The organism is Pandoraea sp. ISTKB, from assembly GCF_001721285.1.
In the GTDB taxonomy this organism is placed as follows: Bacteria; Pseudomonadota; Gammaproteobacteria; order Burkholderiales; family Burkholderiaceae; genus Pandoraea; species Pandoraea capi.
The window spans coordinates 57,672-115,342 of the sequence record NZ_MAOS01000027.1; the positions used below are offsets into that span (position 1 = coordinate 57,672).

43 protein-coding genes and 1 riboswitch (2 of these 44 cut by a window edge) are annotated in these 57,671 nt (G+C 63.9%); of the genes, 15 read left to right on the forward strand and 28 right to left on the reverse strand.

Going from position 1 to position 57,671, the window contains the following annotated elements; translation table 11 throughout:
- Positions 1–966, reverse strand: the 5' end (the start) of a protein-coding gene (locus A9762_RS08460; protein WP_069341596.1) for an FUSC family protein. Its footprint begins 1,257 nt before the window's first position; the window shows 966 of its 2,223 coding nt (coding positions 1–966); its start codon is at positions 964–966; the stop codon falls past the left edge of the window.
- Between the two features lie 254 nt (positions 967–1,220).
- On the opposite strand from A9762_RS08460, the gene recC reads away from it, so the two are divergent.
- The 3 genes from recC to A9762_RS08475 are packed head-to-tail and all read left to right on the forward strand — an operon-like array spanning position 1,221 to position 10,776.
- Positions 1,221–4,637: an exodeoxyribonuclease V subunit gamma gene (gene recC, locus A9762_RS08465; protein WP_069341597.1), complete on the forward strand. Its 3,417-nt coding sequence runs from the start codon at positions 1,221–1,223 to the stop codon at positions 4,635–4,637.
- Positions 4,634–8,548 (forward strand): exodeoxyribonuclease V subunit beta, encoded by a 3,915-nt coding sequence (gene recB, locus A9762_RS08470; protein ID WP_069341598.1) that lies wholly within the window; start codon positions 4,634–4,636, stop codon positions 8,546–8,548. The genes recC and recB overlap by 4 nt, the downstream gene beginning before the upstream one ends.
- A complete protein-coding gene (locus tag A9762_RS08475; protein ID WP_069341599.1) occupies positions 8,545–10,776 on the forward strand; it encodes an AAA family ATPase in 2,232 nt (743 codons plus the stop codon). Before recB ends, A9762_RS08475 begins: the two co-directional genes overlap by 4 nt.
- On the opposite strand, the gene A9762_RS08480 is transcribed toward A9762_RS08475, so the two are convergent.
- Positions 10,748–12,163 carry a hemolysin family protein gene (locus A9762_RS08480; RefSeq protein ID WP_240493486.1) on the reverse strand — a complete coding sequence of 472 codons (1,416 nt, stop codon included), beginning with the start codon at positions 12,161–12,163 and terminating at the stop codon, positions 10,748–10,750. The genes A9762_RS08475 and A9762_RS08480 overlap by 29 nt on opposite strands.
- A 475-nt stretch (positions 12,164–12,638) precedes the next feature.
- Here A9762_RS08480 and A9762_RS08485 point away from each other — a divergent pair, with 475 nt between their 5' ends.
- The gene (locus tag A9762_RS08485) at positions 12,639–13,811 is read left to right on the forward strand and encodes a hypothetical protein (RefSeq protein ID WP_069341600.1); all 1,173 of its coding nucleotides are present in this window, start codon (positions 12,639–12,641) and stop codon (positions 13,809–13,811) included.
- 135 nt (positions 13,812–13,946) lie between these two features.
- Here A9762_RS08485 and thiC read toward each other — a convergent pair whose 3' ends face one another.
- On the reverse strand, positions 13,947–15,863 hold the full coding sequence (gene thiC, locus A9762_RS08490; protein WP_069341601.1) for a phosphomethylpyrimidine synthase ThiC: 1,917 nt from the start codon (positions 15,861–15,863) through the stop codon (positions 13,947–13,949).
- A 73-nt stretch (positions 15,864–15,936) separates the two neighbouring features.
- Positions 15,937–16,035: riboswitch (TPP riboswitch) on the reverse strand.
- Between the two features lie 194 nt (positions 16,036–16,229).
- Positions 16,230–17,909 carry a hypothetical protein gene (locus A9762_RS08495; RefSeq protein ID WP_083253758.1) on the reverse strand — a complete coding sequence of 560 codons (1,680 nt, stop codon included), beginning with the start codon at positions 17,907–17,909 and terminating at the stop codon, positions 16,230–16,232.
- A gap of 220 nt (positions 17,910–18,129) precedes the next feature.
- Between A9762_RS08495 and blaOXA the strand changes: the two genes are divergently transcribed.
- Positions 18,130–18,981 carry an OXA-62 family carbapenem-hydrolyzing class D beta-lactamase gene (gene blaOXA, locus A9762_RS08500; protein WP_069341602.1) on the forward strand — a complete coding sequence of 284 codons (852 nt, stop codon included), beginning with the start codon at positions 18,130–18,132 and terminating at the stop codon, positions 18,979–18,981.
- A 135-nt stretch (positions 18,982–19,116) separates the two neighbouring features.
- Here blaOXA and wrbA read toward each other — a convergent pair whose 3' ends face one another.
- From wrbA to A9762_RS08515, 3 genes are all read right to left on the reverse strand, one after another.
- Complete coding sequence (gene wrbA, locus A9762_RS08505) at positions 19,117–19,749, reverse strand: NAD(P)H:quinone oxidoreductase (RefSeq protein WP_069341603.1); 633 nt, start codon at positions 19,747–19,749, stop codon at positions 19,117–19,119.
- A 152-nt stretch (positions 19,750–19,901) separates the two neighbouring features.
- On the reverse strand, positions 19,902–20,195 hold the full coding sequence (locus tag A9762_RS08510) for a hypothetical protein (protein ID WP_069341604.1): 294 nt from the start codon (positions 20,193–20,195) through the stop codon (positions 19,902–19,904).
- A 138-nt stretch (positions 20,196–20,333) separates the two neighbouring features.
- Complete coding sequence (locus A9762_RS08515; RefSeq protein WP_069341605.1) at positions 20,334–21,269, reverse strand: LysR family transcriptional regulator; 936 nt, start codon at positions 21,267–21,269, stop codon at positions 20,334–20,336.
- 234 nt (positions 21,270–21,503) lie between these two features.
- Here A9762_RS08515 and A9762_RS08520 point away from each other — a divergent pair, with 234 nt between their 5' ends.
- The gene (locus A9762_RS08520; protein WP_069341606.1) at positions 21,504–22,580 is read left to right on the forward strand and encodes a bile acid:sodium symporter family protein; all 1,077 of its coding nucleotides are present in this window, start codon (positions 21,504–21,506) and stop codon (positions 22,578–22,580) included.
- 273 nt (positions 22,581–22,853) lie between these two features.
- The gene (locus A9762_RS08525; RefSeq protein ID WP_069341607.1) at positions 22,854–24,356 is read left to right on the forward strand and encodes a DEAD/DEAH box helicase; all 1,503 of its coding nucleotides are present in this window, start codon (positions 22,854–22,856) and stop codon (positions 24,354–24,356) included.
- Between the two features lie 200 nt (positions 24,357–24,556).
- Here the strand turns inward: A9762_RS08525 and gluQRS are convergent, their stop codons facing one another.
- The 3 genes from gluQRS to A9762_RS08540 form a co-directional block, all read right to left on the reverse strand.
- The gene (gluQRS, locus tag A9762_RS08530; protein WP_083253759.1) at positions 24,557–25,615 is read right to left on the reverse strand and encodes a tRNA glutamyl-Q(34) synthetase GluQRS; all 1,059 of its coding nucleotides are present in this window, start codon (positions 25,613–25,615) and stop codon (positions 24,557–24,559) included.
- Positions 25,543–26,430: a sulfurtransferase gene (locus A9762_RS08535; RefSeq protein ID WP_069341644.1), complete on the reverse strand. Its 888-nt coding sequence runs from the start codon at positions 26,428–26,430 to the stop codon at positions 25,543–25,545. The genes gluQRS and A9762_RS08535 overlap by 73 nt, the downstream gene beginning before the upstream one ends.
- 152 nt (positions 26,431–26,582) lie before the next feature.
- Positions 26,583–27,992: an anthrax toxin-like adenylyl cyclase domain-containing protein gene (locus A9762_RS08540; RefSeq protein ID WP_069341608.1), complete on the reverse strand. Its 1,410-nt coding sequence runs from the start codon at positions 27,990–27,992 to the stop codon at positions 26,583–26,585.
- Between the two features lie 278 nt (positions 27,993–28,270).
- On the opposite strand from A9762_RS08540, the gene dnaE reads away from it, so the two are divergent.
- Entirely contained in the window at positions 28,271–31,861 is a 3,591-nt protein-coding gene (dnaE, locus tag A9762_RS08545) for a DNA polymerase III subunit alpha (RefSeq protein ID WP_069341645.1), read from the forward strand.
- Between the two features lie 74 nt (positions 31,862–31,935).
- Entirely contained in the window at positions 31,936–32,787 is an 852-nt protein-coding gene (locus A9762_RS08550; RefSeq protein WP_069341609.1) for a glycosyltransferase family 2 protein, read from the forward strand.
- 110 nt (positions 32,788–32,897) lie between these two features.
- Here A9762_RS08550 and A9762_RS08555 read toward each other — a convergent pair whose 3' ends face one another.
- Both A9762_RS08555 and recQ read right to left on the reverse strand, forming a co-directional pair.
- On the reverse strand, positions 32,898–33,659 hold the full coding sequence (locus A9762_RS08555) for a glycosyltransferase family 2 protein (RefSeq protein WP_371442628.1): 762 nt from the start codon (positions 33,657–33,659) through the stop codon (positions 32,898–32,900).
- Between the two features lie 112 nt (positions 33,660–33,771).
- Positions 33,772–35,583, reverse strand: coding sequence for a DNA helicase RecQ (gene recQ / locus A9762_RS08560; RefSeq protein WP_069341610.1), 1,812 nt, complete (start codon positions 35,581–35,583; stop codon positions 33,772–33,774).
- Positions 35,584–35,746: 163 nt separating this feature from the next.
- On the opposite strand from recQ, the gene msbA reads away from it, so the two are divergent.
- The 5 genes from msbA to rfbC all read left to right on the forward strand — a co-directional run bounded on the left by msbA (position 35,747) and on the right by rfbC (position 40,740).
- A complete protein-coding gene (msbA, locus tag A9762_RS08565) occupies positions 35,747–37,498 on the forward strand; it encodes a lipid A export permease/ATP-binding protein MsbA (RefSeq protein ID WP_069341611.1) in 1,752 nt (583 codons plus the stop codon).
- 108 nt (positions 37,499–37,606) lie between these two features.
- Positions 37,607–38,188 carry a peroxidase-related enzyme gene (locus tag A9762_RS08570; RefSeq protein ID WP_170836211.1) on the forward strand — a complete coding sequence of 194 codons (582 nt, stop codon included), beginning with the start codon at positions 37,607–37,609 and terminating at the stop codon, positions 38,186–38,188.
- 28 nt (positions 38,189–38,216) lie between these two features.
- On the forward strand, positions 38,217–39,308 hold the full coding sequence (gene rfbB / locus A9762_RS08575; protein WP_069341613.1) for a dTDP-glucose 4,6-dehydratase: 1,092 nt from the start codon (positions 38,217–38,219) through the stop codon (positions 39,306–39,308).
- Positions 39,305–40,192: a glucose-1-phosphate thymidylyltransferase RfbA gene (gene rfbA / locus A9762_RS08580; protein WP_069341614.1), complete on the forward strand. Its 888-nt coding sequence runs from the start codon at positions 39,305–39,307 to the stop codon at positions 40,190–40,192. Before rfbB ends, rfbA begins: the two co-directional genes overlap by 4 nt.
- Positions 40,192–40,740, forward strand: a complete 549-nt coding sequence (rfbC, locus tag A9762_RS08585; RefSeq protein ID WP_069341615.1) for a dTDP-4-dehydrorhamnose 3,5-epimerase — start codon at positions 40,192–40,194, stop codon at positions 40,738–40,740. Before rfbA ends, rfbC begins: the two co-directional genes overlap by 1 nt.
- A gap of 62 nt (positions 40,741–40,802) precedes the next feature.
- On the opposite strand, the gene A9762_RS08590 is transcribed toward rfbC, so the two are convergent.
- From A9762_RS08590 to gcvA, 3 genes are all read right to left on the reverse strand, one after another.
- Positions 40,803–42,119: a cation diffusion facilitator family transporter gene (locus A9762_RS08590; protein WP_069341616.1), complete on the reverse strand. Its 1,317-nt coding sequence runs from the start codon at positions 42,117–42,119 to the stop codon at positions 40,803–40,805.
- Positions 42,120–42,307: 188 nt separating this feature from the next.
- Positions 42,308–43,420, reverse strand: coding sequence for a methyl-accepting chemotaxis protein (locus tag A9762_RS08595; protein ID WP_083253761.1), 1,113 nt, complete (start codon positions 43,418–43,420; stop codon positions 42,308–42,310).
- Between the two features lie 206 nt (positions 43,421–43,626).
- Positions 43,627–44,541: a transcriptional regulator GcvA gene (gene gcvA, locus A9762_RS08600; RefSeq protein WP_069341617.1), complete on the reverse strand. Its 915-nt coding sequence runs from the start codon at positions 44,539–44,541 to the stop codon at positions 43,627–43,629.
- Between the two features lie 118 nt (positions 44,542–44,659).
- Here gcvA and A9762_RS08605 point away from each other — a divergent pair, with 118 nt between their 5' ends.
- Positions 44,660–45,124, forward strand: a complete 465-nt coding sequence (locus tag A9762_RS08605) for a RidA family protein (protein ID WP_069341618.1) — start codon at positions 44,660–44,662, stop codon at positions 45,122–45,124.
- A gap of 90 nt (positions 45,125–45,214) precedes the next feature.
- Here A9762_RS08605 and rng read toward each other — a convergent pair whose 3' ends face one another.
- The 13 genes from rng to purD all read right to left on the reverse strand — a co-directional run.
- Positions 45,215–46,684 carry a ribonuclease G gene (rng, locus tag A9762_RS08610; RefSeq protein ID WP_069341619.1) on the reverse strand — a complete coding sequence of 490 codons (1,470 nt, stop codon included), beginning with the start codon at positions 46,682–46,684 and terminating at the stop codon, positions 45,215–45,217.
- Between the two features lie 43 nt (positions 46,685–46,727).
- Positions 46,728–47,327, reverse strand: a complete 600-nt coding sequence (locus A9762_RS08615; RefSeq protein WP_069341620.1) for a nucleoside triphosphate pyrophosphatase — start codon at positions 47,325–47,327, stop codon at positions 46,728–46,730.
- Between the two features lie 166 nt (positions 47,328–47,493).
- Positions 47,494–48,279 carry a glycerophosphodiester phosphodiesterase gene (gene ugpQ, locus A9762_RS08620; protein ID WP_069341621.1) on the reverse strand — a complete coding sequence of 262 codons (786 nt, stop codon included), beginning with the start codon at positions 48,277–48,279 and terminating at the stop codon, positions 47,494–47,496.
- Positions 48,276–49,370: a sn-glycerol-3-phosphate import ATP-binding protein UgpC gene (locus A9762_RS08625; RefSeq protein ID WP_069341622.1), complete on the reverse strand. Its 1,095-nt coding sequence runs from the start codon at positions 49,368–49,370 to the stop codon at positions 48,276–48,278. The genes ugpQ and A9762_RS08625 overlap by 4 nt, the downstream gene beginning before the upstream one ends.
- A gap of 2 nt (positions 49,371–49,372) precedes the next feature.
- Entirely contained in the window at positions 49,373–50,218 is an 846-nt protein-coding gene (ugpE, locus tag A9762_RS08630; RefSeq protein ID WP_069341623.1) for a sn-glycerol-3-phosphate ABC transporter permease UgpE, read from the reverse strand.
- Entirely contained in the window at positions 50,215–51,111 is an 897-nt protein-coding gene (gene ugpA / locus A9762_RS08635; RefSeq protein ID WP_069341624.1) for a sn-glycerol-3-phosphate ABC transporter permease UgpA, read from the reverse strand. The genes ugpE and ugpA overlap by 4 nt, the downstream gene beginning before the upstream one ends.
- Before the next feature lie 136 nt (positions 51,112–51,247).
- Positions 51,248–52,579, reverse strand: a complete 1,332-nt coding sequence (gene ugpB, locus A9762_RS08640) for a sn-glycerol-3-phosphate ABC transporter substrate-binding protein UgpB (protein ID WP_069341625.1) — start codon at positions 52,577–52,579, stop codon at positions 51,248–51,250.
- 348 nt (positions 52,580–52,927) lie between these two features.
- Positions 52,928–53,398 (reverse strand): 23S rRNA (pseudouridine(1915)-N(3))-methyltransferase RlmH, encoded by a 471-nt coding sequence (rlmH, locus tag A9762_RS08645; RefSeq protein WP_069341626.1) that lies wholly within the window; start codon positions 53,396–53,398, stop codon positions 52,928–52,930.
- Positions 53,399–53,433: 35 nt separating this feature from the next.
- Positions 53,434–53,880 (reverse strand): ribosome silencing factor, encoded by a 447-nt coding sequence (gene rsfS, locus A9762_RS08650; protein WP_069341627.1) that lies wholly within the window; start codon positions 53,878–53,880, stop codon positions 53,434–53,436.
- A gap of 63 nt (positions 53,881–53,943) precedes the next feature.
- Positions 53,944–54,711 (reverse strand): nicotinate-nucleotide adenylyltransferase, encoded by a 768-nt coding sequence (locus tag A9762_RS08655; protein WP_083253762.1) that lies wholly within the window; start codon positions 54,709–54,711, stop codon positions 53,944–53,946.
- Positions 54,712–54,724: 13 nt separating this feature from the next.
- A complete protein-coding gene (gene hemF / locus A9762_RS08660) occupies positions 54,725–55,660 on the reverse strand; it encodes an oxygen-dependent coproporphyrinogen oxidase (RefSeq protein WP_069341628.1) in 936 nt (311 codons plus the stop codon).
- 246 nt (positions 55,661–55,906) lie between these two features.
- A complete protein-coding gene (locus tag A9762_RS08665) occupies positions 55,907–56,806 on the reverse strand; it encodes a mechanosensitive ion channel family protein (protein WP_069341629.1) in 900 nt (299 codons plus the stop codon).
- Between the two features lie 313 nt (positions 56,807–57,119).
- A protein-coding gene (purD, locus tag A9762_RS08670; RefSeq protein ID WP_069341630.1) for a phosphoribosylamine--glycine ligase crosses the window boundary here: on the reverse strand, positions 57,120–57,671 show its 3' portion. Its footprint extends 726 nt past the window's final position; only the last 552 of its 1,278 coding nucleotides appear in the window; its start codon lies off the right edge, out of view; the stop codon is at positions 57,120–57,122.

A 57,671-nucleotide genomic window follows, 5' to 3' on the forward strand; every position in this document is an offset into this window, starting at 1 on the left:
CATGAGCTCGATCTCGTACTCGATGGCCCGGAACTCCGCGCGCCAGCTACGTTGTGCCCGCGACGGCTCGTTCGTGGCAATGGCATATCCGATGGCATCGACCTCAATGGCGATCTTGCGGATCATGTCGCGGAAGAACAGAAGCACGTCGTTATTTGCAAACTCCCGGCGCAGCATCGGGTAATCGGTATGCACTGACACCACCGTCTCATGCAGGTCGACGATGTTGATGAACAGATTGAACAGCATCGTGCGGCGCGGTTCCAGCGCCCCGATGCGCAGTCGCGGCAGATTGCGCAGGATGATTTCGCGCGCCGCCTGCTGCTTTTCCACGACGTTGACCTGTGCGGCAATCAGACGCCGATAGCAGTCGTCGATATCCGTCGACGTATCGTAGAAGGCCGCCTTTGCCTCCAGATATTCCGACGTGACGAAGAAGCACTCGGCGAGTGTCTGCTGTTCGATGCGAAACCACCAGATCCGGCAGACGAAAAGACTGAAATAGGTGTACCAAAGCCCGCCCGCGAGCACGGCGCCTGCGTCGAGCACTGCCTGATGGCGCGTGAGGTCGGCCTCGACATTGAGCACCATCATCATCAGACAGGCGAAGCTGACCAGCGATGCACGAAAGCCGTAGACCACGAGCATCGACAGCCCGAAGGTCAGAATCAGCGACGTGATCCATAGCTGCCACGGCTGCGCGGCCGTGGCCATGCCCGTGATCAGCACGGTCAGGGCGCCGAGCAGCGTGCAACTGAGCAGTTCGGTGTGCTTGTGACGCAGCGGCCCGTTGATGTCGACCACGCTCGCGCACAGCGCCCCAGAGGCGACCTCGATGCCGAGCAGGTGCTGATCCATCCCCCAGAAGAGGACGAGCGCGGGCAGAATGACGCCGACTGCCTGCCGGGTGCCGCTGAAAAAGTAATGGCTATATAGGAACTTCTTGATATCGGTCTGGTAGTCCATGCGTCGGGTGCGAGGGTTCCGCAGCAAAGCCGGCCGCGCGACGGGTAGGGCGCGGCGCAGTGAGAGTCTAGCCGAAGCCCTGCGTGCCGCGAAGTGGGGATACCGCCGGTTACACGCGGTGCACGGACATGGCCTGCCGCACCTGCCGGGTGGCCGTCACCCATGGCGGGGCAAGCTTTCGGATCTGTCCGATGGGCTTTGCCATGGGGCATTTGCTATGCTTGCGAACAGACTCGCTAAGCCGCCACGCCCGCATGCTCCATCTATTCTTCTCCAACCGGTTCACTACGCTCGAAGCCGCGCTGCTGCGCGATCTCGCACAAGCGCCCGGCGCTTCGGCGGGACCGGTCGATCCCTTCGAGACGGAAACCATCGTCGTGCCAAGCGTGGCGGTGCGTCGTCGGCTCGAACTGGACTATGCAGATGTCTTCGGCGTGTGTGCGAACGTTCGCCTGACCTATCTCGCCCAGTGGTTGTGGGATATGGCGGGCAAGCTGTTGACGGTGCCCGAGAGTTCTCCGTTCGCGCCTGACCGGCTGGTCTGGCCGCTGTACCAGTGTCTGGCGCAGCCGTGGGTGCAGACATCGCCACGGTTGGCGGGGTATCTGTCTGGCGCAGACGATGTCATGCGCTTCGAACTGGCGGACCGGCTCGCCCATATCTACGATCAGTATCTGACCTACCGGCCTAGCTGGCTGGAGCGCTGGCAATCCGGTGAAGCGATCCTGCCGGGGGCGGCAGAGACCTGGGGCGATGTGCAACGGGCGGATGAGGTTTGGCAAAGCGCTTTGTGGCGGCAGGTGCTCGCGCACCTCGATATCCGTGAGCGTCATCCTACGCTGCGTGCCATCGACCGGATCGAGCAACTGACGCCGGAGACCCTCCCTGCCGGGTGGCCTTCGCGTGTCTCGGTATTCGCGCTGTCGTCGATGCCGCCGTTGTCGATGGCGTTGCTCAAGGCCATGTCCCGTCTGATCGACGTGCATCTTTATGTGCTCAATCCCTGCGAGAGCTACTGGTTCGATATCGTGCCGCCGTCGCGGCTTTCGTATCTGCCCCGGCGTGATGGTGCGGCGCATCGCGAGGTGGGACATCCCTTGCTGGCCGAATGGGGCCGTCAGACGCAATCGCATATCGACGCGTTGTACGCCGACCTAGCACCCCAGGCGGTGGAGGATCGGGCGCTGTTTCAGCCGAATCCCGCGCCGACACTCTTGGCAGCGTTGCAAAACGGCATTCTCTCGCTGGACGACGGTCGTCACGGCGCGCCGGACGGTGTCGACGCCGACGGCTCGGTGCAGGTGCATGTCTGCCACAGTCTGGCCCGGCAGATCGAAGTGCTGCACGACCGCTTGCTGGCGTGCTTCGATGAAATTCCCGACCTGCGTCCGGACGATGTGCTGATTACCGTGCCGGATCTGGGGCGCGCAGCGCCGCTTATCGATGCCGTTTTCGGTACGGCGACGCCTCGCATCCCCTATCTGGTGACGGGGTTGCCGCCGACGCGAACCAATCCGGTCGCTCGTGCCTTTGCCTCGATTCTGGCGTTGCCGCAGCAACGCGTGGCGGCGTCCAGTCTGGTGGAGCTCGCTCGCACGGAGGCCGTGGCGCAACGCTACGACCTTGGCGGTAATGTGCTCGATGCGATTCAGAACTGGCTGCATGCAGCGGGAGCGCGTCGCGGCTGGCGCGGGGACGCCTTGCTGCGCCTTGACGGGACCGGCGTGGACCGCACGCCGGGGGCAGAGGCTGCGCCAGCGTTGGAGCGTCACACGCTGGGCGACGCCATGATGCGGCTGTTCCTCGGCTATGCGCTACCCGACGACGCGATGCCGGTCGACGATTGGCTCCCGGTCGGCGGTATCGAAGGGGGACGCGCCGAGTTGCTTGGACAACTGGCGCGCCTGATCGACGATCTCGACATGACGGCTGTTGCGCTGCAAACCGAACGTACCGGGTTGGCATGGCGCGATCAGCTACTGGGGATGCTGGAGCAGTTTTTCTCCGATGAGCCACGGTTCGCCGACGATGTCGCGGAAGTCCGCATGGCGATAGAACAAATCGGCTCGGCGATTGCCGACGGCGCCCCCGAGGTGCGTGTGCCGGTGGAAGTGGTGGCGCGCGTGCTGGCCGACGCGCTCGACGACCCGACACGTGGTGGCGTGCCGTCGGGCCGGGTCACGTTTGCGGCGATTCCGAGCTTGCGTCTGCTGCCTTATCGCGTCGTCTGCATGATCGGCATGGACGACGGCGTGCTGCCGGGCCGGGTGCGTGCCGACGAGTTCGATCTGATGCGGGCGTTGCCGCAGCGCGGCGACCGCCAGCGACGCGACGACGAGCGCAATCTGTTCCTCGACCTGATGCTTAGTGCGCAAGATCGTTTCCTGATCACTTACACGGGACGAAGCGTGCGGGATAACGCCCCGTTGCCGCCGTCGACGGCCGTGGATGAGTTGCTCGACTTCACGGGCCAATTGCTGGCGCCGGTGTCGCAAGGCTTCGGTCTGGACGAACAACGCGAGGCGCGCGAGCGCCTGATCGTGCTGCATCCGTTGCAACCGTTCTCACCCGCCTATTTCGATGGTCATGCTGCGTCGCTATACAGCTACGACGTATCGAATGGTGAGGCGGCGCAGCAATTGGCCGATCAACTGGCGTCGCCGGAACCGGAGGCGCTGGCTGCACCGTTCGTGAGTGAGTCATTGCCTGCCGTCGCGCAGACACATCTGACGCTGGACGATCTGCTGCGCTTCTGGCGTCATCCCGGGCGCGCCTGGGCACGTGACCGCCTGGGTCTGTCGCTCAACGAAATGCTGACGGAGGTCGAGGACGAGGAGCCGTTCGTGCTCGATTGGGCCGGGCGTGACGCGCTTGCCGCGCGACTGTTGCCGCGTCTGCTACGCGATGGTAGCGGGGATGCACGCATGCAGGCAGAAGCGATTGACCGTATCGCGAGTGTGAGCCATGAATTGCCGGGCGGGGCGACGGGCGCAGTTTGGCGTCGGCGGGAGCTTGGCGGCCTACGCTCGCTGGCGACGCAGGTGAGGGAGGCGCAAGCCGAGGGCACGCAGGAATTGCTCGTGACGCTGCCCCTGACGCCAGCGTTGCCGCCTGCCTGGACGGCATCGACGGATGCTATCTGGCATGGTGACGCGACGTTGTCTGCCGAATGTCTGCTACAGGGCCGCCTCGCGCCCGTGTCGCGTCATGGGCTGGTGATGTATCGCTACGGCAGCATGCGTCCGAGTGACCTGCTGGCGGCGTGGCTCGCGCACCTTGCGCTATGCGCCCATCTGCAACAACCCGAGCATGCCGGGCAAGATATCGCGGCCAGAACGCTCTGGTACGGCGAAGACGAGACTTTCGCGTTGCGGCCGGTGGACGATGCGGCGACCTTGCTCGCGCAGTGGGTCGGGTTGTACCGCCTCGGACAGACGCGTCCGTTGCCGTTTTTCGTCCGTAGTGCCTGGAAGCTCGCGAGCACCGGCAAACCGGCGGATGCGCAAAGCGCATGGCAAGGGTCCGCATTCGCGCGCGGGGATGCCGACGATCCCTATACCAAGCTGATCTGGCGCGGCGTGGAGGATCCTCTCGCGTCTCCTTTCGATTTGCTTGCGAACACGATGTTCGGCCCGCTGGTCCAGCACCTTGAACTTGTGGAGGGCGCATGACCCAGCTCATCGATCTCGACGTGTTCGGCTGCGATCTCGACGGCATCTGCCTGATCGAAGCGTCCGCCGGCACCGGCAAGACCTGGAACATCTGTGCGCTTTACGTTCGTCTGCTGCTGGAAAAGCAGCTCAGCGTCGAGCAGATTCTCGTGGTGACCTTTACGAATGCGGCGACGGCAGAGTTGCGCGAGCGCATTCGAGGACGTCTGGCGGGACTCGTCGCGGCGATTGCACCCGTGCTCGGCGACGACGGTGATGAAGGCGACGTGAGCGATGCGGACGACGCCGATGACTTCCCCGACTTCGACCCCGATGCGAGCGACGATCCGTTATTCAACGTCATGATCGCCGGCCTGATCGAGCGCGGCGACATGTCGGTGAAAGCGATTCGCGAATGCCTGCAACGGGCGTTGCGTGGTTTCGATCAGGCATCGATTCACACGATTCACGGCTTCTGCCAACGCGCGCTCGCGGAAGTGCCGTTCGCAGCAGGCCTGCCGTTTGCCTATGAACTCGTGCCGGACGACAACGGTGTGCGGCACGATCTGGCAGTGGAGTTCTGGCGGCGCGTCGTGGAGCCGTTGGCCGCGCAGGACGACAGCTTTGCCGCGTGGCTCGTCGACCGGAAGCGCTCGCCTGGCACGCTCACCGATCAGTTGGCGCGTCGCCTGAAGAAGCCGATGTCGGAGTTGCGTTGGCCCGAAGCTGTTCAGCGCGATTCGAGTCATCTGAGCCCTCTGAGTGATACGCCGGAGACGCAGACGTCCGCACCTTCAGCGTTACTGACGACCTATTCGGCGGCGCGCGATTGCTGGGAAGCCGAGGCCTCGTTGATTGCCGACCTCATGCGTCGGGCGTTGCCGTCATACAAGAAGAACATCTACAACGAGACATCGCTGCCGCAGGCCGTCTCGGCGTGGCAGCGCTACCTTGGCGCACGCGACGCCGGAGCGCTACTGGGGGCCAAGGCGGAGTTGCTGACCACGACACGTCTTGCCAAAGACATCAAGAAAGGTGAGACGCCACCGAATCACCGTTTCTTCGACATGGCGGACGCACTGGTGCAGGCGCGAGTCGATGCCGACGAACGTTACGAGATGCAATGGCTGCGAATCCTTCGTGATTGGTTAGCGGAGGCACCCGAGCAACTTGCGCTGCGCAAGCGTGAGTTGCGAGTCGTCTCGTTCGACGACTTGCTGGGCAATATCGCGCGTGCCTTGCAGCAGCATCCCGATCTCGCACAAGCCCTGCGCGAGCGGTACCCCTGTGCCCTGATCGACGAATTCCAGGATACCGATCCCCTGCAATTTGCGATCTTCAGTACGGTGTATGGCCAGCCATCGCCGGCCGATGCCGAGGTGGCTTCGGGCGAGGCGCGCCGTGGCCCAATGTTCATGGTCGGCGATCCGAAGCAGGCCATTTACAGTTTCCGGGCGGCGGATCTGCATACCTATCTGGCGGCGCGGGAGAATGCGGACGCGGCATATACGCTTGCCGTCAACCAGCGCTCCACACCCGCCATCATCGATGCCGGCAACCGTCTATTCGGTGCCAACGATCGTGCATTCGTGCTCGACGGCCTTGAATATCCACCGGTACGGCCCGGGGCGCGCCGTCGCCCGCCATTGTCGGACGTGCGCGACGTGGCCGATTTCACCGTCTGGTGGTTGCCGGACGACGACGAGCCGCTGTCGAAAGATGAAGCGCAACAAGCCTGTGCGCGGGCGACGGCGGCGGAGGTGGCTCGACTGCTGGCGGGTGCATCGCGCGGTGACGTGCTTGTCGGTGACAAGCCACTCGCGCCCGGTGATATTGCGGTAATCGTTCAGACACACCGTCAGGGCGCGCTCATGAAAGCCATGCTGGCCGAGCATGCGGTGGGCAGTGTAGAACTGACGCAGGATTCGGTATTCGCAAGCGAGGAAGCGGAGACGCTATTACGCGTGCTGCGGGCAGTGGAAGCGCCGGGCGATGTGCGAGCACTGCGCGCTGCACTGGCAACGGAACTCTTCGGTCTGGACGCCACCGCGCTTTACCGAATGCAGACGAGCGAGGCGTCCGATGCGGAGGCGATTGCCTGGATCGAGCGTCTCCAGCGTTACCGTCAATTGTGGATCGATCGCGGTTTTTCCGCGATGTGGCGCACGCTCATGCGGGAATTGGGATTAGCGGCACGACTGGTGGCGCAAGCGGGCGGCGAGCGGCGATTGACGAACTTCATGCATCTGGCCGAACTCGCACAAGCTCGCTGGGCCGAGCAGCCGGGCATGCCGGCGTTGCTGCGCTGGCTGGCGTCGCAACGCAGCGCCAGCGGTGGCGAAGAGGCGCAGTTGCGTCTCGAGTCGGACCAGAATCTGGTGCAGATCGTGACCGTTCATAAGTCGAAGGGACTGGAGTATGGCGTCGTATTCTGTCCGTTCCTCTGGGACGGCGCCGTGCGCGATGGTGGCGGTCTCGACGGTCTGGAGTATCACGACGGCGCCACGGCCGTTATCGATTTCACCGATGCCGCAGCGAAAGGATCGCCAGCGACGGCGGCGCTGCGTCAGGAGCAGTCGGCTGAGCAGGCTCGCCTTCTTTACGTGGCACTGACGCGCGCGGTGTACCGCTGCTATCTCGCGGCGGGGATCTATTCGTCCCGACGCAGCGTGAAGGAAGCGTGCGGCGGCATGCTCAACTGGCTCGCGGCGGGACAGGGCATTGCGTTCGATGCGTGGATTTCCTCGTCGGTCGATGCCGATGAGCGCGTCGAGACAATCCGGAGCGCATGGAAGGCGCTCGTTGGCGGACCGCTCGATGTCGTGCCGCTGCCGGTCGGCGACGCGCTGGCGAACGATACACGCATCGTGCACGACACCCCGCCCGAACTGACGACGCGCACGAGCACGCGTGCGCTGCGCGAAGTCTGGCGTATCGGCAGCTTTTCCGGCCTCCTTGCCGGCATCCACACGGGGCCGCAGTTGGGCGGCGGACAACTGAGTGCGCCAGAGCGCACCCGTCCCGACTACGATGCGCAGGCCAATGCCGGGCCGAGTTTCGCGCTGCCGCCCGAGGGTGACGACGCGTGGCCGCCGGCCGACGACATTCTGCGTTTCCCGCGCGGGCCAGCCGCCGGGGAGAGTTTGCACCGCGTGTTCGAACTGGCCGACTTCCAGTCGCGTGTGCAATGGCCGCACGCGGTGTCGAGGGCGCTGCGTGAGCGTCCGCCGGGCCGCGGGGCTGAACAGAACGACGCCTGGCGCGCCATGATGATGAACATGCTGTCCGACACGCTCGCGACGCCGTTGCGGCCCGGCATGCAACTGGCTGACGTCGCGTTGACGGAACGTCTGACGGAAATGGAGTTCACGTACCCGGCGGATGCGGTGTCGCTCGACGCATTGCGAGGGCTGCTGCGTCAATTCGGCTATCCCGATCTGCCACTCGACGCCACCGTCCTGCGCGGTTATCTCAAAGGCTTCATCGATCTGGTGTTCCGCCACGGCGGACAGTGGTGGATTCTCGACTGGAAGTCAAACTATCTCGGCACCGCACCGGAAAACTACGGCACTGAAGGATTGCGCGAAGCCATGGCCGAGCACGGTTATCACCTTCAGTATTTGCTCTATACGCTGGCGCTGCACCGCTTCTTGCAGCGTCGTTTGCCGGACTACGATTACGAACGCGACATGGGCGGCAGTCTTTATCTCTTCGTGCGGGGTGTGCGTCCCGACTGGGCCAGCGCACATCTCGCGGGCGATGACGTGCCTGGCGTGTTCTTCGACAAACCGTCGCGCGAAATGGTCGACGCCCTTGACGGGCTCTTCGCGGCGGGCGAGAACACCGCACTTGCCGAAGCACTCTCGCTCAATGCCCGCAGCGATGGCCCGGCAGGCGAAGATGTTGCCGCCATCGATGGGGAGGGCGAATGACGGATAGACGTCATACCGGCGACGCGTCCGGTGCACCGCTGGCCGACAGTGGCGTCGTGCGACTGGCGCAGGGTTTCGCTCGCCGCATGGGATTGCTCGCACGCGGCAATGGTGCGGACGAAGTGACGTGCCGTTACGTCCGTCGTGCAGCGCTGGAGGTCAGCCTCGCCACGTCGGAGGGGCATGTGTGCGTGCCCCTCGGTAACCTGCTCGATGGACAGGCGAGTGGTGAACTGTTCCCCGGCGATGCGCCCTCGCTGTCCGTCTGGCGCGACGCACTCTTCGCGAGTGGCCTGTGCGCGCCGGCCAGCCTCGCGCGCGCTTTGACGACGGACGCGCAGGCGGACGCCTTTCCGCTGCTGCTCGACGATCACGATCGTCTGTATCTGGCGCGCTACTATGGCTACGAAGCGCGACTGGCAGCGGCGCTCGGGCGCAAGCTGTCGATGACGTCGACGACCGATGCGTCGACGACAGCGATTACCGACGAAGACCGAAAGCGCTTACGGCGCTATTTCCGTGATGGCGTTCTGCGCTCACCGGAAGGCGAGCGAGAGCCGAACTGGCAGATGGCGGCGGCAGCATTGGCTTTGCAGCGCTCGCTGGTCGTACTCAGTGGTGGTCCGGGAACCGGGAAGACGACCACGGTTGTGGGCCTGCTGGCGTGCTTGCTCGAACGTGATGCCAACTTGCGCGTGGCGCTTGCCGCCCCGACCGGAAAGGCGGCGCAGCGCATGCAGGAAGCGCTGACAGCGCGTCAGGACTTGCCCGACACCGTACGTCTGGCACTGCCCGAAGCGGCGCTCACGTTGCATCGGCTCCTGGGCGTGCTTCCTGAGTCCGCCGAGCAAGTCGGACGGCGCTTCCGTCACCATGCCGGCAATCCACTGCCCTACGACCTGATCGTGGTGGACGAGGCATCGATGATCGATTTGTCGATGGCGACGGCATTGCTCGAAGCCGTGCCGGACGGCGCGCGTCTGATTCTGCTGGGGGATAAGGATCAGTTGGCAGCCGTTGAAGCGGGGGCGGTGTTCGGGGAACTGAGCGCACAGCGAGCGTTCTCGCCCGGCATGCGGGCGCATCTGCTGTCGGCACTCGACTGGCCTGCCGAGGATTTGCCCCGCGCTGGCCCGCTGGCGCTCGGTGCGGGTGGCGCGGCCCCAGCCGCAGCCACAGCGCCAACCCTTGCTGCCGGTACAGGCCCCAAACGCGCCATCGCTAAGGCAGCCACCCAAGCCGCTGCTGCTGCCACCGTGGGCACGGCAGCCACCGCCCGCGTGGGTGCAGCCAGCGGACTCGAAGACGCCGTCGTCTGGCTGGAGCGTACCTATCGCTTTGGGGCGCATTCTGCGATTGGTCGGTTGGCGACGGCGATCAAGACGGGGAAGGTCATCGACGCGCGCAAGGCGCTTTCCGTTGGCGACAGCGAACGAGAGCCTTTGAACGAAGGCGGATCGCCCGACGCCACTGCGGTTGACCGGGTGCGACTGAGCGAAGACGGTGGTATCCAGTTGTCCGCGCCGCATCTGAACGCTTTGGCCGATGGTTACGCCGAATACCTCGACGCGCTTGCCCGGGCCATCGATACCATCGAACAACTCGGCGATCCGGCGGCGGCGACATCGGCTGACATCGCGATGGTGGCGCAACCGGTCTTCGCCGCTTTCGGTCGATTCCGTGTGCTGTGCGCGACGCGTGGCGGGCGTCGGGGCGTCGAATTTCTCGGTGCGCAATTGACCGCGCTGTTGGCACGACGCGCGGGCGTCGCACTCGGCGCGGGAGGTGGCGCATGGTTTGCGGGGCGTCCGGTGCTGGTGACACAGAACGAGTACGCGCTGAATCTGTTCAATGGCGACATCGGCATCGCGTTGCCGCTCGGACCGTCAGGCACGTTGCGCGTCGCGTTTGCCACGCCTGACGGCGGGTATCGTCTGTACTCACCCGCGAGTCTGCCGGCGCACGAGACGGCATTTGCCATGACCATTCACAAGTCGCAGGGCTCCGAGTTCGAGCGGGTCGCGATCGTGCTGCCGGAGCAGGCGAGCCGGGTATTGTCGCGAGAGCTGGTCTACACCGGTGTGACGCGTGCGCGCCGGGAGGCGTGGCTTTACGCGCCGTGGCAAGTGATCGCGTCGGCCATCGCACGGCCGACGCAGCGCGATGGCGGTCTGACCGACCGTTTGACGGAGGTGATGGCTACGATGCGCGATCCGTCGACGAATTAGCTGGGTTCGCCGGTTCCGACGGGTTCGGCGGCGATGCCGGGTTCCCCTGACTTGCCGCCAGCTTCGCGGCCGCGATGGCCGCTTCGGCCACCGCACCGATTCGGGTCACGAGCAACTGGTCGATCTTGTAATTGTCGATGTCGACCACTTCGAACTTGTAGCCCGCCGCTTCGGTGGCTTCCGACTTCTTCGGAATGCGCTTGAGCTGATAGATCATGAATCCCGCGATGGTCTCGAACTCGCCTTCGCCGGGAAGCTCGTCGATATCGAGGGCCTTTTTCACGTCCTCGACCGATGTGACGCCGTCGACGAGCCACGAGTGTTCGTCGCGCTGCACGATCTGATCTTCGTCGGCCGGGTGGACGACATCGCCCATGAGCGCCCCCACGATGTCGTTGAGCGTGACCACGCCAACGACCAGACCGTACTCGTTGATGATGACGGCAAAGCCTTCCCGGGTCTCCTTGAAGCGGGCAAGCGCTTCAGAGAGGTTGAGCGTGTCGGGAATCACCAGCAGCTTTTTCGCGTAGAGGCGATCGAGATTCCGGATCACGCTCGACAGATCTTCACTGGCAATGCGCTGGAGCAGATCCTTCGAGTCGACATACCCGAGCACGTTGTCGATCTCATCGCGGCAAACGAGATACTTGGAGTGCGGGCTTTCCGTGATTTTCTGACGGATGCTGCGCTCGTCCTCGGCGATGGTGAAGTACACCACGTCGTCGCGGAAGGTCATGACGGAGCCGACGGTGCGCGATTCGAGTTCGAAAACGTTCTCGATTAAATGCAGTTCCTGCTTGCGCAACACGCCTGCCTGAGCGCCCGCGCCGACCATGGCGGCGATGTCCTCCGACGTGATGTTGTCGATGGCATGGGTCGGCAGCTTGAACATGCGCAGAAACAGGTTGGCGACGCCGTTGAAGAGATAGACGAGCGGGCGCAGCACCTTCAGGCAGAACAGCATCGGGTCGATGATGGCCATTGCCACGCGCTCGGGGTTCACCATGGCGAGCCGCTTGGGAATCAGATCGGCAAACTGAATGAAGGCGATCGTGATGAAGAGGAAGGAGCCGATGCCGGCCAGTCGCAGCGCCAATGCCTGATCGGTGAACGGGCTGAGCCATTCGAACAGATAGCCGGTGAGGAAACTCTCACCAAGCACCCCGCCGAGCACGGCGACGGCGTTCACGCCGATCTGCACGACCGTGAAGAAGTTACCGGGCTGCTCCTTGAGCGCCAGCACCTTGACGGCCTGCTCATCGCCCTTTTCCATGAGCACCTGGAGTTTGGTGCGCTTGGCGGCCGTCAGTGAAATTTCGGAAGCAGAAAAGAAGGCGCTTGCCAGCACCAGCAAGAGAATACTGAAAAGAAATCCGTAACCACTCATATTGTTATCCCTGTAAGTGCGAATGCGGGTACATCGCCGCGACGCAGGCCGGACCGTTTCGCACGGGAGTGAGTCCGGAGAGCAGGGAGACATTTCAAAACAAGGCCTGCCGGCCATCATTTTGAGATGCCTTCGGGAGCTGGAGACGCCGTATCGACGTGCCGCGTCAGCCGCGTCGGCTGCACCGCTGTCCAATAGCATGCCATAACTTCGGGGCACTTCGACAGCGCGTGCCTGGCGTGCCGGACGCGCGCAGGCCGCAAACGCTGTCTACTCCTGGACGGTCGCGCGCACGAGCTGCGAGACCCAGTGTGCAGAACCGACAATTCCCGAACGATCGTTCGGGCATCGTGGACGCCGCTTCGATACCACTTCGATACGACTTTGATCTCGCTCCAATGACGTGTCGAACGGGGGGCGGAGCCGCGGCGACAAGCCGCGACGCTTCCTTTTCCTTCTTTCAAAGGATTTCTCGATGACTTTCGGTATGCAGCCATTGAATCAACCGCCCGGTGTCGGCGGCCTTGCCTTTCTCGCACCCGTTGCCTTGAATCCCGATGCCGGGATGGTCGATGCAGGCGGAATGCCGCTGATCCGGATCGTCAATGTCGCCAAAGAGATGAATACGGCCAATGCCCGCGCTGAGGCACCTGCGCACCCGTGGCGTGTAATTCGGCCCTCGCAGAGCGGCGAGGTGTCCGGTCGCGCTAACGATGCAGGCAGCGAGGCCAGGATGGATTTCCAGGCGATTTTTGCCTCGGCCTCATCGGCGTCGTCGGCATCGTCGGAGAGCGATGCGTCGGGTGAAGCGCTGTTCGGTGCGTTTCTGACGTCACCGGTCGATGTCGACAGTGTCGATGTGGAAGATGTGTCGTACGTCAGATCCTTGTTCGAGTCGCCGCGCGTCGCACAGCCGGTCCTGTCCGCTGCATCGCTGGCAACGCTGCACGTCTGTGCGAGTTCACAGAACGCCAATACCCGCGTCGCGTCGCTCGAAGGCCGAAATCACCCGGTCGTCATGCCGGACGGACGCGGCGAGCGCGCCCAGATTTGTCGTGACATCGTGAACGGTTCGCTGCTCGGCACGGATGGTCGAAACGGCACGGTGCCTTTTGACCCGAGCCGGGCAGATGTGACGAAGACGGTGGCAGACACTGCGCGTCGCTGGACGGGAAAGCCGTCGCTGGCGGGCAAGAAGGAGTGGACGACCGCATGCCTGATGAATACCCCGCCTGAGAGGTTCATCGCGGGTCTGAATGAGCGATTGCAGACCGGTGGACGCCTGTTGCCGCCGTCCGAGAGCACCGAATGGATGCTTCGCGTAGGGTTCTCCGACGGTTTGCCGATGCATCAGGCATTCGTGCGTGGCGATTTGCCTGCAACCGTGGGACTAGGGACGGACGAGTGGGTGAAACTGGCATTGGGCATCGAGCAACTGGGCGAGCGCCACTGGGACATGCGCCACGTGGAAGTCGTCGACGCGGCGGCGCTGCCGGCCACCAACACCAAGGCGTTCACGGCATTGGCAACGTCGCTGTCGTCGACCGCGCCTCACATCGCCACGCAGCGCTTGCGTAACCAACTGACGATGCGCGGTATTCCGACGCTGCCAGCCGAAGCAACCAGCCGCGGGCCCGTCAACGGCTGAGAGCATAGGATCTGACGCGAACGTCGACCGGTGTCATGCGCCACCGCCGTCACCATCGCAAAGTGCCACGTCAATAAAAAACGCGCCCGGAATCTCCGGGCGCGTTTTGCGTTCAACAAGCAGCGAGTGCCGGCATCAGGTGCGGCGATAGATCTCCGCACCGCTCTTCACGAACTCGACCGCCTTCACTTCCATCCCTTGCTTGAGGGCGGCTTCGTCGGTGATGCCCTGCTTGGCGGCGTAGTCGCGCACGTCCTGCGTGATCTTCATCGAGCAGAAGTGCGGTCCGCACATCGAGCAGAAGTGCGCCACCTTGGCGGAGTCCTTCGGCAGCGTCTCGTCGTGGAATTCACGCGCCTTGTCCGGATCGAGACCGAGGTTGAACTGGTCTTCCCAACGGAATTCGAAACGTGCCTTCGAGAGCGCGTTGTCGCGAATCTGCGAGCCGGGGTGACCCTTGGCCAGGTCGGCGGCGTGAGCAGCGAGCTTGTACGTGATGATGCCTTCCTTCACGTCGTCCTTGTTCGGCAAGCCGAGGTGTTCCTTCGGCGTGACGTAGCACAGCATCGCCGTGCCGTACCAGCCGATGGTGGCGGCGCCGATACCCGACGTGATGTGGTCGTAACCCGGAGCGATGTCCGTGGTCAGCGGTCCGAGCGTGTAGAACGGGGCTTCGTCGCAGTACTCGAGCTGGAGATCCATGTTCTCCTTGATGAGCTGCATCGGCACGTGACCCGGGCCTTCGATCATCACCTGGACGTCATGCTTCCACGCGATTTGCGTGAGTTCACCCAGCGTCTTGAGCTCGGAGAGTTGCGCTTCGTCGTTGGCGTCGTAGATCGAGCCGGGACGCAGACCGTCGCCCAGCGAGAACGCGACGTCGTACGCCTTCATGATTTCGCAGATCTCTTCGAAGTGCGTGTACAGGAAGCTTTCCTTGTGGTGCGCGAGGCACCACTTGGCCATGATCGAGCCGCCGCGGCTGACGATACCCGTCATGCGGTTGGCGGTCATCGGCACGTACGCGAGGCGCACACCGGCGTGGATCGTGAAGTAATCGACGCCTTGCTCGGCCTGCTCGATGAGCGTGTCGCGGAACATTTCCCACGTCAGTTCTTCGGCCTTGCCGTTCACCTTTTCCAGTGCCTGATAGATCGGCACCGTGCCGATGGGCACCGGGCTGTTACGCAGGATCCACTCACGCGTTTCGTGAATGTGCTTGCCGGTCGACAGATCCATGACCGTGTCGCCGCCCCAGCGGATGGCCCACGTCATCTTGTCCACTTCTTCGCCGATCGACGACGTCACGGCCGAGTTGCCGATGTTCGCGTTGATCTTCACGAGGAAGTTGCGGCCGATGATCATCGGCTCGGATTCCGGGTGGTTGATGTTGTTCGGGATGATGGCGCGGCCGCGGGCGATTTCCTCGCGCACGAATTCCGGCGTGATTTCGGCGGGAATGCTCGCGCCGAAGTGTTGCCCCGGGTGCTGGCGCGAGAGCAGCTTGGCCAGACGCTCGCCTTGCGGGCCGGCAGCGCGCACGCTCTCGATGTATTCCTGACGGCGCAGGTTTTCGCGGATGGCGATGTATTCCATCTCGGGCGTGATGATGCCCTGACGCGCGTAGTGCATCTGCGTCACGTTCTTGCCGGCCTTGGCGCGGCGCGGCGTGCGATGCAGGCCCGGGAAGCGCAGGTCTGCGGTCGCGCTGTCGTCGGCGCGCTCGCGACCGTAGGCCGAGGACAGGCCCGGCAGCGATTCGGTGTCGTTGCGCTCTTCGATCCACTTGGCGCGCAGCGCCGGCAGACCCGAGCGGATGTCGATGCGGGCATTCGGGTCGGTGTACGGGCCCGAGGTGTCGTAGACGTAGATCGGCGGGTTCTTCTCGCCGCCGAAGCTGGTCGGCGTGTCGGATTGCGAGATTTCGCGCATCGGAACCTGAATGTCCGGACGCGAGCCTTCTACGTAGATCTTGCGGGAATTGGGCAGCGGAGCGATCGCGGCTTCGTCCACGCGCGCGTTGGCTGAGAGGAACTTCGGATTGGCGTTCATGCAATGTCTCCTGGCGGGGCACGTGTTGACGCCGACTAATTCGGCGCAAAGCGGCTCAGGAGCATGAACGGGGGCGAGGAATTTCTACGCTCCCTGCGCTGGCATTATCCAGATCAGGTTCTAAGGGTATTTCTCACCCACAACTCACGTTGCAGGACCCCTGCGCTTAGCTTTGCGGCAAAGATACACCGACATACCCGGCCAACACAAGCGCGGCGTGTCCCGAAAAACGTGAACGGCGCATTGCTGCAACGCCGCATGCGGCGGGTCGTCCAGCGCTCGTCATCTCGTCGGGACGATCGGTGTCAGGGTCGGGAAATTCGTTCAAGTTTTGCCAACGGCGATCAACGCATGCCGATATCCGCGCTACTGCGCCAGACGCACTTCTCGCTGGAATTCACGCGGCATCAGACGGAGCGCGTCACGGAAAAAACGCCGGTCCGGCGGCGGCAGCATCGGCATGACACGTCCCAGTGAGTGGGCCGCATGCAACGCCTGAGGCGAGTCACCGTCCTGGTGCAGTGCAAACCACAGCATCTCGAACCACAGATTCGCGAGTTGCAACGGCTCGAAACGCACGCGTCCCTCCTCATGGTCGGCCAGCGTGGTCATGACAACGTCGGTCCAGCGCAAGAACCCCTTGGCCCGCGAGAATGGCGCGCCGAACGGTTGCACGGCGTCGAGAAACGCGTCGACCGCGAGCGGTGTGCTTGCCCGTAGCGTCTCCAGATCGGGGTCGCGCCGCACCGGCACCGCGCCGCGCGCGATGCGCAACAGGAAGACGGTATTCCAGACGGAATTCCCGCCTACGCCGAAGCGGTCGCATATCCACTCCGACAGGCCGATCCAGCGCAACGCCTGACGCTGCACCTCGGCGGCGGCCAGCCGTCTGCCCGGGTCGATGAGCGCGCCCTGCCAGAACAGCCAGAGCGACAGACCGATGTTGGCGGCCACGTGCTGTGCCAGCTCGATGGAGTCGGCTTCGAAGGCGGCTTGCAGGGCGTCTGAGAAGGCGGCGAGGGCGTCGGCGGCCGATTGGGCACGCGCAGGCAGCGGACCGTTGCGTGCAGCATGCGACTTGTATAGCAGCGCTTGCAGGTTGCGGCTTTCGAAGCGGATGCGCGGGTTGTAGAGCAGGCAGGGGGCGAGCGAAGCGTCGTCGCTGATGCGTTGCAAATGAGCGAACGCACCGGCTTCGTCGCGCAATGCGTACGCTTGCCACGCCTGCACGATCCAGTGCATGGCGCGTAACGTCGGCGAGCCTGTCTGATGGGCGCCGAACGTGGCGGCGAGCGTAGTGAGTGTCTGTTTCGTGCGGGTGGCATCTCCCATGCGGCGCCACACGATCGTCTCCGCGAGCAGGGCAATGCCGCGCTGCACGTCGTCCACCGCGCAGACCTGTGCGGCGTGGAACGACGGAATCGCCCCGGTGCGTTGCCGTCTGGCTTCACCGGGCAACGACAGTTGAGGCGGCGCGAAGAACACGCCGTCCTGCATGTCGCGTTTGCCCAGCGTCAGGTGATGCCAGAACGCGATGTCCTGCATGACGTAATCGAGGGCGGGCGACTGCGTGTCGGGGACGGTGTCCTGCGGCAATCCGAGGAAGGTGGCGATGGCGCGACGCGGATCGTCGGGTGTCGTGTCGCCGATCATGACCACGAAGCGCGACATCTCGTGCGATGCGAGCCAGAAGGGGCCTTTGCCGCGCCCCCGGGTGGGCAGCAGACGGACGTCCATGTGACGGTCGTCGCCCCAGCCGACGGCGATACCCCAACGCGCAAAATCCGAAAACGCCCGGCTGATGAGCATACGCAGATCGCCCGCGATGGCCGCCTGACCGAAGCGGATCTTCAGCGAAGCGAGCGAGACCGTCGTGTTTTCGTAAAGCGCCGCGTAGTAGACGCGCATCAGCAGCCAGAGGCTCTGATATCGCACGGGCTGGCCGTCGATCTTTTGCGGCGTGTCGAGTCGCACGACAAGCGGGGCGTGCGGCGATGTACCGGAAACAGTGTCAGAAGCGCGCGGCGGCGCAGGCGTGTCGGACATGGCGTCGAGAGAAATCGATTCGCTCCGGGGGCGGAGGGGCTCCGCGAGTTCCTCGGAAATACACAGAGGGGCGTGCCGATGATACGGCGGTTACGTCGGTTACGGTAGCGGTACTTTGCATCTGACGAAACGCCCACTAAGCTGCAAACGCTTTCGAAATGCGGTGCCCGGCCAGCACCATCGACAACGTGTGTGTCATTCATCCAATCAGGACAACGAAATGAAAAAAATAATCTCTCGCTGGCGGCGTGTCGCGTTCGTATTGCGGCTGGCCTCCGCGCTTGTCTCCCCCACGATGCTCGTCGCCCCGGTGCATGCCGCCGAGGCCGCCGGAACGGCGCCTGTGCGTATCACCGAGCGTGCCGATTGGGGCAAATTCTTCGCGGCCGAAAACGTCAAGGGCACGATCGTCGTGCTCGACGGCAAGACGCAGACCTATCAGGCGTTCGACGCGGCGCGTGCCGAGCGTCGTGTGTCGCCGGCGTCGACGTACAAGATCTTCAACAGTCTGCTCGCCCTCGAATCGGGCGCGCTGGACAACGAACGCGAGATGATTCCCTGGGACGGCAAGCCTCGTCGCGTCAAGGCGTGGAGTGCCGTAATGGATTTGCGTACCGCATTCCGTGTGTCGTGTCTGCCGTGCTATCAGGTGGTGTCGCACAAGATCCCGCGCGAATACGCACTGGCGAAGCTCGCTGCCGTGGGTTACGGCAATCACACGATCGGTCGTGCGGCCGACGCCTACTGGATCGACGACAGTTTGCAGATTTCGGCGCGTGAGCAGGTCGACTTCCTGCAAAAGCTGGCGCGCGGCACGCTGCCGTTCTCCGCTCGCACGCAGGACATCGTGCGGCAGATTTCGATCGTTGAAGCGAACGCCGACTACGTGTTGCACGGCAAGACCGGCTGGTTTGTCGACAAGAAGCCGGACATCGGCTGGTGGGTCGGCTGGCTGGAGCGCGACGGCAATCTCACGATGATCGCGATGAACATCGATATGGGTGGCGACGCCGATGCACCGAAGCGCGCCCGCATCGTGCGCAACGTGCTCAAGGACATGAAGCTGATCTGAGCGTGATGCCGTGAAGGTCGCGCGGCGCGCCGGCAGTGCCGGGGCGTCCGCGCGATTGCGATGGGATGTTCGTGGCGGTGAGACGGCGCCGCTAGCCGTGTCGACAAGTGTCTCGCGGCCGAGGGCGCCGGTGGGTCAGAGCGCGCGCCCGTGTTTGAGGGCGGCGGCGATTTCCGCGACGTGACGGCCCTGCGTCTTCGCGATCTTCAGTTCGTTCTCGCTGGGTTGTCGGGAGCCGTCGCCGGCGGCGAGTGTCGTGGCGCCGTAAGGCGTACCGCCGGTGATCTCCGCCATGTTGGTCAGCCCGGGCTCGGTGTAGGGCACCCCGACGATCACCATGCCGTGGTGGAGCAGAGTGGTGTGGAAACTGGTAATCGTCGTTTCCTGTCCGCCGTGCTGCGTGGCCGTGCTGGCGAAAACGCTGCCGACTTTACCGACGAGCGCGCCCTTCGCCCACAGGCCCCCGGTCTGGTCGAGGAAGTTGCGCATCTGCGCGGTCATATTGCCGAAGCGTGTCGGCGTGCCGAAGACGATCGCGTCGTAATCGGCCAGTTGATCGACGCGGGCGACGGGCACGTTCGCAAACGCTGCGCGCGCGGCCTTGGCGCCGCTCTTCTCGAGCACGTCGTAGGGTACGAGTTCAGGGACTTGCATGAGCGTGACTTCGGCACTGGCGACGCTACGCGCGCCTTCGGCAACCGCTTCGGCCATCTTGTAGATGTGCCCGTACATGCTATAGAACACCACCAGGATCTTGGCGTTGGCCATGTGAATCTCCTAAGGGGGTCAAGAGACGCTGGCGTCGCGGACCGTCTGGCGCGCGAGGCAAGCCGTTCCATCATAGTCGACGCACGTGACGAAACCTTCAGCCGACGCCGCAGGCTTTGATTCAGGGCAAAACGCAGGTCTTGATGCAGCTCTTAACGCAGGCGTGAGCCGATGAGGCAGCCGAGCGCCAGCGCCGCCATCAGCACCGTGACGCTCGCCGACAAGCCGCCGGCCAGCGCAAGGCCTGTTGCCGCGAGGCCATGGGCCATCACGGCGGCAGGCACGAGCAGCGTAGCGCTCACGACACACCATCGCATGACGTAGCGCCACATGAAGCGGCTCACGATCCGCATACGCGCGTCGAGTTGATGCCGCTGCCAGAACGACAGATCGGCCGCCGCGTGGAAAAGCCACAGCGGACTGAAGTATTTGATGAGCAAGTCCATGACGCCGTACCGGAAACACAATGCCCGCAGGGCGCGGGCATGGCGTCGAGGCACGATGGCGGGGCAGGCTGACGCCCGTTCGCACAGTCACGCACTTTCGGGGGGAGTCGACGCCCTCGTATTGTAGCAAACGCTCACTTACTTTGTTTTCGGTGGCGCCTTCGACGGGCGGTGGGCGGCCGTGATCTGCTGGATCAGTTCCCAGACGGACTGGGCGGCGGGCGAGAGGGTGCGGTTTTTTCTACGCACGAGCATGATGGTGCGGTCGATCTGCGGCGTGAGCGGCAGGGCGACGAGGCGGCTGCTCGGCTCCTGAAGTCCCGGCATGGTGGGCAGCGCCAGCGCAGGCATGATGCTGATGCCGATCCCGGCTTCGACCATCCGGAAGACGGTAATCGCGTGCCCGACTTCCTGCGCGATCTGGCAGTAAGCGCCATGCTCGGCCAGCGCCCGGTCGATCAGCGGACGGCTGCCGGACGCATAGTCCAGCAGCACCAGCTTCTCGCCGTTGAGTTCCTTCCACGTCACCTCGGTTTGCTTCGCGAAGCGATGTGAGCGGTCGCACACCACGAGAAACGGTTCGACCATGATGGGTTCGCCGACCAGATCTTCCGTGCCCTCCGAGGCGACGATCACCCCGAAGTCCACTTCGCCGTGCCGCACGCTGTCGGTCGCCAGCGTCTGCACCTGATCGCGCAGCATGAGCGTGATGTCCGGATAGCGGGCTGCGCAGGCGGAGATGCATTCGGGCATGAGGTTGGCGGAGATCGTCGGGGCGCTGGCGACTCGCACCCGGCCCCGCCGCTCCTCGGCCAGCCCGTGGGTGTCGCGCAGGGCGCTCTCCAGCTCGTCCAGCACCCGGGCGAGCGTGGCCGAGAGGCTAGCGCCCACTTCGGTCAGGGTGACCTCCCGGGTGGTGCGGTCGACCAGTTTGAGTCCGAGTTCTTGCTCCAACTCCCGGATACAGCGGCTCACGGCGGGCTGCGTCAGGCCGATATCCTCGCCGGCCCGGCTGAAACTGCCGTGCTCGGCTACTGCGAGGAACACTTTGAGCTGCCGGAGCGAGATGTTCATGCGTTTTTGGTATGAATAAAATTTTTAAATGAATTTGTATTTTAACTACCCTTGCGCTCTAATACGTAAAAACCCGTAGCGCGAGCGCACACTTCCGGTCATTTTTCGCCCCCTTCCCTCGGTGGATGGGGCCGATGACCCTCGCTGACGGCCCTCATGCCGTCGCGTCCCGTGTTCTGGCGGACGGGCTTTGTCATTTCAGACGTATTCGAGAGAGAGTATTCGAGATAGACGATGGCCAGACCGCGTTTCCTTCCCGACAATTTCACGTTGATGCTGGTCGCCACCGTTGCGCTGGCCAGCTTCCTGCCGGCGCACGGCGAGGGCGAAGTTGCCTTCAACCTGCTGACCAACGTGGCGATTGCCGCATTGTTCTTCCTGCATGGCGCCAAGCTTTCGCGTGAGGCGGTGCTCGCCGGCGCCACGCACTGGCGCCTGCATCTGCTGGTGTTCGCCAGCACGTTCGTCATCTTCCCGATCATCGGCGTGGCGCTCAAGCCCGCGCTCTCGTGGATGGTGACCCCGGAGCTGTATCTGGGCATCCTCTTCCTGTGCACGCTGCCCGCCACGGTGCAGTCGGCCATCGCCTTCACGTCCATGGCGCGCGGCAACGTGCCGGCTGCCGTGTGCAGCGCGTCGGCGTCGAGCCTGTTCGGCATTTTCATCACGCCCGTGCTCGTCGGCCTGATCGTGGTGCATCACGATGGCAGCGGCGGGGCGTCGCCGTTCGACTCGATCGGCAACATCATGCTGCAACTGCTGGTGCCGTTCATCGCGGGCCAGCTCTCGCGCAAGGCGATCGGCAAATGGGTCGAGCGCAACCGGGGTCTGCTCAAGGTCGTCGATCAGGGCTCGATCCTGCTGGTCGTCTATACGGCGTTCAGCGAAGCGGTGAATACCGGGCTGTGGCATCAGATCCCGCCGCTGGCGTTGCTGGGTCTGCTGGGCTGCTGCGCAGTGATTCTGGCGGTCATGCTCGCCATCACGACGTATTCGGCGCGCTGGCTCGGTTTTTCGCATGAAGACGAGATCACCATCGTTTTCTGCGGTTCGAAGAAGAGCCTCGCGAGCGGTATCCCGATGGCCAAGGTGCTGTTCGCCACCGGGCCGCTGGGTGCCATCGTGCTGCCTCTGATGTTGTTCCATCAGATGCAACTGATGGTGTGTGCGGTGCTTGCGCAGCGCTACGCCAGTCGCCAGCGCGCGGCGCAGGCGGCCGGTTCGGCCAAGGCCGGCGCGGGCAAGGCGGTTCCCGGCGCCAAGCCGGGCAAGTCCGACGGCAGCAGCGCCAACGCCGGTGCGGGCCGCTGAGCGCCCGATTTCGCGTCATTCGCCCCCAACAACGGCCCGGCAAGGGCCGTTGTCACACGTTGGTCGTGCGCAAGTGCTAGAATTGCGTCTGTTTCGCTTCTTGACGACCACCCTGGTCCGGCTGCGCCCGACGCATCTGTCACCCGACAGACCCCTCTCGCGTCAGCCTCGAGCATGGCGCGCAGCGCCCCTTGAATCTTCGCGAGTGAGCTTTGATGCGGAAACCCTTCCGCGTGGCGGCCCCCGTTTTTTTAAAAGAGATGTCCCTTCATCATGGCTGATGTAAATGCTGTTCCGATCCCCGGCTTCGATAGCTTTGGGCTGCATGCGGACATCTTGCGGGCCATCGCCGCTCAGGGCTACACCCAGCCGACGCCGATTCAGGCACAGGCCATTCCGGTCGTGCTGTCCGGCCGCGATGTCATGGGCGCCGCGCAAACGGGGACCGGCAAGACCGCCAGTTTCTCGCTGCCGATCATCCAGCGGCTGCTCCCGGACGCCAACACGAGTGCATCGCCCGCCCGTCACCCGGTGCGCGCGCTGATCCTCACGCCGACACGCGAGCTCGCCGATCAGGTGGCCGACAACGTCCGTTCGTACGCGGCGCACACGCCGCTGCGTAACACGGTGGTGTTCGGTGGCGTCGACATGAATCCGCAGAAGGATGCCCTTCGACGCGGCGTCGAAATCCTCATCGCCACGCCGGGCCGTCTGCTCGATCACGTCGAACAGAAGACGGTGAACCTGAGCCAGGTGAAGATGCTGGTGCTCGACGAAGCGGACCGCATGCTGGACATGGGCTTCCTGCCCGATCTTCAGCGCATTCTGAATTTGCTGCCGAAGCAGCGCCAGACGCTGCTGTTCTCGGCCACGTTCTCGAACGACATCAAGAAGCTCGCGTCGAGCTATCTCACGAATCCGGTCACGATCGAAGTGGCGCGTCGCAACGCGACGGCCGACACGGTCGAGCAGGTCGTCTACGAAGTGGATGAAGACGACAAGCGCGCCGCCGTGGTGCAGATTCTCAACGAGCGCGACCTCAAGCAGGTCATCGTGTTCGTGAACAGCAAGATCGGCGCGAGCCGTCTGGCGCGCCAGCTGGAGCGCGACGGTGTCGTGACGGCGGCCATTCACGGTGACAAATCGCAGAACGAGCGCATGCAGGCGCTCGAAGCGTTCAAGCAGGGCGGAATTCGCGCGCTCGTGGCGACCGACGTGGCCGCTCGCGGTCTGGACATCTCCGATCTGCCGGGCGTGATCAATTACGATCTGCCGTACAACGCGGAAGATTATGTGCACCGGATCGGCCGTACGGGTCGTGCCGGCGCGTCGGGTGTCGCGCTGTCGCTGTGCGCGCCTGACGAGCGCAAGCAACTCGTGGAAATCGAGAAGCTGATCAAGCGCGAACTCAAGCGTGGCGAGCTGGTGATGGAGCGTCGCAGCCGTTCGCGTGAGGATCGCGGCGATCGCGGTGATCGATACGAGCGCAGTGAACGCGGGGAACGCAGCGAGCGAGGCGATCGTCACAGCCGTCACGATGGCGGCCTGCGTGCCGGTCGCAGCGGCGGCAGCCCGGCGCCGCGGCGCGTGCGTCCGGAAGACGAATTCTTCTACAAGCCGTATGAGCCGTCGCCGTCGGCGGGGGATTCGCAGCGCGATAGCCGCGCATCGCACGACAGCGCAGCGCCGACCGCCTTCGGTGTGCCCTCCGAGAAAGCGCCGAAGCGTCAAGTGGCCGCCTTGCTGGCGGGGTTCCCGCGTAAGGCCGGTAGCTGAGGGTGTGAGGATGTCGCGCGTCGTATGACTGACGCATCGGTGACGAAAAAAGCCAGCGTGTGAGCGCTGGCTTTTTTCATTTCGACGATGGCGACGATGAACGCGCGTGTGGGCATCCGATTCGCCCTCGGCGCGCGCGCATTGAATTGCCGCAGAAGCAAGGTCAAAGTGACGAGCGCGGCTACCGGGACTCCCTGAGTTCAGCCGCCGAACCGTTCCCGCCACGCCTGTATCGCGGCAGCGTAGAAGTCGTCGCGATGCGCGATGTCGTTCAGCACTCCCGGCAAGCCGAGATGGGCGGCGGCCTCTTTCAGCGCCGCGAGAATTGCTGCTGGCGTATCGAGCGTCAGCGGGGCGGCACCGTTCTGCTTGCTCAGCTTCTCGCCGTCGTCGGCCATCACAAGCGGCACGTGCAGGTAGCGTGGCGTGGGCGCGCCCAGGCAGGCTTGCAGATAGATCTGACGGGCCGTCGAGTCGAGCAGGTCGGCGCCGCGCACGATATCGGTGATGGCCTGCAACTGATCGTCGACGACGACGGCGAGTTGATAGGCCCACTGTCCGTCAGCCCGTTTGAGGACGAAATCCCCGACTTCGGTGGCCAGATCCTGCGTCTGCGGTCCCATCCAGCGATCGTCGAAGTGCATGCGTGCGGCGTCGGCATCGGGCACGCGCAGACGCCACGCACGCGCCGTCTTGCCGTGCAGGCCGTCGCGGCAGGTGCCCGGATAGGCCAGCGTGCTGTGACGCGCATGCACACGCGTGAGCGAGTCCGCAATTTCGCGACGGGTGCACCCGCACGGATAGACGAGTCCCCGCGCGGTCAAGTCGGCCAGCGCCTGCTCATACAGCGCGTGACGACGGCTTTGCCAGACGATGGGTTCGTCCGAATGCAGTCCGAGACGCGAGAGGGTATTGAGAATATCGTCCGCCGCACCGGGCACGCATCGCGGCTCGTCGAGGTCTTCCATGCGCACGATCCAGATACCGTCGTGCGCGCGAGCATCGAGCCAACTGGCCAGCGCGGTGACGAGCGAGCCGCGATGCAGCGGCCCGGTCGGGGAAGGGGCGAAACGCCCGCGGTAGCGAGGGGCTACCGGAGGCGTGCTGTCGTGAGTTGTGAGGGGATGGGCGGCAGCGTCTGCGGGCACCGTCGCAGCCTGCGCCGAGGCGAGCGCCACCCGCGTGCTCAGGCCGACGGTGCGGCGAGCGACGTGGCAGAAGCTGCCTCGGTCGCCGATGCGTCGGCCGGCGTCGCGCATGCCGGGCACTGCTGACCTTCGACGTAATCGGGGCTGCGCTGATCCTCGGCCGTCACCACGGCGCGGCAGGCAAAGCACTGTTTGGTCGTCGACGGCGCCAGATCCGGCGTGAGCGCCGTGCGGTAATCGAACACGAAGCAGTCGCCCTGGTAGTGCGCGCCGCCTACGTCTTCGAAATACTTGAGAATGCCGCCGTCGAGCTGATACGTATGTTCCAGGCCGATGTCACGCATGTAGATTGCGGCCTTCTCGCAACGGATACCGCCCGTGCAGAACGACACGATGGTCTTGCCCTCGAAGTCTGCGCGATGTGCGGCGATGACGTCAGGGAATTCCGAGAATTTGGTGAGACGGTAATCGACCGCGTTATCGAACGTGCCCACGTCGACTTCGAAGTCGTTACGCGTGTCGAGCATCACGACCGGACGGCCTTCGTCGTCCTGACCCGCATCGAGCCAGCGTTTGAGCGTGGCGGGGTCGACCCCCGGTGCCCGTCCGTCTGCTGGCTTGATGACCGGCATCTTCATGGTGATGATTTCTTTCTTCTGACGCACGAGCATCCGGCGGAACGGCTGGTCGTCCGAGAGGCTTTCCTTGACTTCGAGGTCGGTGAAGCGGGCATCGGCGCGCAGTCCCGTGAGGAAGGCGCCGATCGACTCACTCGCGCCCGCCAGGAACAGGTTGATGCCTTCCGGCGCGAGCAGGATGGTGCCTTTCAGGTCGAGCGCCTGACAGCGTTCGAGCAGGGCCGGGCGCAGGGTCGCGATGTCGTCGAGCGTGACGAACTTGTACGCAGCGATGTTGACGATAGACATGGCAACGAAATTCCGCAAAAGCGTGAAGCAATAAACCGCCATTATCGCCGATTCGATGCCGGTTCGTGCTTGATTCAGGACAAAGCGCCCCGATGACGCGGGGCGGCCGCTGCGCACGACAGACGCCCCGGGGAGGGAGCGTCCCGCCACGATCAGGCGTTGACGGCCAGACGCGGGCTCAGTTTCGCGGCATATCCGAGCGTTTGCAGCCGATCTATCACGCCGTTCAGATCGTCCAGGGTCGAGGCCGTCATGGGATGGGGCGTGTCGGGCACGAAGAACAGCGGGGCGTCATCGCTTGCGAAACCGGGCGAGAACGGATTCCCGTTCTCGGCGTTGTGCCAGAAAAGCTTGCCGCCCCGGTAACCGTCGTCGGTCACGGCGACGTTCAGGGCGTCGACGATGGTGCGGTGAAAGAACGGAATATTGCCCATGTTCGGGTCTTCCGGCCGGGTTTGTCCTGTGGCGACGGCGTCCAGATACTGCGAGGCACGATTGCGGGACCGATCCCGGGGGCCGGCCACGACATGCGGCTGCACCGGCATGGGAAAGCGATCGACGTCGCGTTCCCGGCGCGAGAACAGACAGAACAGGTCGTAATCGGCCGTCATCGGCAGTGGGCTGGCCGTCAGCGTTTTGTCTTTGGCGAACCCCCCCGGCAATTCAGGTGGATTGGTCAGAACGGTGACGGGACGGCCAGCGGTATCGAACACCGAGAGGGTGTCGGGGCTGGTGGGGCGGAGTGAGAACGTCATGGCCCCGCCGGGGTAGGTGGCCCGATAGGTCATGCCGCCAGCGTGCGTCATCGCGCCCAGCGTCACCAACTCCTTCACGCGGGTCGGGCTCAGCCGCAGATTCACGGCTTTTGCGCCGGATTTCAAGGCGCTGGCAATCGCGTTGGCCTGCTTAGCCCATTGCTCGACACCGATCTTGGCGTACTTCGGCTCGATGGGCACGAAACCGGCGGTCGGCCCGGCCGCGCTCGACTTCGCCTTCACGTGAAAATTCTTCGTGGGGAAGCCTTCGCGCAGCAGCGATTGCCCCATCGCGTTCGGACGTCGCAGACCGATAACGACGCGATATTGATTCGAGACACGCTGAATCGATTCGGCGAACGCCGGCATCGATGATTCGCGCCGCTTGCGTGCCAGCGCCTCGGTGGCCTGCGTCGTGGCGATCTTGTCGGTGTCCGCGCTGCGGGGGGCGTCGATGGCCATGTTGCGATGGGCGTTGCGCGCACCGATCAGCGAGCGTCGCAGTTGATCGAGCGCGGGGTTGCCGATGCGCCAGGTATCGCTTGGGATGTCGCTATCCGGGGCGTCATGGTCGTCGTCTGAAAGGCCTTCGTTGTCCCCATCGTCATGCTTGCGCTTCGTCTGTGCGGTGCGTGCGCGTAAGCGGGCATGCGTCGCATCGGTGGATGGCAGGATGTCGCTGGCGTCGGAAGCCTCGTCCGGCGTGCTTGCCAGACCGCTGTCGTCTGGCAGATCGGCGGTCTCGACCGGTGAGCGATCGTCCGGGTTCGGCCGGGCAGAAGGCGTGGGTGTCGCAGCTTGCGACATTGGAGGCACGGGTGGCCCGTAACGCAGGATTTGCATGGACGGTCGGTGTTTTGAGTGGGGGAGGCGCGGCGAAGGCATGGTTCGCCGGATTTTTGGGACCGAGTAGTCCGGATAGTCTGAACATCGGCGTGCCGCGGCGGATATTCGAATTCGCTCATGAATGACGCCGGATCCCGGGCGCGGTCAGCGCGATGCCCGCCGCCGCGCTTTCATTCCGCTTTCATCCGGACGCTTTCATCCGGATTCGAAGCCGGTCAATCCGGGGAGGCCGCGTTACAATACGGCCCATGTCAGAACCTCGTTTCGTCCACCTCCGTCTCCACTCCGAATATTCGATCGCCGATGGCATCGTGCGGCTCGACGACGTCGTCAAGGCCGCCGCCAAGGACGGCCAGGGCGCGCTCGCGCTCACCGACCTCGCGAACATGTTCGGGGCCATCCGTTTCTACAAGGAAGCCCGTGGCAAGGGTGTCAAGCCGATCGTCGGCTGCGACGCCTGGATCACGAATCCGGCCGATCGCGACAAGCCCTCACGCCTGCTGCTCCTCGCACGTGACCGGGAGGGCTATCTGAACCTGTGCCAGTTGCTGTCCAAGGCATGGCTCGGCAATCAGTACCGTGGACGGGCGGAAATCGAGTCGTCGTGGCTTCAGCCCGATGGCCTGGCGCGCGGCCTGCTCGCGCTGTCGGGCGCGCAGATGGGCGACGTCGGCGCTGCGCTGGCCGCCGGCAATCCCGATCTGGCGCTGCAATGTGCGAAGCACTGGGCGAGCGTGTTCCCCGGGGCGTTCTACATCGAACTGCAACGCACCGGTCAGCAGGGCATGGAGACGTACGTGCAACACGCGGTACAGCTGGCGGCGAAGGCCGGGCTGCCGGTCGTCGCCACGCACCCGATCCAGTTCATGACGGGCGACGATTTCACCGCGCACGAAGCGCGCGTGTGTATCTCGGAAGGCGAAATGCTCGGCAATGCCCGCCGGGTGCGGCGCTTCACGCAGGACCAGAGCTTCCGCACGCAGGACGACATGATCGCCGCGTTCGAAGACGTGCCGTCCGCGATTGCCAACACCGTCGAGATCGCCAAGCGCTGCAACCTCACGCTCGAACTCGGCAAGCCGAAGCTGCCGCTCTTCCCGACGCCGGACGGCATGTCGCTCGACGACTATCTCGTCCAGCTCTCCAAGGAAGGCCTCGAGACGCGCCTCGCGCTGCTCTTCCCGGAAGAGGCGGAGCGCGACAGGCAGCGCCCCGAGTATTACAAGCGTCTCGACTTCGAGACCGGCACGATCATCAAGATGGGCTTCCCCGGCTACTTCCTGATCGTGGCGGACTTCATCCAGTGGGCGAAGAACAACGGCGTGCCGGTCGGCCCGGGCCGGGGTTCCGGCGCCGGTTCGCTCGTCGCCTACGCGCTGGGCATTACCGACCTCGACCCGCTCAAGTACAACCTGCTGTTCGAGCGCTTCCTGAATCCGGAACGCGTCTCGATGCCCGACTTCGACATCGACTTCTGTCAGGACGGCCGCGATCGCGTCATTCAGTACGTGAAGGAAAAGTACGGCGCGGACGCCGTCTCGCAGATCGCCACCTTCGGCTCGATGGCCGCCAAGGCCGCGGTGCGCGACGTGGGCCGCGTGCTCGATCTCGGGTACAACTTCGTCGACGGCATTTCCAAGCTGATCCCGTTCAAGCCGGGCAAGCACGTCACCATCGACGACGCCCTCAAGGAAGAACCGCAACTGGCAGAGCGCTTCCAGACGGAAGACGAAGTCAAGCAGTTGATCGAGCTGGCGCAGCGTGTGGAAGGGCTCACGCGTAACGTCGGCATGCACGCGGGCGGGGTGCTGATCGCACCGGGCAAGCTGACCGACTTCTGCCCGCTCTACACGCAGGGCAGCGGCGAAGACGCCAGCGGCGTGGTGAGTCAGTACGACAAGGACGACGTGGAAGCCGTCGGTCTGGTGAAGTTCGACTTTCTGGGCCTGACCACGCTCACGATCCTGAACTGGGCCGAGCGCTATATCAAGCGTCTGCATCCGGAGATGGCGGACTGGTCGCTCGATCAGGTCTCGCTCACCGACCCGGCGGCGTTCAGCATCCTCAAGAAGGCCAACACGGTCGCGGTGTTCCAGCTGGAAAGCCGGGGCATGCAAGGCATGTTGAAGGATGCCCAGCCTGACCGCTTCGAGGACATCATCGCGCTGGTGGCGTTGTATCGTCCGGGCCCGATGGACCTGATTCCAAGCTTCTGCGCGCGTAAGCACGGCCGCGAGAAGACGGAATATCCGGATCCGCGCGTCGAGCCGGTGCTCCAGGAGACCTACGGCATCATGGTCTACCAGGAGCAGGTGATGCAGATGGCGCAGATCATCGGCGGTTACTCGCTCGGTGGCGCCGACCTGTTGCGTCGCGCGATGGGTAAGAAGAAGGCCGAGGAAATGGCCGAGCACCGCGAGATTTTCGCCAAGGGTGCCGCCGAAAACGGTCTGACGCGTGAAAAGTCGGACGAAATCTTCGACTTGATGGAAAAGTTCGCGGGCTACGGCTTCAACAAGTCGCACGCCGCCGCGTACGCGCTGCTCGCCTACTACACCGCCTGGCTCAAAGCGCACCATCCCGCCGAATTCATGGCCGCCAACATGAGCTTGGCCATGGACGACACCGACAAGGTCAAGATTCTCTACGAAGACTGCCTTGCCCCGGCGAACGGATTGGGCGTGCTGCCCCCGGACGTCAACGTCTCGGCCTATCGCTTCGAGCCGGCCGATTCGAAGACCGTGCGTTACGGTCTCGGCGCCATCAAGGGGAGCGGTCAGTCGGCCATCGAAGAAATTCTGCGTGCCCGCGAAGAGCGCCCGTTCACCGATCTGTTCGACTTCTGCGCGCGCATCGACCGCCGCGTGGTGAACCGTCGCACGATCGAAGCGCTGATTCGCGCCGGGGCGTTCGATTCGATTCACGACAACCGGGCGCAGTTGATGGCGTCCGTGCCGATGGCGATGGAAGCCGCCGAGCAGGCCAGCGCCGCCGCCAATCAGGTCAGCCTGTTCGATCTGGGCGACGAAAGCCTGCAAGCGCCGCTGGAACTGGCGGACGAGCCGGCATGGACCGACAAGCGCAAGTTGCAGGAAGAGAAGCAGGCGCTCGGCTTCTATCTGTCGGGGCACATGTTCGATTCGTACTCGGACGAAGTGCGTCGCTTTGTGCGTACCCGCATCAAGGATCTGTCGGAAGGGCGCGACCGGCTTGTTGCCGGGGTGATCTCTGCCATGCGCACCATGATGACGCAGCGCGGCAAGATGCTGATCGTGCAACTGGACGACGGCACCGCCACGCTCGAAGTCACGATCTTCAACGAGCAGTTCGAGGCGAACAAGCATCTCTTCAAGGAAGATGAACTGCTGATCGTGCACGGTAACGCGCGTCCCGACAGCTTTACCGGCGGCCTGCGCTTCACCGTGGAAAGCCTGATGGATCTCGGCCGTGCGCGCGCACGCTTTGCGCGGGCGCTGAAGTTGTCGTTCAACGGTAATGCCGACTGGACGCGTCTGCGCGCCACGCTGCAACCGCATTGCACGATGTACCGTGTGGCCGCAACGGCCGGTGCGGGCGGCGGCGGTGGGTTCAACGGCGGGCACGGTGGCGGCGGCGGTAACGGCGGTGGTGGCGGCTTCGGCCGTCGCAATGGCAACGGCGATGGCGATGCCGACAAGCAAAACGGCCTGCCGGTGCACATCGTCTATCGTCGCCCCGATGCCGAGTGCGAGTCCCGTCTCGGCGACGACTGGAAGGTGCAGCCGGGTGACGAACTGCTCGGTGAGCTTCGTCAGTGGCTGACGACCGACTCGGTACAAGTGATCTATTGATGTACGGCAGCGGATGACGTCGCGAAACTGACGTCATCCGCCAGCCCGACGGTCGATACAACAAGGAAATCCGGATGTTCTCCATCATCGTTCCGACCTGGAACAACCTCGCCTTGCTGCAACTCTGCGTGCGCAGCATTCGCCAGAATTCGCGCTATCCGCATCAGATCATCGTGCACGTCAACGATGGCTCGGACGGATCGCTCGACTGGGTCAAGGCCGAGGGGATCGAGCACACGGCGTCTCCCGAGAACATCGGCATCTGCTACGCCGTGAATCAGGCGGCGGCGCTCGCGCGCGAGAAGTACATCGTCTATCTCAATGACGACATGTACTGCTGCCCCGGCTGGGATACTGCGCTGATCGAGCGTGCCGAAGCCATGCCCGACAAGGCGTTCATGCTCTCGGGCACGATGATCGAGCCGGTCGACACCGGCAATCCGTGCGTGCTGGTGCAGGACTTCGGCCGTGACGTCGACAAATTCGACGAAGCGGGGCTGCTCGCTGCCGTGCCGACGTACCGCAAGCCCGACTGGTTCGGTGCGACGTGGCCGCCGACGCTCGTGCATCGCGACTGGTGGTTCCTCGTGGGCGGCTACAGCACGGAGCTGAGCCCGGGCATGAGCAGCGACAACGATTTTTCGATGAAGATGTGGGGCGCGGGCGCACGCCGTTTCGTGGGTGTGGGCGCGAGTCTCGTGTATCACTTCCAGTGCAAGAGCACGGGCAAGGTCGTGAAGAACGACGGCCGCACCCAGTTCCTGCGCAAGTGGGGCATGACGCAGTCGATTTTCGATCGGTACTATCTGCGTCGCGGCACGCCGGTGCCGGCCGGCAGCGACGGCCGTCTGGCCGAGCCGGTCGACGACAGCAAGCTGCGCTGGCAGTTGTTCCGCTCACGCATCAAGCGCGCGCTGGCGAAATAACGACGTCAGCGTGAGATGTGAAAACGGACGCCTTGGGCGTCCGTTTTTGTTTCTGCGTGATTTCTCGCTATCAAGGCCGAACGTACACGAGGCCTCGGCACTCCCCCGTCTTAAACCTCGCCGCTTCTGAGCAAGGCGTACTTAAGAAAGGCGCTGCGGGCGTTCATCCGCGCAATGGCCGCGCCGGTCGCGCCATCGAGAAAGCCCCGACGCAACACGTAGGTGCGCACGAACGCCCATCCGCCATTGATCCACGGCTTGAGAGGCGAGACACGCTTGCCGCGCAGTGCCATCTCCTTCGCTCCCGCCCGCGCATAGCGCTGCACCTTGTCATCAACCTGACGGACTTCGGTGTAGCTGTAATGAAGAAGGTGGTGGGCGAGCGTGCCGATCTCGCCGTCGAGGATCACGCGCTCATGCACGAGATTGTCGGAGAAGCGCCCGGCGTCGCGACGAAACAGCCGCAGTACGTAATCCGGATACCAGCCGCAGTGCTTCACCCAGTGGCCGAGAAATTGCGACAGGCGCGGCATACGGTAACCCGCATGGGTTCCCTGTGCGATGGCGGCGGCGATATCGGCAGCCAACTCGGGCGTGACACGCTCGTCGGCATCCAGCGACAGCACCCACGGCTGTGTGGCATACGACAGCGCGCGATTCTTCTGCGGGCCGAAGCCGGGCCAGTCGGGCGTGACATGCACCTCTGCGCCCGCGTCGCGCGCAATCTCTGCCGTGCCGTCCGTGCTGGCGTTGTCGACCACGACGATTTGCGTGGCGAACGACGCCACCGACGCAATGCAGTCGGCAATGTTGTGACGCTCGTTACGCGTGAGAATCGTCACCGAGATCGGCAGGCGTTGCATGTCAGACATGGTCGGGGCGGGCCGTTGGGTGGGCCAAACAGTGGGTCATCAAAGGGCTGGCGGGTATTCGCGGTGCGTAGTGAGCCGTGAGCAACGCAGCGGTATCGATGCGCCGCACGGCTCAAGCATTCAGCAGCTCGACCAGCGCTTCACCGTAGCGCTCGATCTTCGCCTCGCCCAGACCGGTGATATCCACCAGTCCGTCGCGATGACGGGGGCGGCGCTGGGCCAGTTCCCGCAACGTACGGTCATGCAGGATAACGTACGCGGGCACCGCCTGCGTCTTCGCCATGTCCTGCCGCCAGGCGCGAAGCTTCTCGAACACCTGTTGGTCCGCCACGTCCAGCTCGATGGCCTGCGACGACGCATAGCCGGCAAAGCGGCTTTTCTTGCCGGCGGTCGGCCGCTGCTGACGTCGCAGCGACACGGTCGTTTCGCCCTTGAGCACCGGACGCGCCGCTGCATTGAGCGTGAGTGCGCCGTACTGGCTGCTGTCCGGTTCGATGATGCCGTGGGCGATCAACTGACGAAACACTGCGCGCCAGCCTTGGTCGTCCATCTCTCCGCCCACGCCGAAGGTCGGCAGGCTTTCGTGCCCGAACTGACGGATCTTGTCGGTGCTGCGCCCGCGCAGCAGATCGACGAGATGGCCTGCGCCGAAGCGCTGGCCGGTGCGCAGAATGGCGGAGAGCGCCTTCTGGGCCGCGACGGTGCCGTCGAAAACCTCGGGCGGGTTGAGGCAGACGTCGCAATTGCCGCACGGCTCGCTCTGTTCGCCGAAATAGGACAGCAGCACGGTGCGACGGCAGCGGGGCGCCTCGCAATAACCGAGCAGGGCGTCGAGCTTTTGGCGCTCGATGCGCTTTTGCAGCTCGGAGGCGTTCGATTCGTCGATCCGGCTACGGTGCACGACGACGTCGTTCAGGCCATAAGTCATCCAGGCTTCGGCGGGCTCGCCGTCACGACCGGCGCGGCCCGTCTCCTGATAATAGGCTTCGAGGCTCTTGGGCAAGTCCAGATGCGCGACGAAGCGCACGTCCGGCTTGTCGATGCCCATGCCGAAGGCGACAGTCGCCGCCATGACCAGCCCTTCTTCGCGCAGGAACCGTTGCTGATGGGTGCGTCGTACCTCGGCATCGAGCCCGGCGTGATAGGGCAGCGCCGCGATACCCTGCGTCTCCAGCCAGGCTGCCGTTTCTTCCACTTTCTTGCGCGACAGGCAATACACGATGCCTGCCTCGCCGCGATGCCGACTCAGGAATGCCAGCAATTGCTTGCGCGGATTGTCGCGGTCGACGATCTCGTAGCGAATGTTCGGCCGGTCGAAGCTGGAGACGAACAGACGCGCTTCGGTCAGCCCGAGCCGGGTCTGAATTTCTTCGCGCGTCGCGGCGTCTGCGGTCGCCGTCAGCGCAATGCGCGGCACACGCGGGTAGCGTTCGTGCAGCGCCGAGAGCTGAATATATTCGGGACGGAAGTCATGGCCCCATTGCGAGACGCAGTGGGCTTCGTCGATGGCGAAGAGCGCCAGTTGGCCGCGCTCGTCGAGCCGGTCGAGCAGATTGAGAAACCGATCGGTCAGCAACCGTTCCGGCGCGACATACAGCAGGTCGAGTTCGCCGCGCGCGGCGCGCCGTTCGATATCGACCGCTTCGTCGAAGGCGAGGCTGGAATTCAGATAGGCGGCGCGCACCCCCGCTTGCAGCAGGGCGTCGACCTGATCCTGCATGAGGGCGATGAGCGGGGAGACGACGATACCGATGCCCGGGCGCAGCAGCGCGGGGATCTGGTAGCAGAGTGACTTGCCGCCGCCCGTGGGCATGAGCACGAGTGCATCGCCCCCGTCGGCCACATGGTCGACGATGGCGGCCTGATCGCCACGGAATGCGTTATAGCCGAATACGGTACGGAGGACTTCGAGTGCGCTTGCCATGCGCCGGAGTATACCGGTTCCACCCCGGGTTCGGCGCGCCGAAGGCCACGGATATCGGGCATTGTGGAGATTTTTGCGGCGGCGTCCTAGTCAGGCTCGGACACGTCCCGGCGGGACCGGCCGGTACGTTAGAATAGCGGTTTTCCTGCCGTCCCCGACTTACATGAGCGCACCGCACAAGCCCACCGGACCGATCTTGCGACGTCTGCTGGGCTATCTCCAGCCTTATTGGCACATGGGCCTGTTGGCCGTTCTCGCCATGGCGCTGGTCGCAGCGACCGAAGCGGCGATTCCGGCAGTGCTCAAGCCGGTGCTCGACAAGGGCTTTTCGGGCGGCGATCCGTGGAAGCTCTGGTATGTCCCGGCCGCCGTGATCGGTCTGGCGGTCATTCGCGGGCTGGCGCAATATTCGGCCAACTACATGCTGTCGTGGGTCTCCAACCGTGTGCTGCTCGACCTGCGCGTGCGCATGTTCGAGCGATTGCTGCATGCGCCGGCGTCCTATTACCAGCGCGAGACGACCAGCACGCTGATCAACGCCATCGTCTATGAAGTCAATCAGGTGCTTGGCGTGCTCACCACGGTGCTGATCACGCTCGTGCGCGATTCGCTCACCGTCGTTGGCCTGCTGGGTTACCTGTTCTACCTGAACTGGCGCCTCACGCTGGTGGTGGCCGTCATTCTGCCGCTGATCGGCTGGCTGGTCGGCAAGATCAACCGTCGCCTGCGCCGTCTGAACCGCGAGCAGCAGACACTGACCAACGCGCTGTCGTACGTGGTCGAGGAAGCGGTCGGCGGCTACAAGGTCGTGAAGATCCACAACGGCGAAGAGTACGAAAAGGGCCGCTTCGACAAGATGACCAGCACGCTGCGCGGCTATGCGATGCGCGTGACGGTCTCGGGCGGTCTGGCACAGCCGGTGACGCAGGCGCTCGCCTCGCTGGCGCTGGCGATCGTCATCACCGTGGCGATGATCGAATCGTCCTCCGGCGAGATGACGGTGGGCGGCTTCACCGCGTTCGTCACGGCGCTGTTGCTCGTCGTCTCCCCGCTCAAGCATCTGATGGACGTGAACCAGCCGCTGCAACGTGGCGTGACGGCGGCGGAACTGATCTTCGAGGTCATGGACGTCGAAGTCGAACCCGTAGGCGGCGAGCGTACGCTCGAGCGCGCGAAGGGCCGTGTGACGTTCGAAGACGTGAGCTTCAACTACGGCGCGAGCGAGCGCCCGACGCTCGACCGGATTTCGCTGGACGTCGCGCCAGGGGAGATGGTCGCGCTGGTCGGCTCGTCCGGCAGTGGCAAGACGACGATGGTCAATCTGGTGCCGCGCTTCTTCGATCCGACCGGCGGACGTATCCTGCTCGACGGCATTCCGCTCACTGATCTGCGTCTGGCCGACCTGCGTCGTCAGATCGCGTTCGTGAGTCAGGACGTCGTGCTGTTCAACGACACCATCGCCGCTAACGTGGCCTATGGTCAGGAGGTCGATGCCGAGCGCGTGCAGGCCGCCCTGCGTGCGGCCAATCTGGCCGATGCGGTGGCGGCAATGCCCGACGGCGTCGCCACGCTCGTGGGCGACAACGGCATGCGCCTGTCGGGCGGTCAGCGTCAGCGTCTGGCGATTGCCCGTGCGATTTACAAGGACGCGCCGATCCTGATTCTCGACGAAGCCACTTCCGCACTGGATTCCGAATCCGAGCGCCACGTGCAGGCGGCGCTGGAAGTGCTGATGGAAGGCCGTACGACGCTCGTGATCGCGCACCGTCTGTCGACCATCGAACGTGCGGACCGGATCGTCGTACTCGAACATGGCCGGATTGCGGAGCAAGGCTCTCACCAGGCACTGGTGGCGCATAATGGCCTCTACGCGCACTTGCACCGCATTCAGTACGCGCAGCAGCAGGAGGCGTAATTCAAGCGCCGTTTCAGCAGGAGGCCGGCGTTTGCGAGGCGTCGTGTGACGACCCATCGCGACGCAGGCCACCGCCCGACAACACTGCCCGCCTTTGAGGAGACCATGATGAGCCAGCCACCGATCAGTCGTTTTCCCGTGCCGGATCTCGCCGCATTGCCGGACGATATCCGTGCGCGCATCGACGAGGTGCAGGAGAAGGCTGGCTTCATTCCGAACGTTTTCCTGACGCTGGCGCATCGTCCTGACGAATTCCGCGCGTTTTTCGCGTATCACGACGCACTGATGCTCAAAGACGGCAATCTGAGCAAGGGCGAGCGCGAGATGATCGTGGTCGCAACCAGCGCGGTGAATCAGTGTCTGTACTGTGTGGTCGCGCATGGTGCGCTGGTGCGCATCTATGAAAAGCAGCCGTTGCTGGCCGACCAGATCGCCGTCAATTATCTGAAGGCGGATCTGACTGAGCGTCAGAAGGCGATTCTGGCCTATGCGCTGAAGGTTTGCGAACGCTCGCAGGACGTGGGCGATGACGACTATGCGAGCCTGCGCCGGCACGGCCTGAACGACGAAGATATCTGGGACATTGCCGCGATCACGGCATTCTTCGGCATGTCGAACCGCATCGCCAATGCGATTTCGATGCGTCCCAACGACGAATTTTTCCTGATGGGGCGTGTGCCTCGCAAGTAAGGCCACCCCGACACATACGCTTACCCCCATGATCTTCGTGACTGGTGGCGCCGGATTCATCGGCGCAAATTTCGTTCTGGACTGGCTCGCGCAACACGACGAGCCCGTGCTGACCATCGACAAACTGACGTACGCGGGTAATCTCGCCAACCTCGCCAGTGTGGAGCACGATGCGCGACATCGTTTCGCTCAGGTAGACATATGCGATCGTGCTGCACTTGATCGGCTATATGCGGAGCATCGGCCGCGTGCCGTGCTGCACTTCGCGGCGGAGAGCCATGTGGATCGCTCGATCCACGGTCCGGAGGATTTTGTGCGGACCAACGTCGTCGGCACGTTCACGATGCTCGAAGCGGCGCGCGCTTACTGGAGCACGCTCGAAGGCGATGCCCGCAACGACTTCCGATTCCTGCATGTCTCGACGGACGAAGTCTACGGCTCGTTGAGTCCGTCCGATCCGGCATTCACCGAAACGACCCCCTACGCGCCGAACAGCCCGTATTCGGCGTCGAAAGCCGGGTCCGACCATCTGGTGCGTGCGTACCACCATACTTACGGGCTGCCGGTCCTCACGACCAACTGCTCGAACAACTACGGTCCGTACCAGTTCCCCGAGAAGCTGATTCCGCTGGTCATCGCCAATGCGCTGGCCGGCAAGCCGCTGCCGATCTATGGCGACGGCAGCAACGTTCGCGACTGGCTGTATGTCGGCGACCATTGCGCCGCGATTCGTGAAGTGCTGGCCAGAGGCGTCGCAGGCGAGGTGTACAACGTCGGTGGCTGGAACGAGCAGAACAACCTGTCCGTGGTGAAGTCGCTGTGCAAACTGCTCGACGAACTCTCGCCCCGGGGTGACGGCCGATCGTACGCCGATCAGATCACGTTCGTGACGGATCGCCCCGGGCATGACCGGCGCTATGCCATCGATGCGCGCAAGCTCGAACGCGAGTTGGGCTGGCGCCCGGCGGAGACCTTCGAGACCGGCATGCGAAAGACCGTGCAGTGGTATCTCGCCAATGGCGAATGGGTGCGGCAGGTGCAATCCGGCGAGTATCAGCGCTGGATCGAAACGCATTATCGGAATGACGATTCGGCAGACGTCGCAGGAGGCCAGGCATGACGACCCGACGCAAAGGCATCATTCTCGCGGGGGGCTCCGGCACTCGCCTCTATCCGGCGACGCTGGCGGTCTCGAAGCAACTGCTTCCCGTCTACGACAAGCCGATGATCTACTACCCGCTGACCACGCTCATGCTGGCGGGAATTCGCGACGTGCTGGTGATCTCGACGCCGCAGGACACCCCGCGCTTCGAGCAATTGCTGGGCGACGGCGGGCAGTGGGGGCTGAATATCCAGTACGCCGTGCAACCGTCGCCTGACGGGCTTGCGCAGGCCTTCCTGATCGGCGAAGCGTTCATCGGCAACGATCCGTGCGCACTCGTGCTTGGCGACAATCTGTTCTACGGTCACGATTTCGCCGCACTGCTGAGCGCGGCGAATCAGCAGACCGAAGGCGCTACCGTGTTCGCGTATCCGGTGAACGACCCCGAGCGTTACGGCGTGGTGACGTTCGACGAGTCGGGGCGGGCGATCGAACTGATCGAAAAGCCCACGCAGCCGAAGTCGCGCTATGCCGTGACCGGCCTGTATTTCTGCGACAACGACGTCATCGACATTGCGCGCTCGATCAAACCGTCTGCACGTGGTGAGCTGGAAATTACCGACGTCAACAACGAGTATCTGAAGCGCGGCAAGCTGAACGTGCAGATCATGGGGCGCGGCTACGCGTGGCTCGATACGGGCACTCACGAGTCGATGCTCGAAGCGAGCACGTTCATTCAGACGATCGAGTCGCGCCAGGGGTTGAAGGTGGCGTGTCCTGAGGAAATTGCGTACCGACGTGGGTGGATCGACGCTGCGGCGATCGAGAAACTTGCGCAACCGCTAGCGAAGACCGGCTACGGTCAATATCTCCTGTCGATGCTCCGTGAGCGGGTGTTTTGATGCAAGTGATTCCCACCGCCATTCCGGCCGTACGTGTCATCGAACCCAAGGTGTTCGGCGACTCGCGCGGTCACTTCTTCGAAAGCTTCAACCAGCGCAACTTCAACGACGCGCTGGGCGAAACCCTCACGTTCGTGCAGGACAACCAGTCGCGCTCCGTGCGCGGCGTGCTGCGCGGACTGCACTATCAGATCAGGCAACCGCAGGGCAAGCTCGTGCGCGTGCTGCACGGTGAGATCTACGATGTCGCCGTCGACATTCGTGAAGGTTCGCCCACCTTCGGCAAATGGGTCGCGGAAACGCTGAGTGCCGAGAACAAGAAGCAGTTGTGGATTCCGGCAGGCTTCGCGCACGGTTTCGTGGTGACGTCGGAGACTGCCGAAGTGCTGTACAAGACCACGGATTACTGGGCGCCGCAGTTCGAGCGCTGCATTCGCTGGGACGATCCGACGCTGGCGATTCCCTGGCCGCTCGACGGCATCACGCCGACCGTCTCGGACAAGGACAAGCAGGGCATGCTGTTCACGGATTATCGGCACGAGGACTGATATCGCCGGCATGCGCCGTGCGAAGCCAGTTGAACCTTGAACCGGCCGCCGTGATCCCTTCGTCAGTCGACGGGGGGTGCGGCGGCCGATGTTTTTGCGGCGTCGCCTGACGTCACGGTGTCGGTCTGCCCGGCAGCAGACGTCGTCACTATCGTTTCCCCCATCACGCGAAGCACCCGCACGTAGCGCAAGCCCAGCGGTGCGAAGCGCGCGGCGAGGGCGTCTGCTACGGTTTGCGACGCGGCGTCCATGCCGCCATCCATGCCGCGATCCACGCCGCTTGCTCCGCCGGCCGCTTCGGCACGCGCGGGTTCGCTCAATCCTTCGACGATCACGTCGGCTTCCAGTCCGTTGTTGAGGTAATGCAGTTTGACGTCGTGCAGCGCCAGCGCGTTTGCCCGGCACAGCAGCTCGGCCGCACCGACGACGACCGCGCGAGCGGGCCATTGTTGCAGGGCGGTGCCCTTGGCATCGCTCTCCGGATCGACGTGCACCAGCACGTCCAGAATCTGCGATTCACTCATGACGGCGGCACGCGCCTGTTCGGCGATGTAATGCCCTTCGGAGACGGACAGACGGGCATCGACAAGGATATGAACGTCGACCACGATCTCGTCGCCCATGCGTCGCGTGCGCAGCATGTCGATGGCGCGCACGCCGGGCGTGTCGAGCAGCCGCTGGCGGATCGTCACGGTGGTGGCATCGTCCACGCCGCGATCGATGAGGTCCTGCAAGGCGTTCCAGCCGAACTTCCAGCCGGTGCGCCCGATCATCAGGCCCACGAGTGCGGCGGCGAGCGGGTCGAGAATGCGATAACCCGCCAGGTTGCCCAGAATGCCGCATGCCACCACGAGCGACGACAGGGCATCTGAGCGCGCGTGCCATGCGTTGGCGACGAGCATGGCCGAACGTACGCGCTGGGCGGCGCGCAGCATATAGCGAAACAGTCCTTCCTTGCTCACGAGCACCACGACGGCGACGACGAGGGCGATCGTGTGGACTTCCGGAATGTCCTCCGGGTGCAGTAGTCGCTCGATACCGCGCCACAACATGCCGGCACCGACGACCAGCAGAATCACGCCGAGAAACAGCGACGCCGCGTTTTCGTAACGGCTATGGCCGTACGGATGATCGGCGTCGGGGGCGCGGGCGCTGCCACGAGCGGCGGCGAGCACCACGAAATCGGAGACGATGTCCGAGAGCGAGTGGATACCGTCGGCAATCAGTGCTTGTGACCGCGCGAAGACACCGATGACGATCTGTGCCGTCGTGAGCACGACGTTGACCCAGATGCTGACCCAGGTCGAATGGCGTGCGACGGCGTGTTTATCGAGCGCCTCGCTCGATGCCGCCAGATTGTCGTAGTTCGAGTAGGGCATGAAGTCGGGGCGCGCGTGGGAGGCGCCGCTGCGTCGGAATGATCTCGCATTCTAATTTAGCGGATCGCCGGTTGTCTCGGGGCGAACGCCGAGATTCGCCGCCGCAGACGCCCACTGGCCCCGTGGTGCCTCTCTCCGACTCCCCCGTCCCGGGCCTCTTGCTCCGGGACAAGGGATACCTCAGCCGCTCAGAACGCCACGCGACGCAACGTTTGAGGCATCGGCACGGCCTCTGGCGTCTTCCCCAGCCCCTTTGCCGCGTCATCGGCCACCGCACGTTGACACACTACGCCATACCAACCGAGCCCCTTGTAGGTCTCATAGCCGGGCGTCGCAGCGAACGAGACGGTCGTCTGACTGGCATCGGTATAGAACCCCGTGGACGCACCGTCGGTGCGCAGCGCGAAGGTTTCGCCAAGCACGCCTTGACCATCGGAGCTGGCAATCACGCGAAACGACGAGTCGACGATCATGCAGCGCGTGCGCGACCATTCGTCCTCGCTCAGACGTACGCCCTTGACGACGGCTTCGGCCTGCGGCGCCCAGTCGAAGAAGATCACCAGCGCGCCGAGCACGCGGCCGTTGGGCGCGCCGTCCTCGCGAATGGCTGTCGAGTACGTCGCGACTTGTGCGTGTTTGAGGTGCGCAAGCGTTTGCACGTCGCTCGCGACGTAGTCCGCGCCGCTGCGTGTCTTGAGTGCGGCCTTGAACCAATGGGCGTCGCCGACCTGGCTGCCGATCACGGGGTAGGTCGAGCGGCGGCCGTTCGCCACGACCACCCCCTGTGCGTCCACGACCCAGAGGTCCTTGTAGACCGTGTAGCTGTCGAGAATGACGCTGAGCCGGTCCGATGCATGGGACGCCGTCTGCGGATGCGGGTTCGTGAGGCAGTCGACGACGGCGGAGTCGGTCGCCCACCAGCGCACGTCGCAAGAGCGCTCATACAGGTTGCGGTCGATGACGTCGATCATGTTGAGCGCCAGATCGGCGCAGCGCTGACCGTCGAGCCCGCGCATTCTTTCGATCATCAGATCGCCAAGCTCCGTAAGCTCCTTGAGTGAGCCGGTGAGTTCCTTGTTGAGGGTGTCGGTGACTTCGCCGATGCGCTTCGAGACGTGTTTGACCTGATTGGCGACGACAGCGAAACCCTTCCCCGCATTCCCCGCTCGTGCGGCTTCGATCAGTGCGTTCAATGCGAGAAAGGTCGTCTCCCGATTGATCTCGTTGATGTCGCCGATCTTGCTGACGGCGAGCTTGCGCACGGAATGTGTGAGTTCGACGATTGCTTTTGGATTCGCCATGCTTTTGCCCCTTTTGATTTTATTTAAGTGTTTAAGCATCAGGAGCAAGAATCAGGCCTGTCGTCTCGCACGCCGGGATTCGCCGGAAAAACCGCGCAAAGGCATGAAGGGGGACGATTCGTAAGGAGTGCTGCCCAACAAAGGTGCGGTCGTGCACCGCGAAAGGGAGAGGCGGGGCGTCGGGGATCGCCGGTGCCCTGGGATCCTTACGCCGACGTGACCTTGGCGCGGACTTCCTGATCGGCGTCGAACGAGGCTCGCAACCAGTCCGAAAAGGCGAGGATGTTGTCGTCGTCGCGTCGCTCTTCCGGATAGACGAGCCAGTACGACTTTTCCAGCGGCGCGCCTGCCGGAAACGGTGCGCTCAGCAGGCCCCGATCCAATGCCAGTGCGACAAGGGACCAGCGGGCGAGTGCCATGCCCTGTCCGGCGACGGCGGCGTCGATGGCGGCGCTTTCGTGGTTGAAGACGATCCCCGGCGCATCGCGCCATTCGGGCGGCGTGAGACCTTGCGCGGCGAACCACTGCGCCCAGGCATTGCGATCGTGAACGTGTAGCAGCGGCATGCCGTCGAGCGGTGGCGCGCTACCGTCACCTGCCAGCGCCGGCACACACACGGGCAACAGGAATTCGTCGGTCAGATGCATGCAGGTCAGTCCCGGCCACGGACCGGCGCCGTAGCGGATGGCCGCGTCGATGTTGTCGCCGACGAAGTTGACGTGCCGCTCGCTCTGTTCCAGTTGCAGTTCGAGTTGCGGGTGACGCAGCGTGAAGTCGCCGAGTCGCGGCACCAGCCATTTGGCTGAGAAGTTAGGGGAGCAGGAAATCGCCAGACGTTGTCGGGCGGCATGCGTATCGAAGGCGGCCGTCGCGCGCTCGATACGGTCGAAGGCTTCGCCTATCGCTTCGAGATACGTCTGCCCCTGCCGCGTCAATCTGAGCTGGTTGGCAAGGCGGTCGAACAGTGGGCGGCCGAGCGCTTCTTCCAACGCTTTGATCTGATGGCTGACCGCGCCTTGCGTGACGTGCAGTTCCTGCGCTGCCAACGTAAAGCTGCAATGCCGCGCGGCGGCCTCGAATGCACGCAAGGCATTGAGAGGGGGGAGCTTACGGGCAACCATGATGAGATGAGCTGAATTGGGGCTAGCCTGAGAAAAGATGCTTTGCCGGGGGCCGCAGGCGAAAAATATTATAGGGCAACGTTTCCCCGATTTTCTTCAATCATGACAAGGAATCATCATGGATCTTGAACAGCGTCTGCAAGCCCTGTCGATCACGTTGCCTGCATCGTCTGCCCCCGGCGCCAGGTACGCAACAGGCACCGTGCATCAAGGCGTGGCGTGGATCAGCGGACAGTTGCCGCGAGAGGGCGACCGGGTGCTCGTCGTGGGTAAGCTGGGGCACGATGTCTCGATCGAGGCAGGTCAGGAGGGGGCACGTGCCGCGATGATCCGCGCGCTGGCGGCCCTGCGCGACACCGTGGGCAGTCTCACGCACATCGACCGGATCCTGCGCCTGAATGTCTACGTGAACAGCACCGACGAATTCAGTCAGCAAAGCGCCGTGGCCGATGGCGCGTCGTCGTTGATCTATGAGATTTTCGGCCCGGAGCGCGGCGCCCATGCGCGTACCAGTGTCGGCGTGGCGCAGTTGCCGCGTAATGCCTGTTGCGAACTGGATATCGTGGTGGCGCTCTCGGACTGAGCAGCGGGCCACACGCGAGGACCGGGTGAGGAGACGTGCGAGGCGAAGTGCCCGCCAGCGTCGTGCGGCGGGCAGCTTCGGTGGGGCAGATCACATCAGGATGATGTCGTACTGCTCCTGATGGAACGACGATTCGACCTGAAGCGAGATCGGCTTGCCGATGAAGTCGATCAGCATGGCGAGATGTTGCGATTCTTCTTCGAGGAACAGATCCACGACTTCCTGCGAGGCAATCAGGCGGAACTCGCGCGGATTGAACTGACGCGATTCGCGCAGGATCTCCCGCAGAATGTCGTAGCAAAGCGTGCGCGGCGTCTTGACCTGTCCCTTGCCCTGACACACGGCGCACGGCTCGCACAGCACATGCGCCAGCGATTCGCGCGTACGCTTGCGGGTCATCTCCACGAGTCCGAGCTGCGAGAAGCCGTTCACGGTGATGCGGGTGCGATCGCGCGCGAGCGCTTTCTTCAACTCGGCCAGCACGGAATCGCGATGCTCCGCGCTTTCCATGTCGATGAAGTCGATGATGATGATCCCGCCCAGATTGCGCAGACGCAATTGACGCGCAATCATCAGCGCCGCTTCAAGATTCGTCTTGAAGATCGTGTCGTCGAAGTTACGCGCCCCGACGTAGCCGCCGGTGTTCACGTCGATGGTCGTCATCGCTTCGGTCTGGTCGATCATCAGGTAGCCGCCGGACTTCAGATCGACGCGACGCGACAGCGCCCGCTCGATTTCCGTCTCCACGTTGTACAGATCGAACAGCGGACGCTCGCCGGTGTAATGCGTGAGCTTGCCGAGCACGGCCGGCGTGTACGTGGACGCGAATTCGGCCAGCTTCTGGTACGTCTCGCGCGAGTCGACGAGAATCTTGCCCGTCTCCTCGTGCACGAAGTCGCGCAGCACGCGCTGGGCGAGGTTCAGATCCTGATACAGCAGGGCAGGGGCCGGCACGCGCGTACTCTGCTCGCCAATGGTCTGCCACGACTTGCGCAGATAGGCGATGTCGTTGGCCAACTCGGCGTCGGCAGCGTCTTCGGCAATTGTACGCACGATGAAGCCGCCCTTTTCGTCGGCCGGCACGAGCGCCTGAATCTTGCTGCGCAGTGCTTCGCGCTCGGCTTCGCTCTCGATGCGCTGCGAGATGCCGATATGCGGCTCCTGCGGCAGATAGACGAGCGTGCGTCCGGCAATGCTGACCTGCGTCGACAGGCGTGCGCCCTTCGTGCCGATGGGGTCCTTGATGACCTGCACCATCAGCGTCTGCCCTTCGAAAACCGTCTTCTCGATGGGCGGCTGCGGATGCGGCACGGACGTGTCGTTGCTGGTGCGCGGATGCCAGATATCGGCCACGTGCAGGAACGCCGCACGCTCAAGCCCGATATCGATGAAGGCCGACTGCATGCCCGGGAGCACGCGCACGACCTTGCCCAGATAGATGTTGCCGACCAGACCGCGCGACAGCGTGCGCTCGATGTGCAATTCCTGCACTGCACCGAGCTGCATGAGCGCCACACGGGTTTCCTGTGGCGTGATGTTGACCAGAATGTCTTCGTTCATAAAGTGTCGACCAGACTCGAATGCTTGGCAAATTCGGTAGGCGTCAGAAGTCGACGCCCGCCTGACGCAATAGCGCGGCGGTCTCGCACAGCGGCAGCCCCATGATGCCGGAATAACTGCCGTCGATGCGCATCACGAATTCGGCGGCCTTGCCCTGAATGCCATAGGCGCCGGCTTTCCCCTTGGGCTCGCCCGACGCGACGTAACGCTCGATCTCCTCGCGGCGCAGCGGCCGGAACCAGACGTGCGAGATGTTCACCGCCTGATGGGTCTGCCCGTCTGCGCACACGGCCACGGCCGTGAGCACGCGATGACGGGTGCCCGACAGGCGCGCCAGCACGGCACGGGCGTCGGCGTCGTCGAACGGTTTGCCAAGGATGGTGCCGTCGAGACAAACGGTCGTATCGGCCGTGAGAATCGGTGCGGCGGGCAACCCGGCGCGCGCCAGGCGTGCCACGGCCGCCTCGGCCTTCGCGCGCGTGACGCGCTGCACGTAATCGTCGGGCGGCTCACCCGGCAGCACGGCTTCGAGCGCTTCGGCGTCCTCGTCGGCATGAGGCAACAGCAGCTCGAAACGAACGCCGAGCTGCTGTAACAGTTCCTGACGGCGGGGGCTTTGCGACGCGAGATAGATGTACGGCATGGCGGCTTGACTTGAATTCGTCCAGCCCGGCACACGGCTTTGCAAAAATTTGCGGCGCGCGCACCGGGCCGCTGGATGGGCTGGGCGAGGGGGACGCCCTATTATGCCGCCTTGCGCGCGCCCCCGCCAGCATGCGGCAGGGGCGCGGAGTGCCGTTTATTGCGACTCAGAGGTCTGCGAGGAAGTCTGCGCCGATCAGATCGATGCGATCGGTGCAGATGGCGTCTACGCCCCACGCCGCCAGCTCACGTGCCCGCGCCGGTTCGTTGACCGTGTAGACGAGCATGTGCAGGCCTGCGGCCTTGATCTCGGCGACCTGCGGGCCGTCGAGATGCTTGTGGCTGGCATGCAGCGTGACCGTGCCGAGCTTGCGGGCATCGTCCCGCCAGTGAGCCGGCACCGCCTCGTACAGCATGCCGCGCGGCAACTCCGGCACGGCAGCAGCGGCCGCTTCGAGCGCCTCGTAGGAGAACGACGAGAGCAGCGGGGGCTGCGCCTGACCGGCCCACAGCGTTCTGACCGCCTCGGCCACGCGCTTGCCCGTTTCGGCTTCGCGCCCCGGGCACGGCTTGATTTCGACGTTCGCCGCGAGACCCAGCGCGAGGCAGCGTTCGGCCACCTGCGCCAGTGTCGGCATTACCTGGCCCGCAAAACGGCCGTCGGCGCCGAACCAGCTACCGGCATCGAGCGTCTCGATCTCGGCGTAGGTCATCTGCGCCGCGGCGCCATGACCATTGCTGGTGCGGTCGACGGTATCGTCATGCAACAGAAAGACGACGTTGTCTGCGGAGAGCTTGGCGTCGAATTCGACCATGCGCAGGCCGAGCGATGCGCCCATCTCGAACGCCGCCAGCGTGTTCTCCGGGGCGAGCTTGCCGCCGCCGCGATGCGAGACGATGCGTGGATACGGCCAGTCGCGCCACAAATGAGACGGTACCGGAGCGTCGCTCATGCTTCGACTCGCTTGCCGGTCGACGGATCGAACAGGTGCAGCGCCTTGGCCGAGATGGCCAGCGGCACGACCGTGCCCGCTGCCGGGCGCATCTCATGCGGCAGACGCACCGTCACCTGCTGCTCGCCCCAGCGGCCATGCAGCAGGTTGTCGGCGCCGAGCAGTTCGAGCTGATCGACGTGAATGCTGGTCTGTGCCGCGAACGCCCCGAGTCCGTTCTGCTGCTCGGCCGGCACCAGATGTTCCGGACGCACGCCGAGCACGAGTGCGCGATTGGCGTGCGCCATGCTCGTGGGCGGCAGACGCAGTGCCGGGCCACCTTCGATCTCGAACGTACGGCCTTCCGAGTCGACACGGCCCTTGAGCAGGTTCATCGCGGGCGAGCCCATGAAGCTTGCCACGAACAGCGATGCCGGGCGCTCGTACACGTCCGTCGGCGTGCCGATCTGCTCGGCGTAGCCCTTGTTCATGACGATCACGCGATCGGCCAGCGTCATGGCTTCGACCTGATCGTGCGTGACGTACAGGCTGGTGGTCTTCAGGCGCTTGTGCAGACGCTGAATTTCCAGACGCATCTGCACGCGCAGCTTGGCGTCGAGGTTCGAGAGCGGTTCGTCGAACAGGAACACGGCCGGTTCGCGCACGATGGCGCGGCCCATTGCCACACGCTGACGCTGACCGCCCGAGAGTTCGCGCGGCTTGCGTGCGAGCAGGGGTTCGAGCTCCAGAATGCGTGCGGCGGCGAGCACGCGCTCGTCGATGAGCTTCTTGTCGATGCCGCGAATCTTCAGGCCGTACGACATGTTCTGACGTACGTCCATGTGCGGATACAGCGCGTAGTTCTGGAACACCATCGCAATGTTGCGATCCTTCGGTTCCAGCTGATTCACGACCTGCGAGCCGATAAGAATGCTGCCTTCGCTGACCGATTCGAGGCCGGCGACCATGCGCAGCAGCGTCGACTTGCCACAACCCGACGGACCGACGATGACCACGAACTCGCCGTCTTCGATGTCGATGTCGACACCGTGCAGCACGTAGTTGTTCTGGTCGTAGGTTTTCTTGACGCTATGGAGTTTGAGATTTGCCATGATTACTTTTCCGAATCGACCAGACCGCGCACGAACCAACGTTGCATCAGCAGCACCACCGCGAGCGGCGGCAGCATGGCGAGCAGCGTAGCGCTCATGACGAGTTGCCATTGGGTGGCGGTATCACCGCTGCCGATCATGCTCTTGATGCCCACGACGGCCGTTGTCATTTCCGGCGCATTGGTCACGAGAATCGGCCACAGGTACTGATTCCAGCCATAGATGAACGTGATGACGAACAGTGCCGCGATGTTCGTCTTCGACAGCGGCAGGACCACGTCGAAGAAGAAACGCATCGGACCGGCGCCGTCGATGCGCGCGGCTTCGACGAGTTCGTCGGGCAGCGTCATGAAGAACTGCCGGAACAGGAACGTGGCCGTGGCCGACGCGATCAGCGGCACCGTCAGACCCGCATAGCTGTTGATCAGCCCCAGGGTCGAAATCACCTGCACCGTGGGGAAGATACGCACTTCGACCGGCAGCATCAGCGTGACGAAGATGAGCCAGAAGAACAGATTGCGCAGCGGGAAGCGGAAGTACACGATGGCGAAGGCCGACAGGATCGACACCGAGATCTTGCCGATCGTGACGACCAGTGCCATGAACAGGCTGTTGCCGAGCATCAGGCCGAACGGCATGGCGGCGTTACCCGTACCGGTACCCCACACCGTGGCGAGGTTTTCGAACAGGTGGGTGCTCGGAATGAGCGACAAAGGAACGTTGAAGACTTCGCTCTCGTTCATGGTGGCGGCGACGAACGCCACATAGAGCGGAAAGACCACCAGCAGCACGCCGATAATCAGCATGACGTGGCAGAAGATATCCAGGCCGCGACGGTTCTCGATCATGCGTATTGCACCTTGCGTTCGATGAAGCGGAACTGCACGACCGTGAGCACGATGACGATCACCATCAGTACCACCGACTGGGCAGCCGAGCTGCCGAGGTCGAGCCCCTTGAAGCCTTCCGAATAGATCTTGTAGATCAGCGTCATGGTCGACTGGCCCGGGCCGCCGCCGGTCGCCGCATCGATCACCGGGAAGGTGTCGAAGAACGAGTAGACGAGGTTGACCACGAGCAGGAAGAACGTCGTCGGCGAAATCAGCGGCAACACCAGCCCGAAGAAGCGCCGGATCGGACCTGCGCCGTCGATGGCGGCGGCTTCCACGAGCGAGCGCGGAATGGCCTGCAAGCCGGCGTAGAAGAACAGGAAGTTGTAGCTGATCTGCTTCCAGATCGACGCGAGCACGACGAGGAACATGGCCTGTCCGCCGTTGAGCGCGTGGTTCCACTCGATGCCGAGCTTGGCGAGGCCGAAGGTGACCAGACCGATACTCGGGTTGAAGAGGAAGGCCCACAGCACGGCGGCGATGGCGGGCGCGACGGCGTACGGCCAGATCAGCAGCGTCTGATAGACGCGCTTGCCGCGTGTGACGCGATCGGCCATGGCCGCGAGCAACAGGGAGATGACGAGACCGCAGACCGTGACCAGTCCGCTGAAGATCATCGTCGTGCGAAACGATGCGAGGTAGAGCGAATCGCCCCACAGCGCGGTGAAGTTGGCGAGTCCGACGAATTCGCTCGACAGGCCGAAGGCGTCTTGCGTCGATGTCGATTGCCAAAGGGCTTCGCCCGCCGGCCACAGGAAGAATACGACGGTGATGAAGAGCTGCGGAGCTACAAGAGCGTAGGGCAGCCAGCCGGTGCCGAAGCGAGGGCGTTCTCTGGAGTTGTGCGCCATAACGTAGTGACCAAAAAAAACCAACCCGGCCCGCGTTTCAGGCGAGCCGGGGTGGTGTCATTGTAACGTCACGATTCATGCTGCGAACGCAGGAAAAGCCCCTGCATTGACGGCGTAATCGCGCGTTCGAGGCGGTTTAGCTGCCTTGCTTCGCGAAACGAGCCAGCAGGTCGTCGCCACGTTGCACAGCCTTGTCGAGCGCGGCTTTAGGCGTTTGCTTGCCGCTCCACACGCCTTCGAGTTCTTCGTCGACCACGGTACGGATCTGCGGCATGTTGCCCAGACGCAGGCCACGCGTGTACGGCAGCGGGTCCTTGTTGAGCATCTGCTTGATGGCCGTGTCGGCGCCCGGGTTCTTCGCGTAGAAGCCTTGCTTCTCGGTCAGTTCGTAAGCGGCCTTGGTGACCGGCAGGTAGCCGGTGTCCTGGTGCCACTTGGCGGCCACGGCCGGCGAGGCGAGGTAGTTCAGGAACTTGGCCACGCCCTTGTACTCGGCGGGCGACTTGCCGGCGAGCACCCACAGGCTGGCGCCACCGATGATGGCGTTCTGCGGTGCGCCCTTCACGTCGGCGTCGTACGGCATCATGCCCACGCCGTAGCTGAACTTGGCGTACTTGCCGATGTTGGCCAGCGCGCCCGACGTCGTCATGGCGATACCGCAATCGCCGCTGTAGAACTTCGAGGTCACTTCATCCTTGCGGCCCACGTACGTGAACGAGCCTTCCTTGGCCATGTCGGCCAGGAACTGGATGTGCTTGACCTGTTGCGGGCCGTTGAAGCTCAGCTTGGCGTCGAGGCCGCCGAAGCCGTTATCCTTCGTGGCGAACGGCAGGGCGTGCCATGCGCTGTAGTTTTCGAGCTGCGTCCAGCCTTGCCAGCCCATCGTGAAGCCGCACGACATGCCCGAAGCCTTGAGCTTCTCGGCGTCGGTCTTCACGTCGGCCCACGTCTTGGGCGGGGTGTTCGGATCGAGGCCCGCCTTCTTGAAGGCGTCCTTGTTGTAATAGAGCACCGGCGTCGAGCTGTTGAACGGCATCGAGATCAGGTGATTGGTCTTGCCGTCGGCGTAGTAACCGGCGATGGCGGGCACGAAGGCCTTTTCATCGAACGGCTCGCCGGCGTCCTTCATGACTTGCCACACGGGCTTCACGGCCTTCTTGGCCTGAATCATCGTGGCGGTGCCCACTTCGTACACCTGGAGAATGGCCGGGGCGTTACCGGCGCGGAAGGCGGCGATACCCGCTGCCAGACCCTGCTCGTAGTTGCCCTTGTAGATCGGGACAATCTTGTAGTCGCTTTGCGAGGCGTTGAAGTCGGCAGCGATCTGGTTCACGCGATCGCCGAGGGCCGATTCCATCGAATGCCAGAACTGGATCTCCGTGGCGGCCAGGGCCGAGGTGCTCATGCCGAGTGCCAGTGCAGCGCCAACGCCAGCCAGGGCAAAGGTGCGCAGGGAAGGTTGCTTCATACCAATCTCCGGGGGTTCACGAGAAGTCCAGGGCCTGTTGAGTGAGCGGCCCCTGCTTGTTCGCGGTGCGAACTGTGTAGCGCCGCGTAGACTAACACGTCGTTATGATTTTTCCACTCGCACTGCACAACGGGTGTTGCACGCGAGTGCAATGCGGGGATTGACAACGCCCGGAACGGGCCGGTGGGTAAGGCGCAGCGCGGCATCGGCAGCCTGATACAACGATGCATTGCGCCGCACCAAAGCCTTGTGACTTATGGCTGACTTATTGATTTGTCATACAGAGGGGAGAACGCACGCTGCGGTGGCGCTGCGGTGACGCTTAGAGCGCGCCCCTCACGCCAGACCTTACACCCGATGGTACGGATGATTGGCGTTGATGCTCCACGCGCGGTAGAGCTGTTCGGCGAGCAGCACACGCACCATGCCGTGCGGCAGGGTGAGGCTGGACAGACGGATGAGGGTGTCGGCGCGCGCCTTGAGGCCCGGATCGAGCCCGTCGGCACCGCCGATCACGAAGGCCACATCGCGCCCGTCCTGTTGCCAGACCGTGAGCGACTGCGCCAGACGCATCGTGGTGAGATCCTGCCCGCGCTCGTCCAGACACACGAGACGGCAGCCGCGCGGCAGCGCCGCGTCGATGCGCTGCGCTTCGGCGGCCATGACCGTCTCGGCGGTGCGGGAGTTGGAGCGTTGCTCCGGCTTGATTTCCTTGAGTTCGATGCGCAGCTCGGGCGGCATGCGCTTGGCGTACTCGGCGAAGGCGGTCTCGATCCAGCCGGGCATCTTGTGCCCGACTGCGAGAATGAACAGACGCATGACGGCGGAGTGTCGACGAAGTCGCGCGCGGCGTCTTACTTGCTGCTCTTGCGGCGAGCCGGTGCCGGGGCGGGTGCCTCGTCATCTTCGGCGTCTTCAGCGTCGTCTTCCACGCTGGCCTTGGCGCCTGCCTTGGTGCCGGCGGCCTTCAGGCGAACGGGCTTCTCGCCCCAGATTTCTTCGAGGTTGTAGTACTGGCGCAGGGCCGGCTGCATGATGTGCACGATGGCGTCGCCCGTGTCGACCAGCACCCATTCGCCGACGTCTTCGCCTTCGATGCTGACGATATCGCCACCGGCGGCCTTGACCTTGTCGCGCACGCTGGCGGCGAGCGCCTTGGTCTGGCGGTTGGACGTACCGCTCGCGATAACCACGCGCTCGAACAGTGCGGTGAGGTGTTCGGTGTTGAACACCTTGATGTCCTGGGCCTTGACGTCTTCGAGAGCGTCGACGATCAGGCGTTGAAGTTTACGAATATCCATAGTGCGTCTTTTGGGTGAAACAGGGGTGCGGCACAGCGGCCCGCCAAAGTCATGCGGGGGCCGTCAGGCGCGATACAGGTGTTGCGCGCGGATGTACTGCCACACAGGTTCGGGCAGGTTTTCCGGGGGCGTGGCCGCGTCTTGCGCGTGCGCCAGCGTGGCGCGCAACTCGGTGGCGGATATGTCGACGGCCAGTGAGTCGTCGATCAGGATGCCGCCGCATGGCGTGGATTGTACCCCGAGCGCGGTCTCTTCCCGTTGTGCGAAGACATCGCGCAGTTGCGCCGACGCCGTATCGCGGCTGAAACCGGGCCTTGCCGCGGCGCAGACGTGCGCGTAATCGAACAGTTCGCGCCACGCGTGCCAGGTGTCGAGCCTTACCAGTTGATCTGAGCCGATGAGCAGCGAGAGCGAGACTTCGGGACCGATATCGCGGCGCATATCCCGCAACGTATCGACGGTGTAGCTCGGCCCGGCGCGCTCGATTTCGCGCGTGCTCACGATGACCTGCGTCGACGGATGCGTGACGGCCAGCTCGGCGGCGAGGCCTTCGGCGGCCAGACGCGTCATGGCCAGCCGATGCCCGGCGTCCGTGCTGCCTTGCTTCTGCGGCTGTTGACCGGCGGGCATCAGGATCAGTTCGTCGAGCGCGAGCGTGTCGGCGAACAGCGCGCCGAGCGCGAGATGACCGGTGTGAATCGGATCGAACGTGCCGCCCAGTACGCCGATGCGCCTTACGGCCGGAATGGCGCGGTCGGTGTGGTTCGGGCGGTTCGGTTGCGTGGCGCTCGCATCGGTCGACGCCGACGTCGCAGGTGAGTTGACGGTCATGCTTGTTCGGCCTTCACACCCACTCGCGGCGCACGAGGAAATCGGTATAGAGCTTCGCTTCCGGCGTGCCCGGTTCCGGCTTCCAGTCGTAGTGCCATTTCACGATCGGCGGCATCGACATCAGAATCGATTCGGTGCGTCCGCCCGATTGCAGGCCGAAGTGCGTGCCCCGGTCCCAGACCAGATTGAATTCGACGTAACGGCCGCGGCGGTGCGCCTGAAAATCGCGCTCGCGCTCGCCGTACGGCATGCCGCGACGGCGTTCCACGATGGGCACATAGGCGTCGAGAAAGGCGTCGCCCACGCTTTGCATGACGGCAAACCCGGTGTCGAAGCCGCCGCCCGAGAAGTCGTCGAAGAAGATGCCGCCGATGCCGCGCGGCTCCTGACGGTGCTTCAGGTAGAAGTAGTCGTCGCACCACGTCTTGAAGCGTGGGTACCACGAGGCATCGAACGGATCGAGCGCGTCCTTGCAGGTCTGATGGAAGTGCTTGCAGTCGTCTTCGAACGGGTAATACGGCGTGAGGTCCATGCCGCCGCCGAACCAGAAGGCCGGTAGTTCGCCCGGGGCGGTGGCGATCAGGATTCGCACGTTGAAGTGCACGGTCGGGCAATACGGATTGCGCGGATGCAGCACCAGCGAGACACCGAGGGCTTCGAAGCCGCGTCCCGCCAGCTCGGGACGCGAGGCGCTGGCCGAGGCGGGTAGCTTGTCACCGATCACATGGGAGAAGTTCACGCCGCCACGCTCGAAGAAGTCGCCGTCGTCGAGCACACGGGTGCGGCCGTCACCGCGCAACGGGCTGTCGGCGGGGCGTTGCCAGTCGTCGACGAAGAAGCGTTTGCCGTCGAGGCGCTCCATCGTGGCGACGATGTTGTCCTGAAGCCCGAGCAGATACGTGCGTACCGCCGCCGTGTCCGGCGCCTGTGCGGTGTCTTGCGCTGTCATTCTGAGACGTCCCTTGCGTGGTCGATGTGTCCGTCGGCAATATCTTTGCGAATGCCGTCGGCAATATCGTCGGTAATACCGTCGTCGATATCGTCAATGAGGCCTGCAACGGGGCCACCGATTGGCGGGTCGACGCGTTCGATTTACCCGAGATTGTACCGGGACGCAGCAAGACGCGGGCGGCCGGCCACAATTGCCGTTGCCGCCCGGATGACCTGAGTCAAGTCCTGAGTCGAGCGGTGACGCTCAGGGCGCCGGCGAGTTGGGCAGGGTGCCTGCGGGGGCTGCGCCGCCGGCACCGGGCACGATAGACGGGGTGGCGGCGGGAACCCCGGCGGGCGCCCCCGGCGGCGGCATCAGGATCTGACGCGTTGCGGGCACCGGCCAGTGCGCCGTGCCGCCGACTTCGGCAATCGCGCGGTTGGTGTCGAAATACACCTGCCAGTAGTCGCGGTTGTGGCAATACGGCCGCACCGCCAGCACCGGCCCGGACGGATTGAATTCCAGAATCTCCACATCGACGCCGGGCTTCTCGATCACGTTGGGAATTTGCGCGACGCGGGCCTTCAGTCTGGCGACCGCATCCTGCAAATCGACCGTGTGGGCAAGCTGTGCCGTGAGATCCACGCGCCGGAAGGCGTTGGCGTCGTACACGGTGATGTTGTCGCCGAAGACCTTGGTGTTGCCGACGTACACGCGCAGATTGTCCGCCGTGGTGAGGGTGGTGACGAACAGGCCGATCTCGTCGACCACACCCGTCACGCCGCCCGCACTGATCATGTCGCCGGACTTGAACGGTCGCAGCACGATCAGGAAGATGCCCGACGCGAAGTTGGACAGCAGTCCCGACCATGCAGCGCCGATGGCGATACCGGCGGCCGCGAGCAGGGCGGCGAACGACGTCGTCTCGATGCCACAGACACTGAGGATGGAGAGAATGAGTGCGATGCGCAACGCGATGCGCAGCGACGACTCGGTGTAGCGAACGAGCGTGGGATCGATGTTGCGGCGGGTCATCGCGCCGCGTACGAGCCGCGCGACCAGATTGATGACGATGCCGCCGATGATCCAGATGACGATGGCCATCACGATCTTCAGGCCGAACGGCACCAGATAATCGTTGACCAGCTTGTCGAGGTCGAACATGTGAGTCTCCGTCGAGCGAGGGGTCTGTCGGGAAAACTGCATGAATTCCGCCGGGGCTGGCCGGATGCGCATTCTGGCGAGTGAACTTCCAGTGTTACGCGTCGCCAGCGTGCCAACTTGGCCTGCGATTGTCAATCGTGCCGCACACAGGATGTGAGGCAGCCCAAACGATCGGGCGCGAAGGCCCGGAAACGACAACGGCCCGGGAGACTTGGGGTCTCCCGGGCCGCGCTTCCAACCGTTCCTGCCAATCCAGCCGTTGTTGCCGCCAGGCGTTCGACCGCACTGGCTTGACCTCGGCTTGACGTTCGCTTTACTCCGGCTTGCGCGCCAGCGCGCGATTGCCGATGTCGTGGCGATACTGCATGCCGTCGAAGTTGATCTGGTTGACGGTCTGGTACGCCACGCTCTGCGCGCCACGCACCGTGTCCGACAAGCCGACTACGCACAGCACACGACCGCCGGTGACCTTGAGCACGTCGTTCTCGAGCTGGGTGCCCGCATGGAACGTTACGCACTCTTCGGTCTCCGCCGGGACTTCCGAGATGCGGTCGCCCTTGCGCGGTGTATCCGGATAGCCGTGAGCGGCGAGCACCACGCCCAGCGCGTAGCGACGATCCCAGTCCAGTTCGACCTTGTCGAGCGTACCGGCAATGGCGTGCTCCACCACCACCGAGAAGTCGCCCTTCAGACGCGCCATGATCGGTTGCGTTTCCGGGTCGCCCATACGGCAGTTGAATTCGAGCGTCTTGACGTTGCCGTCAGCGTCGATCATCAGGCCGGCGTACAGGAAGCCGGTGAAGCGGATGCCGTCGGTTTCCATGCCGCGCACGGTCGGCATGATGATTTCGCGCATCACGCGGGC

Excerpts from the sequence above, each read along its gene's own strand:
- rng (WP_069341619.1), bottom strand. The coding sequence starts at position 46,684 with ATGAACGAAGACATTCTGGTCAACATCACGCCACAGGAAACCCGTGTG.
- blaOXA (WP_069341602.1), top strand. The coding sequence starts at position 18,130 with ATGAAAAAAATAATCTCTCGCTGGCGGCGTGTCGCGTTCGTATTGCGG.
- gcvA (WP_069341617.1), bottom strand. The coding sequence starts at position 44,541 with ATGGTTGCCCGTAAGCTCCCCCCTCTCAATGCCTTGCGTGCATTCGAG.
- A9762_RS08615 (WP_069341620.1), bottom strand. The coding sequence starts at position 47,327 with ATGCCGTACATCTATCTCGCGTCGCAAAGCCCCCGCCGTCAGGAACTG.
- rfbA (WP_069341614.1), top strand. The coding sequence starts at position 39,305 with ATGACGACCCGACGCAAAGGCATCATTCTCGCGGGGGGCTCCGGCACT.
- recQ (WP_069341610.1), bottom strand. The coding sequence starts at position 35,583 with ATGGCAAGCGCACTCGAAGTCCTCCGTACCGTATTCGGCTATAACGCA.
- rfbC (WP_069341615.1), top strand. The coding sequence starts at position 40,192 with ATGCAAGTGATTCCCACCGCCATTCCGGCCGTACGTGTCATCGAACCC.
- ugpA (WP_069341624.1), bottom strand. The coding sequence starts at position 51,111 with ATGGCGCACAACTCCAGAGAACGCCCTCGCTTCGGCACCGGCTGGCTG.
- gluQRS (WP_083253759.1), bottom strand. The coding sequence starts at position 25,615 with ATGCGCGACGCCGGCCGACGCATCGGCGACCGAGGCAGCTTCTGCCAC.
- ugpE (WP_069341623.1), bottom strand. The coding sequence starts at position 50,218 with ATGATCGAGAACCGTCGCGGCCTGGATATCTTCTGCCACGTCATGCTG.
- hemF (WP_069341628.1), bottom strand. The coding sequence starts at position 55,660 with ATGACAGCGCAAGACACCGCACAGGCGCCGGACACGGCGGCGGTACGC.
- A9762_RS08655 (WP_083253762.1), bottom strand. The coding sequence starts at position 54,711 with ATGACCGTCAACTCACCTGCGACGTCGGCGTCGACCGATGCGAGCGCC.
- A9762_RS08570 (WP_170836211.1), top strand. The coding sequence starts at position 37,607 with ATGAGCCAGCCACCGATCAGTCGTTTTCCCGTGCCGGATCTCGCCGCA.
- rfbB (WP_069341613.1), top strand. The coding sequence starts at position 38,217 with ATGATCTTCGTGACTGGTGGCGCCGGATTCATCGGCGCAAATTTCGTT.
- A9762_RS08625 (WP_069341622.1), bottom strand. The coding sequence starts at position 49,370 with ATGGCAAATCTCAAACTCCATAGCGTCAAGAAAACCTACGACCAGAAC.
- recB (WP_069341598.1), top strand. The coding sequence starts at position 4,634 with ATGACCCAGCTCATCGATCTCGACGTGTTCGGCTGCGATCTCGACGGC.
- A9762_RS08485 (WP_069341600.1), top strand. The coding sequence starts at position 12,639 with ATGACTTTCGGTATGCAGCCATTGAATCAACCGCCCGGTGTCGGCGGC.
- A9762_RS08550 (WP_069341609.1), top strand. The coding sequence starts at position 31,936 with ATGTTCTCCATCATCGTTCCGACCTGGAACAACCTCGCCTTGCTGCAA.
- A9762_RS08605 (WP_069341618.1), top strand. The coding sequence starts at position 44,660 with ATGGATCTTGAACAGCGTCTGCAAGCCCTGTCGATCACGTTGCCTGCA.
- A9762_RS08515 (WP_069341605.1), bottom strand. The coding sequence starts at position 21,269 with ATGAACATCTCGCTCCGGCAGCTCAAAGTGTTCCTCGCAGTAGCCGAG.
- recC (WP_069341597.1), top strand. The coding sequence starts at position 1,221 with ATGCTCCATCTATTCTTCTCCAACCGGTTCACTACGCTCGAAGCCGCG.
- ugpQ (WP_069341621.1), bottom strand. The coding sequence starts at position 48,279 with ATGAGCGACGCTCCGGTACCGTCTCATTTGTGGCGCGACTGGCCGTAT.
- ugpB (WP_069341625.1), bottom strand. The coding sequence starts at position 52,579 with ATGAAGCAACCTTCCCTGCGCACCTTTGCCCTGGCTGGCGTTGGCGCT.
- A9762_RS08540 (WP_069341608.1), bottom strand. The coding sequence starts at position 27,992 with ATGTCGCAAGCTGCGACACCCACGCCTTCTGCCCGGCCGAACCCGGAC.
- A9762_RS08665 (WP_069341629.1), bottom strand. The coding sequence starts at position 56,806 with ATGTTCGACCTCGACAAGCTGGTCAACGATTATCTGGTGCCGTTCGGC.
- A9762_RS08480 (WP_240493486.1), bottom strand. The coding sequence starts at position 12,163 with ATGAGTGGTTACGGATTTCTTTTCAGTATTCTCTTGCTGGTGCTGGCA.
- wrbA (WP_069341603.1), bottom strand. The coding sequence starts at position 19,749 with ATGGCCAACGCCAAGATCCTGGTGGTGTTCTATAGCATGTACGGGCAC.
- A9762_RS08590 (WP_069341616.1), bottom strand. The coding sequence starts at position 42,119 with ATGCCCTACTCGAACTACGACAATCTGGCGGCATCGAGCGAGGCGCTC.
- A9762_RS08595 (WP_083253761.1), bottom strand. The coding sequence starts at position 43,420 with ATGGCGAATCCAAAAGCAATCGTCGAACTCACACATTCCGTGCGCAAG.
- rlmH (WP_069341626.1), bottom strand. The coding sequence starts at position 53,398 with ATGCGTCTGTTCATTCTCGCAGTCGGGCACAAGATGCCCGGCTGGATC.
- A9762_RS08510 (WP_069341604.1), bottom strand. The coding sequence starts at position 20,195 with ATGGACTTGCTCATCAAATACTTCAGTCCGCTGTGGCTTTTCCACGCG.
- A9762_RS08475 (WP_069341599.1), top strand. The coding sequence starts at position 8,545 with ATGACGGATAGACGTCATACCGGCGACGCGTCCGGTGCACCGCTGGCC.
- A9762_RS08495 (WP_083253758.1), bottom strand. The coding sequence starts at position 17,909 with ATGTCCGACACGCCTGCGCCGCCGCGCGCTTCTGACACTGTTTCCGGT.
- A9762_RS08520 (WP_069341606.1), top strand. The coding sequence starts at position 21,504 with ATGGCCAGACCGCGTTTCCTTCCCGACAATTTCACGTTGATGCTGGTC.
- A9762_RS08555 (WP_371442628.1), bottom strand. The coding sequence starts at position 33,659 with ATGTCTGACATGCAACGCCTGCCGATCTCGGTGACGATTCTCACGCGT.
- A9762_RS08525 (WP_069341607.1), top strand. The coding sequence starts at position 22,854 with ATGGCTGATGTAAATGCTGTTCCGATCCCCGGCTTCGATAGCTTTGGG.
- thiC (WP_069341601.1), bottom strand. The coding sequence starts at position 15,863 with ATGAACGCCAATCCGAAGTTCCTCTCAGCCAACGCGCGCGTGGACGAA.
- rsfS (WP_069341627.1), bottom strand. The coding sequence starts at position 53,880 with ATGGATATTCGTAAACTTCAACGCCTGATCGTCGACGCTCTCGAAGAC.
- msbA (WP_069341611.1), top strand. The coding sequence starts at position 35,747 with ATGAGCGCACCGCACAAGCCCACCGGACCGATCTTGCGACGTCTGCTG.
- A9762_RS08535 (WP_069341644.1), bottom strand. The coding sequence starts at position 26,430 with ATGTCTATCGTCAACATCGCTGCGTACAAGTTCGTCACGCTCGACGAC.